General features: G+C 59.8%; 49 protein-coding genes (1 of these 49 running past the window's edge). 26 read left to right on the top strand and 23 right to left on the bottom strand.

Annotated elements, in window-relative coordinates; translation table 11 throughout:
• Window positions 1-293 precede the first annotated feature (293 nt).
• Both OKC28_RS12820 and OKC28_RS12825 read left to right on the top strand, forming a co-directional pair.
• On the top strand, window positions 294-602 hold the full coding sequence (locus tag OKC28_RS12820; RefSeq protein WP_021140129.1) for a hypothetical protein: 309 nt from the start codon (window positions 294-296) through the stop codon (window positions 600-602).
• A gap of 693 nt (window positions 603-1295) precedes the next feature.
• On the top strand, window positions 1296-2309 hold the full coding sequence (locus OKC28_RS12825; protein WP_270689538.1) for a GGDEF domain-containing protein: 1014 nt from the start codon (window positions 1296-1298) through the stop codon (window positions 2307-2309).
• 218 nt (window positions 2310-2527) lie between these two features.
• On the opposite strand, the gene OKC28_RS12830 is transcribed toward OKC28_RS12825, so the two are convergent.
• The 7 genes from OKC28_RS12830 to OKC28_RS12860 all read right to left on the bottom strand — a co-directional run bounded on the left by OKC28_RS12830 (window position 2528) and on the right by OKC28_RS12860 (window position 8076).
• Window positions 2528-3274 carry a substrate-binding periplasmic protein gene (locus OKC28_RS12830; protein ID WP_059113214.1) on the bottom strand — a complete coding sequence of 249 codons (747 nt, stop codon included), beginning with the start codon at window positions 3272-3274 and terminating at the stop codon, window positions 2528-2530.
• Between the two features lie 115 nt (window positions 3275-3389).
• Window positions 3390-4136, bottom strand: coding sequence for a substrate-binding periplasmic protein (locus OKC28_RS12835; protein WP_059113213.1), 747 nt, complete (start codon window positions 4134-4136; stop codon window positions 3390-3392).
• A gap of 73 nt (window positions 4137-4209) precedes the next feature.
• The gene (locus OKC28_RS12840; RefSeq protein WP_059113212.1) at window positions 4210-4713 is read right to left on the bottom strand and encodes a GDYXXLXY domain-containing protein; all 504 of its coding nucleotides are present in this window, start codon (window positions 4711-4713) and stop codon (window positions 4210-4212) included.
• Window positions 4710-5717 carry a DUF4401 domain-containing protein gene (locus OKC28_RS12845; protein WP_059113211.1) on the bottom strand — a complete coding sequence of 336 codons (1008 nt, stop codon included), beginning with the start codon at window positions 5715-5717 and terminating at the stop codon, window positions 4710-4712. The genes OKC28_RS12840 and OKC28_RS12845 overlap by 4 nt, the downstream gene beginning before the upstream one ends.
• Window positions 5718-5753: 36 nt before the next feature.
• Entirely contained in the window at window positions 5754-6692 is a 939-nt protein-coding gene (locus OKC28_RS12850) for a DUF2157 domain-containing protein (protein ID WP_059113210.1), read from the bottom strand.
• Between the two features lie 252 nt (window positions 6693-6944).
• Window positions 6945-7502, bottom strand: coding sequence for a TMEM165/GDT1 family protein (locus OKC28_RS12855; RefSeq protein ID WP_270689543.1), 558 nt, complete (start codon window positions 7500-7502; stop codon window positions 6945-6947).
• A 244-nt stretch (window positions 7503-7746) separates the two neighbouring features.
• The gene (locus OKC28_RS12860; protein WP_005314581.1) at window positions 7747-8076 is read right to left on the bottom strand and encodes a translation initiation factor; all 330 of its coding nucleotides are present in this window, start codon (window positions 8074-8076) and stop codon (window positions 7747-7749) included.
• 119 nt (window positions 8077-8195) lie between these two features.
• Here OKC28_RS12860 and OKC28_RS12865 point away from each other — a divergent pair, with 119 nt between their 5' ends.
• Genes OKC28_RS12865 through OKC28_RS12875 form a run of 3 tightly spaced genes read left to right on the top strand, consistent with a single transcriptional unit; the run spans window position 8196 to window position 10929 of the window.
• Window positions 8196-8423, top strand: coding sequence for a FeoA family protein (locus tag OKC28_RS12865; protein WP_005314583.1), 228 nt, complete (start codon window positions 8196-8198; stop codon window positions 8421-8423).
• Window positions 8420-10690 carry a Fe(2+) transporter permease subunit FeoB gene (gene feoB, locus OKC28_RS12870; protein ID WP_270689548.1) on the top strand — a complete coding sequence of 757 codons (2271 nt, stop codon included), beginning with the start codon at window positions 8420-8422 and terminating at the stop codon, window positions 10688-10690. The genes OKC28_RS12865 and feoB overlap by 4 nt, the downstream gene beginning before the upstream one ends.
• Window positions 10687-10929: a FeoC-like transcriptional regulator gene (locus OKC28_RS12875; protein ID WP_021140137.1), complete on the top strand. Its 243-nt coding sequence runs from the start codon at window positions 10687-10689 to the stop codon at window positions 10927-10929. Before feoB ends, OKC28_RS12875 begins: the two co-directional genes overlap by 4 nt.
• Before the next feature lie 96 nt (window positions 10930-11025).
• Here the strand turns inward: OKC28_RS12875 and OKC28_RS12880 are convergent, their stop codons facing one another.
• The 4 genes from OKC28_RS12880 to OKC28_RS12895 form a co-directional block, all read right to left on the bottom strand.
• On the bottom strand, window positions 11026-11505 hold the full coding sequence (locus OKC28_RS12880) for a WbuC family cupin fold metalloprotein (protein ID WP_270689551.1): 480 nt from the start codon (window positions 11503-11505) through the stop codon (window positions 11026-11028).
• A gap of 146 nt (window positions 11506-11651) precedes the next feature.
• Complete coding sequence (glgC, locus tag OKC28_RS12885; protein WP_017412109.1) at window positions 11652-12923, bottom strand: glucose-1-phosphate adenylyltransferase; 1272 nt, start codon at window positions 12921-12923, stop codon at window positions 11652-11654.
• Window positions 12924-13195: 272 nt separating this feature from the next.
• Complete coding sequence (gene tapW / locus OKC28_RS12890) at window positions 13196-14335, bottom strand: type IVa pilus ATPase TapW (protein WP_011898593.1); 1140 nt, start codon at window positions 14333-14335, stop codon at window positions 13196-13198.
• Window positions 14336-14394: 59 nt separating this feature from the next.
• Window positions 14395-14751, bottom strand: a complete 357-nt coding sequence (locus OKC28_RS12895) for a DMT family protein (RefSeq protein ID WP_005314602.1) — start codon at window positions 14749-14751, stop codon at window positions 14395-14397.
• 111 nt (window positions 14752-14862) lie between these two features.
• On the opposite strand from OKC28_RS12895, the gene OKC28_RS12900 reads away from it, so the two are divergent.
• The 3 genes from OKC28_RS12900 (at window position 14863) to OKC28_RS12910 (ending at window position 17574) form a co-directional block, all read left to right on the top strand.
• On the top strand, window positions 14863-15594 hold the full coding sequence (locus OKC28_RS12900) for a substrate-binding periplasmic protein (protein WP_270689555.1): 732 nt from the start codon (window positions 14863-14865) through the stop codon (window positions 15592-15594).
• A gap of 103 nt (window positions 15595-15697) precedes the next feature.
• Window positions 15698-16705 carry a vitamin B12 ABC transporter permease BtuC gene (btuC, locus tag OKC28_RS12905; protein WP_270689557.1) on the top strand — a complete coding sequence of 336 codons (1008 nt, stop codon included), beginning with the start codon at window positions 15698-15700 and terminating at the stop codon, window positions 16703-16705.
• A 59-nt stretch (window positions 16706-16764) separates the two neighbouring features.
• Window positions 16765-17574 carry an ATP-binding cassette domain-containing protein gene (locus OKC28_RS12910; protein WP_270689624.1) on the top strand — a complete coding sequence of 270 codons (810 nt, stop codon included), beginning with the start codon at window positions 16765-16767 and terminating at the stop codon, window positions 17572-17574.
• 116 nt (window positions 17575-17690) lie between these two features.
• Here OKC28_RS12910 and OKC28_RS12915 read toward each other — a convergent pair whose 3' ends face one another.
• Window positions 17691-18752, bottom strand: a complete 1062-nt coding sequence (locus OKC28_RS12915) for a 3-deoxy-7-phosphoheptulonate synthase (protein ID WP_059113201.1) — start codon at window positions 18750-18752, stop codon at window positions 17691-17693.
• 154 nt (window positions 18753-18906) lie between these two features.
• Here OKC28_RS12915 and OKC28_RS12920 point away from each other — a divergent pair, with 154 nt between their 5' ends.
• Entirely contained in the window at window positions 18907-19287 is a 381-nt protein-coding gene (locus OKC28_RS12920) for a diacylglycerol kinase (RefSeq protein ID WP_005314618.1), read from the top strand.
• Between the two features lie 184 nt (window positions 19288-19471).
• Here the strand turns inward: OKC28_RS12920 and serA are convergent, their stop codons facing one another.
• From serA to OKC28_RS12945, 5 genes are all read right to left on the bottom strand, one after another.
• A complete protein-coding gene (serA, locus tag OKC28_RS12925) occupies window positions 19472-20704 on the bottom strand; it encodes a phosphoglycerate dehydrogenase (protein ID WP_111587642.1) in 1233 nt (410 codons plus the stop codon).
• Between the two features lie 228 nt (window positions 20705-20932).
• The gene (rpiA, locus tag OKC28_RS12930; protein ID WP_021140144.1) at window positions 20933-21586 is read right to left on the bottom strand and encodes a ribose-5-phosphate isomerase RpiA; all 654 of its coding nucleotides are present in this window, start codon (window positions 21584-21586) and stop codon (window positions 20933-20935) included.
• Between the two features lie 255 nt (window positions 21587-21841).
• Window positions 21842-22450, bottom strand: coding sequence for a 5-formyltetrahydrofolate cyclo-ligase (locus tag OKC28_RS12935; RefSeq protein WP_005314624.1), 609 nt, complete (start codon window positions 22448-22450; stop codon window positions 21842-21844).
• A gap of 153 nt (window positions 22451-22603) precedes the next feature.
• Window positions 22604-23938, bottom strand: a complete 1335-nt coding sequence (locus OKC28_RS12940) for a Na+/H+ antiporter NhaC family protein (RefSeq protein ID WP_270689563.1) — start codon at window positions 23936-23938, stop codon at window positions 22604-22606.
• 415 nt (window positions 23939-24353) lie between these two features.
• Window positions 24354-25322, bottom strand: coding sequence for an alpha/beta hydrolase (locus OKC28_RS12945; RefSeq protein WP_270689564.1), 969 nt, complete (start codon window positions 25320-25322; stop codon window positions 24354-24356).
• A gap of 247 nt (window positions 25323-25569) precedes the next feature.
• On the opposite strand from OKC28_RS12945, the gene dapB reads away from it, so the two are divergent.
• From dapB to OKC28_RS12970, 5 genes are all read left to right on the top strand, one after another.
• Window positions 25570-26382 (top strand): 4-hydroxy-tetrahydrodipicolinate reductase, encoded by an 813-nt coding sequence (gene dapB / locus OKC28_RS12950; RefSeq protein ID WP_256684292.1) that lies wholly within the window; start codon window positions 25570-25572, stop codon window positions 26380-26382.
• Between the two features lie 676 nt (window positions 26383-27058).
• Entirely contained in the window at window positions 27059-28195 is a 1137-nt protein-coding gene (carA, locus tag OKC28_RS12955) for a glutamine-hydrolyzing carbamoyl-phosphate synthase small subunit (RefSeq protein WP_219615506.1), read from the top strand.
• A 16-nt stretch (window positions 28196-28211) separates the two neighbouring features.
• Complete coding sequence (gene carB / locus OKC28_RS12960; protein WP_058394141.1) at window positions 28212-31436, top strand: carbamoyl-phosphate synthase large subunit; 3225 nt, start codon at window positions 28212-28214, stop codon at window positions 31434-31436.
• A gap of 551 nt (window positions 31437-31987) precedes the next feature.
• On the top strand, window positions 31988-33646 hold the full coding sequence (gene leuA / locus OKC28_RS12965) for a 2-isopropylmalate synthase (RefSeq protein WP_270689569.1): 1659 nt from the start codon (window positions 31988-31990) through the stop codon (window positions 33644-33646).
• Between the two features lie 216 nt (window positions 33647-33862).
• Window positions 33863-35032, top strand: coding sequence for a DUF1615 family protein (locus OKC28_RS12970; protein ID WP_270689571.1), 1170 nt, complete (start codon window positions 33863-33865; stop codon window positions 35030-35032).
• Between the two features lie 69 nt (window positions 35033-35101).
• On the opposite strand, the gene OKC28_RS12975 is transcribed toward OKC28_RS12970, so the two are convergent.
• The 3 genes from OKC28_RS12975 to OKC28_RS12985 all read right to left on the bottom strand — a co-directional run bounded on the left by OKC28_RS12975 (window position 35102) and on the right by OKC28_RS12985 (window position 37791).
• Window positions 35102-35950: a nuclease-related domain-containing protein gene (locus OKC28_RS12975; protein WP_270689573.1), complete on the bottom strand. Its 849-nt coding sequence runs from the start codon at window positions 35948-35950 to the stop codon at window positions 35102-35104.
• Window positions 35951-35975: 25 nt separating this feature from the next.
• Entirely contained in the window at window positions 35976-36608 is a 633-nt protein-coding gene (locus OKC28_RS12980) for a phospholipase D family protein (RefSeq protein ID WP_265452445.1), read from the bottom strand.
• A gap of 220 nt (window positions 36609-36828) precedes the next feature.
• Window positions 36829-37791: a hypothetical protein gene (locus OKC28_RS12985; protein WP_270689577.1), complete on the bottom strand. Its 963-nt coding sequence runs from the start codon at window positions 37789-37791 to the stop codon at window positions 36829-36831.
• Window positions 37792-38125: 334 nt separating this feature from the next.
• On the opposite strand from OKC28_RS12985, the gene OKC28_RS12990 reads away from it, so the two are divergent.
• From OKC28_RS12990 to OKC28_RS13015, 6 genes are all read left to right on the top strand, one after another.
• The gene (locus tag OKC28_RS12990; RefSeq protein WP_021141126.1) at window positions 38126-38776 is read left to right on the top strand and encodes a DedA family protein; all 651 of its coding nucleotides are present in this window, start codon (window positions 38126-38128) and stop codon (window positions 38774-38776) included.
• 114 nt (window positions 38777-38890) lie between these two features.
• Window positions 38891-39424, top strand: a complete 534-nt coding sequence (gene speG, locus OKC28_RS12995) for a spermidine N1-acetyltransferase (protein ID WP_017413054.1) — start codon at window positions 38891-38893, stop codon at window positions 39422-39424.
• Window positions 39425-39698: 274 nt separating this feature from the next.
• Window positions 39699-40994: a DEAD/DEAH box helicase gene (locus OKC28_RS13000; RefSeq protein WP_005314664.1), complete on the top strand. Its 1296-nt coding sequence runs from the start codon at window positions 39699-39701 to the stop codon at window positions 40992-40994.
• Window positions 40995-41133: 139 nt separating this feature from the next.
• The gene (locus OKC28_RS13005) at window positions 41134-41778 is read left to right on the top strand and encodes a DUF2913 family protein (RefSeq protein WP_270689582.1); all 645 of its coding nucleotides are present in this window, start codon (window positions 41134-41136) and stop codon (window positions 41776-41778) included.
• 364 nt (window positions 41779-42142) lie between these two features.
• Entirely contained in the window at window positions 42143-43183 is a 1041-nt protein-coding gene (locus tag OKC28_RS13010; RefSeq protein WP_270689584.1) for a M35 family metallo-endopeptidase, read from the top strand.
• 49 nt (window positions 43184-43232) lie between these two features.
• Complete coding sequence (locus OKC28_RS13015; protein ID WP_034282895.1) at window positions 43233-43667, top strand: hypothetical protein; 435 nt, start codon at window positions 43233-43235, stop codon at window positions 43665-43667.
• Here OKC28_RS13015 and OKC28_RS13020 read toward each other — a convergent pair.
• Window positions 43664-44659, bottom strand: coding sequence for a questin oxidase family protein (locus OKC28_RS13020; RefSeq protein ID WP_270689587.1), 996 nt, complete (start codon window positions 44657-44659; stop codon window positions 43664-43666). The two genes, OKC28_RS13015 and OKC28_RS13020, sit on opposite strands and share 4 nt — an antisense overlap.
• A 60-nt stretch (window positions 44660-44719) precedes the next feature.
• Here OKC28_RS13020 and soxR point away from each other — a divergent pair, with 60 nt between their 5' ends.
• From soxR to OKC28_RS13035, 3 genes are all read left to right on the top strand, one after another.
• Window positions 44720-45199: a redox-sensitive transcriptional activator SoxR gene (gene soxR, locus OKC28_RS13025; protein ID WP_270689589.1), complete on the top strand. Its 480-nt coding sequence runs from the start codon at window positions 44720-44722 to the stop codon at window positions 45197-45199.
• A 62-nt stretch (window positions 45200-45261) separates the two neighbouring features.
• Window positions 45262-45849 carry an O-methyltransferase gene (locus OKC28_RS13030; protein ID WP_059113190.1) on the top strand — a complete coding sequence of 196 codons (588 nt, stop codon included), beginning with the start codon at window positions 45262-45264 and terminating at the stop codon, window positions 45847-45849.
• A 2-nt stretch (window positions 45850-45851) separates the two neighbouring features.
• Window positions 45852-46262, top strand: a complete 411-nt coding sequence (locus OKC28_RS13035; RefSeq protein ID WP_005314677.1) for a nuclear transport factor 2 family protein — start codon at window positions 45852-45854, stop codon at window positions 46260-46262.
• A gap of 93 nt (window positions 46263-46355) precedes the next feature.
• Here the strand turns inward: OKC28_RS13035 and OKC28_RS13040 are convergent, their stop codons facing one another.
• The gene (locus OKC28_RS13040) at window positions 46356-47771 is read right to left on the bottom strand and encodes an FAD-dependent oxidoreductase (protein WP_270689592.1); all 1416 of its coding nucleotides are present in this window, start codon (window positions 47769-47771) and stop codon (window positions 46356-46358) included.
• 12 nt (window positions 47772-47783) lie between these two features.
• Window positions 47784-52241 carry a glutamate synthase large subunit gene (gltB, locus tag OKC28_RS13045; RefSeq protein ID WP_270689594.1) on the bottom strand — a complete coding sequence of 1486 codons (4458 nt, stop codon included), beginning with the start codon at window positions 52239-52241 and terminating at the stop codon, window positions 47784-47786.
• A gap of 600 nt (window positions 52242-52841) precedes the next feature.
• Here gltB and OKC28_RS13050 point away from each other — a divergent pair.
• From OKC28_RS13050 to OKC28_RS13060, 3 genes are all read left to right on the top strand, one after another.
• On the top strand, window positions 52842-53777 hold the full coding sequence (locus OKC28_RS13050) for a TIGR01212 family radical SAM protein (protein ID WP_270689595.1): 936 nt from the start codon (window positions 52842-52844) through the stop codon (window positions 53775-53777).
• Between the two features lie 400 nt (window positions 53778-54177).
• Entirely contained in the window at window positions 54178-56322 is a 2145-nt protein-coding gene (locus tag OKC28_RS13055; RefSeq protein WP_005314720.1) for a type I secretion system permease/ATPase, read from the top strand.
• Window positions 56315-57671 carry the 5' portion of an HlyD family type I secretion periplasmic adaptor subunit gene (locus tag OKC28_RS13060; protein ID WP_270689598.1) on the top strand. The gene runs 62 nt beyond the window's last position, so 1357 of the gene's 1419 nt are visible here — the first part of the coding sequence; the start codon lies at window positions 56315-56317; its stop codon lies beyond the right edge, outside the window. The genes OKC28_RS13055 and OKC28_RS13060 overlap by 8 nt, the downstream gene beginning before the upstream one ends.

The following is a 57671-nucleotide window of genomic DNA, read 5'->3' on the forward strand; positions in this document are numbered from 1 at the left end:
AAAAAACGGCTCAAACATGAAGAAATGAAATGACTGAGTCAGCCGAGAAGAATTTCCCCGCTTATTCGCACCTTCCCTAATCGACCCTACACGCTTATTGGCACCCTGCCTTTCTCCCGCAAGGGGAGAGGGAATTGTTGCCGCGGACGATTACGCTCCGCTAATCGACCCTACAAGCTTATTGCACACTGCGCCTCATCCTGTGGTGGGAGAGGCGTACTCCCGTTACTTGGTGCCCCATCCCCCTCGATGTTAGGATGCCGAACTTTCCTCTTATCCAACCTCAATCAGTTATGGCAAACCGGTTCGTCAGCAGTAAAAACAGGATCGTCCAGGCAGGGCGCTGGCTCGCGACCCGCGGGGCCGCGCTCTTTGCCGAACTCTCGGAGTTTCAGCAGCGCATCTGGGTGGTCAGCATAGTGAACGACACCTACACGGATACCTTTATCGTCAATGAAGGCAGCTTCAAGGAGCCCATGCAGTGGATGCGGCGCAAGCAGTACGATGCCGATATGCTGCGGCGGGTCGAGGCCATGCAGCGCTCCCAGGTGATCCAGTTCGAGCTGGGCGATACCCGCCATCGCCTTATGCGGGTCAAATAATTCGGGTCGCATCCGGTGGCGACGGGCCTTGGGCCTGGCGGCAGCTGCATCCGTCAGCCTGTGGTCAGGTGATGGGCGTGCGACACGCATACTGGCCAGACGCCGACGTTGAATTCCTCTCTGGTTCGCTGAGATAACACCCCGTCGAGGACAGCGTCCCCGCGTATCGCCGCAGGCACGGGAGTCCGGCTGGACTGCGCAATAATTGCTACCGCCCCTGGCTGTCGCTACCACAATGCGCTGTTGACCATCAGAGGGAACAAGGGGGCCAACAGGCGCCGTCCACCATATTACGGAGCCATCTCGGCCCAATCCATGGAATTGATGATGCAACTGTCAGAATTGCATGGTTTTTTGCGCCAGTTCAAAGTTATGGCCGCGAGGTGGCTGCCAGGCGGGGTCGCCGGGCTTGGCAGGTCCCTCCCGGCAGGGAATTGCTCGGGGCCGGTGGGCAATAAACGGGAAAGGTCGCGCCCCGAGCCCGGTGAGAAAGTCTGGGGTTGCGAGCCGGGAGCCCCTTGGGCCGCAGCCGGATTGGCGCTGCCGCCAGAGAGGTGACTCGCCTGAGTGCCGTCCATCGACTGCCGGGGTAAAAATGGCGGTATTTTGCCTGATTGGCCCTCTGCTTGCTTGTGGAGGGGGAGTGGGGTTGACTATCGTTTCAGGACAAGACATGCAAGCTAAGAGGTGTGCATGGACACAATATTGCAGGCTCTGTCAGTGCAAGTGACAGAGGCGCGGGATCTGGAGAGCCTGACCCGCCCTCTCCTTGAAATGCTCGAGACGGTCACTGGACTGGAGTCGACCTATCTGACGCAAATCGACCTCGAACAGAGCGCACAACATATCCTGTATGCCCGTAATAGTGCCGCCTTGCAGATCCCGGAAGGGGTAAGCGTTGACTGGAGCGATACCCTGTGTCGACGGGCGCTCGATGAAGGGCGACTGTATGCCGCCGACGTCGCCGACCGCTGGGGTGATTCGGCGGCGGCCAGGGCGATGGGGATCCGCACCTATATGAGCAGTCCGGTGCGGACCTCTTCCGGCTCACTCTATGGCACCCTGTGCGGCGCCAGCGCCGAGCATAAACCCCTGGTGACAGGTTCTGAGCATCTGATCGCCTTTTTCGCCCGACTGATTGCCGAGCATGTGGAGCGGGAGCAATTGCTGCAGCAGCTGCAACAGGCCAACAACGAGCTGTCGCGCCAGGCATTGAGCGATCCCCTGACCGGCCTGCCCAATCGCCGGGCGCTGATGCTGGAGCTTCATCGCCTGTTTTCGTTGTTGAAACGTACCGGTCATCCCCTGCTGATCTCTTTTATCGATCTCGATGGCTTCAAGGCGATCAACGATACCCTCGGTCATGATGCAGGCGATCTGCTGCTGCAAACCATGGCGCAGCAGCTGGCGGGGGCCCTGCGCAGCGGCGATCTGCTGGCGCGGGTTGGCGGTGACGAATTCGTTGCCGTGGGCATGGGGCCCCTGAGCGGTGAGGAGACGGTTGAGGCTGCCGTGCACTGTTTTCAGCGCCGCCTGTTCGAGCAGAGCCAGGTTCAATTGCCATTGGCGTCCCAGGTGTTGAACTATCCCGGTGCCAGCGTGGGAGTGGTGGCCGTCGATCCGGCCAGCATCAGCATTGACGATGCGCTGCGCCAGGCCGATGCCTGCATGTATGCGGTCAAGCGTCAGCGCCGCGCCCAATCCTGAGGCGTCTGGATCAAGCCTGCCGAACCTGTCGATCTAGATGCAAGCCACAACAGTGGTCGCTGGCTGAGCAGGGGCAACAAGGGGAGGGGACTCGCCCGTTGGCGGCTGGCACGGCTGGCTGCATCGAGGCGGCTGGCTGATCCGGTTGGCTTCGGCACTGCCGCTATACCTGCAATAAATCGGGGCCCTGTTGGGCCCCGATTTACGCCATGGCGCGGTCAGCGCACGGGGAAGTATTTGTGCTGGATCTGCTGAAATTCGCTGCTGGCCAGCACCTGGGTCAGGCCATTTTGGAACTCCTTGACCAGTTCATCGCTGACCGGGTGGCTGAAGGCGAAGCAGAACTGCTCTGAGCTCAACATCCAGAATACCTTGAACTGGGCGGGATCCAGCTGCTGGGAGGCAATGAGATCCATCAGTGTGGTCTTGTTGGTGGAGATCAAGTCGACCCTGCCGGACGTGAGCATCTTGAGCGCCTGGGGCAGGCGGTTGGCGGCCATGATTTTTTGCTCGTCAAAGCCGTTGTTGAGCAGCAGTTGCTCCCCCACATCGGCGCGTACCGCCCCTATGGTGTGCTGCTGGGCATCTTCAAGCTTGGTGAGGGTGAGCGGGTTCTTGGCCAGCCCTATCAGCACGATTTCGGCATACCCGATGGGGCATGCCCATTTGAACAGCGGATCCCGCGCCTCGGTACGGGCGGTGGCGAACAGCACCACATTGGGTTTTTGGGTCAGCAGGTAATAGCCGCGAGCCCAGGGCATGATGGTGATGGTTTGCGGCGGCGTATTGGTCTTTTTCCACACCTGATGCAGCAGCTCGACGGCGAGACCGGTCGGGGTGCCGGCGCTGTCTGTGTAGTTATAGGGTTTGTACTCTTCGCTGAGGTAGTGCAGCTTGCCAAGTTCCTGGCTGGCCTGGGTGATGGCTGCAAACAGCAGCGCGGCAAATCCAATCCATTTTTTCATGCTGGCCATCCTGATGAGGTGCTCTGTCATCCTCAAGTGTTACCACATAGCGATAATTCGCCAATAAAACCGGGTGTTAAATCAAGGGCGCAAGGGGGCTCTCTCTTGCACAGACTCAAGGGACTGGCAGGTATCTTTGCCGCAGTGCCTGATATTCCGGCGATGCCAGTGCCTGGGTCATGGCGCGCTGGAACTGTTTGACCAGGTCGTCATCCACCTGGCGGCTGAAGGCGTAGCAGAGCTCTTCGGCATCCAGCACGAAGGCCACAGTGAAGTCGTCGGCATTGAGCTGCAGTGCCTTGATGGCGTCATAACCCGCCAGCTTGCTGGTCGCCAGCAGGTCGGCGCGGCCCGACACCAGCATCCGCAAGGCCTGGCTCAGCCGGTTGGCCGGTATGATACGGGTCTCGTCCATGCCCCGGTTGAGCAGCAACTGCTCGGCGGCATCGGCTCGCACTGCGCTTATCCGGTAGTCGTTCATCTGCTCGACGGCACCGAGCTGTACAGGTTTGCTTTTATGGGCAAGCAGTATGTATTCGGAATAGCCGATGGGGCAGGCCCATTTGAACAGGTGAGAGCGGGTCTCGGTGCGGGCGGTGGAGAAGAGCACCACATTGGGTTTCTGGGTCAGCAGATAGTAGCCCCGCGCCCAGGGCAGGATGCGAACGGGTTGGGCGGGGGTGCCGCTGCGCTGCCAGATGAGTTGCAACAAGTCGACCGCCAGCCCGGTGGGCTGGCCTGCCTCATTGCTGAAATTGTAGGGAGGATACTCCTCGGTCAGGTACTCCAGTTTGGTCAAGCCAGCATGAGCCGTGCCAAGGCACGACATCAGCAGCAGACAACAGCACAACCTTATCCTCATGGGTACGTCCTTGGCGTGATTTCTGCAATCCTTTTGCGCAAGTGTGGGCAAAAAAGCCTGATATTGCCAGCAGTTACCAGCGGGCTCTGGGGTTGCCAACGGGTTTGAACTGCTCGTCCCTCAGCCCGACCAGCAACGCCTTGCCATCCCCCTGCAGGCGAAACTCCCCATAGCGCGCCACTTCAAACTGTTCACCCGTGCCCTCTTCAAAGAAGAAGGCATCGGGCCCGATCAGCCACTGGTTGTCGCTCTGGCGCACTTGCAGCAGACGCTCATTCGATGCCAGTTGCTCCGGCTTGCCATCGGCGGCCCAGTTGGCCACCTGATGCTCATCGAGCCGGATCACCAGGGTATCGCTGTCATTGGTGCGCTCGCTGTAACGGCTGGCACCCAGCTGGCGGGCGATGTCGTAGTTGAGGCGCATGTAATCCCCCTGCATCAGGGAGCGGGGATCCACCGGCGCCAGCCTGAGCAGGACTACCTCGCCGCTGGTCATGGCGGCTTCGTAACGCCAGACGGTGAAGTTGATGCCTGCCAGAATGGCTAGGCCGGTCAGCAAGAGGGCAAACTGTCTCATGACGGTCTCCTGGCGTTGATCACATGCAGTAACTGGCGGGCACCGAGCAGCAGGGCGCCCGAGCCCAGTAGCAGCCAGGATTTGGTCATCAGGGTCAGCCCCAGATCGTAGTAATAGAGGGAGCCAAAGCCGAGCAGCAGCAGGCCCGCCAGCGTCATCAGCCCCATGCTGCCGGCATAGAAACCGAGTACCAGCACCAGGGCGCCCGCCCCCATGCCGGGGATGAAAGCGCTGATCAGCACCAGTGGCAGCCCGTATAGCAGTGGCAGCTTGAGCCGGATCATGACCCCGAGCAGCAGCGCCGCGCAGAGCAGGGGATTGAGCCAGAGCGGCAGGCGAGAGAGGCCAAGCTCGTCGAGCATGCTGGCCCCCTCGCTCCACAGCGGATGGTGCAAGCGCCCAAGCACCAGCAGGGAGAGTGCCAACCCCAGGGTCAGGGATTCATACAACTGATGGTGGGCCGGTTGACGTTCTGCCTGCAGCCAGCAGAAGGCAAGCGTCATCATGACCAGCGGCAGGGCCAGCAGTTGCAGGCCAAGGCAGGCAAGGCCCAGGGTAAGCAGTATGGCGGCGGCGAAGCTGTGAAACAGCCGGATCAGCCAGTGCTCGAACAGGGCGGCAATAAAGAGAGAGAGGGCGGCGAGCCCCAGCCAGAGTGGCGCCGAGTGGAGATCAATCTGATCGATGAGGCCATAGAGCAGCCAGGCATCGGCGGCCAGTGCAAGCGCCAGCACGAACTGATCCCACAGATCGCTGCGCTGGGCGAAGCGGTTGAGGCCAAAGGCGATGGCCATCAGCACGGCGCCCATCATGAGAGCGCTGTTGGCATCCCGGGTGAGCTGTGAAAAGGACATGAACAGGAAAAACAGCAGGAAGATAGCGGCAACCCAGCCCACCATGCCGAGCAGAAAGCGGCTGGACCAGTGAGGTTGGGTATCACGGGGGGCTTCCCCTTCCACCAGATCAGCCTGTTGCAGCCGTTGCCAGGGGGTCAGATCAGCCATGTTGCCTCCTCTTGGCGTGCTTGCCAGATACCTTGCTTATGCATGGGACCTCCGTTGTTGTTGCAGCCAGCGGCTGGCGGCGACCGAGAGGCCGATGGCGATCAGGCTCAACAGCAGGAAGCCGTCCACGTCGGGATCCATCCACTTGCCAAGGGCTGTCAGGATAACGGCGATGAGGCTCAGGCACCCCATGGCGAGCCCGGCGATAAATTTGTGGTGCCAGAGGGCGTAGGCGGCGGCGAGCCAGCCCAGCCAGGCGGGCCACACCCAGGGGGAGGCGGCATCAAACAGCGCCAGCAGGGTCAGCAGTGTGACCCCCAATCCCGCGGCGAGCCCGGGTAGCCAGGCGGGCATCAGCTTGAGGCGGGTGGGGGCCAGCAAGAGGGCGCCCCACAAGGCGGCATTGAGCAGGGTCAGACACCAGCCCAGCCCCTCTTCATCGAAGCCAAAAAAGAAGCTGAACAGGCCGAGTCGCCAGTAGAGCATCAGTGCCAGCTGGCCGAGCAGCCAGCTCGTGGTCCACAGCAAGGGGCTCTGGCCGAGCGCCGCCAGCGGCAGCAGCATCAGGGCCCAGGTGGCGAACAACTGCCAGGGATCGGCACCCGTCTGGTAGGTCTGACCCACCAGGGCCAGCAGGGCGCCAATATTGAGCGCCATGGCCAGCAGCAGTGCCTGGCGGGGTGTGTCTGTCATGGGTTTTCGCCACAGCAGCACCAGCATGGCGAGCAGGGGCAGCTCCAGCAAGGCGAGGCGAGAGACGCGGCCCAGCTCCTGCCAGTTGAAGGCGACGAAGAACACCAGACCGGCGCCGAGGCAGAGACTGCCGAGCCAGAGCAGCAGGCGGTCAAACAACCATTGCCAGCGGGCACTGGCAGGGGGCAAGTCGCACAGGGCGAGGGCGGCGGGCAGGTGCGTCTGGGCGAGGCGTCCGCGTCTGACCCAGTCGAGCAGCGTCTGTCTTGAGGTGAAGTGCATGGGATGCTCCATGAGGTTTGCCGCATTATGCCACTGTCTTGGCACTGCGGGACACTCCCTGTCTGTGCGTGGGCGACAGCAGGCTGCGTCTCCGTATGATGGCAGGTAATAAATGTCAGGTAACAAAAAGCCCCGCCTGGTTGAATAGAGGCGGGGCTGGCTTGTGATGGCACGACATCGAGGCCGGCATGGGAGCGGGGTAGGCAAGTGCTCACGCTTGCCTCGCCGCTTTCTGGTCATGCCGGCGGTTTGTCAGGCGAAGATGAGAGTACTCACCCCCAGCCCTGCAAACAGGATGGCGCAGGCGATGCGGATCCCCTTGAGCGGCAGCTTGTCGGCGCCCAGCTTGCCGAGCAATACCACAGGCACGTTGGCCAGCATCATGCCGAGGGTGGTACCTGCGATGACTTGCGTCAGCGAGTCATACTTGGCCGCCAGCAGCACAGTGGCTATCTGGGTCTTGTCACCGATCTCGGCGATGAAGAACAGCACGAAGGTGGCCATGAAGGGGCCGTACTTGTCGAGCGGACTCTCTTCGTCATCCAGCTTGTCAGGTACCAGGATCCAGACCGCCATGGCAATGAAGGAGCCTGCGACCAGCCAGGTCATCACTTTGGGGTCCAGCCAGCGGCTGATCAGCTCGCCAAGCCAGGCGGCGCCGGCGTGGTTGAGCAGGGTCGCCGCCAGCATGCCGGCTATGATGGGCCAGGGCTTGCGAAAACGGCAGATGAGCAGCAACGCCAGCAGCTGGGTCTTGTCGCCGATCTCGGCGATAGCCACGCTCAGGGTTGAGGTTAACAAGGCTTCCATAAAAATGACCGGGGGACGGAATTGTTATACCTGAGACAAGCCTGCGCCATCCGTCCCCGGTATTGGCACTGGCCCGTCAAAGGTCTTGTCAAATCCACGTATTAGATGGATCACCCTGACCATGGTGAGTTGGCACCAAGCATGTTGATCAGGGTCGCAAACCGGTTTGGGGTCGGACTGCGAGACTACTCCCCCTCGATGGGAGCGGGCATTCTAGGGAAAAACCATCCGCGAGACAAGCGACTCAACCACCGACCAGCTTGACGCTGAAACCGGCCTTCTCCAGCTCGGTCTTGATCAGGTCCCGTTTATCCCCTTGGATCTCGATGATTCCCTCTTTCAAACCGCCGCCGGTGCCGCATTTCTTCTTGAGCAGGGTGGCGATGGTTTTCTGCTGTTCCGCCGGTACACCGTGGATGGTGATGACGCCAGCGCCCTTGCGCCCCTTGGTCTCGCGCCGGATGCGCACAGTACCATCCTGCGGAAAAGGGGAGGCGGATTGGGGCTGGGTTTGTTCCTTGATCATGCCGCCATCCGTGCTGTAAACCAGGTGGCTGTTGTTGTCGTGACTCATGGCAGTTATTTGTGAGTTAGCTAAGCGGAGTTTGATTTTACTCAAATCAGCGCGGGAAACACGGATTATAATGCCCCGAGTAAAAGCGAATTATTATTGTTTAACTTCAGGAGTCAGTCATGGTACTCGCGCAGTTGTCACCGGGACAGAGTGCTCGCATCAAGCACATGAACCATCTTGAACGTACATTGCGGCGCAAACTGATGGTGATGGGCCTGCTGCCACAGACCGAAGTCCTCTTCCTGCGCGCGGCCCCGCTGGGTGACCCGCTCCAGATCCAGTGCCAGGGGATCTGTCTCTCCATGCAAAAAAGCCTTGCCCTGCAAATCGAGGTTGAACTGGTATGAACTACTCCCTCGTGACCGTCGGCAATCCCAATAGCGGCAAGACCTCACTGTTCAACGCCCTGACCGGTGCCCGCCAGCAGGTGGGCAACTGGAGTGGCGTGACCGTCGACAAGAAGATGGGCGAGTTTTCTGCCCAGGGACATGACTACAAGCTGATGGACCTGCCCGGCATCTATAGCCTGGCCAATCAGGAAGGGAGCCTGGACGAGCAGATCGCCAGCCGCTTCGTGCAGGGTCAGCAGCCGGACCTGCTGCTCAACGTCATCGATGCCGCCAACCTGGAACGCTCTCTCTACCTCACGCTGCAACTGCGCGAGCTGGGGCTGCCCATGGTGGTGGTGCTCAATAAGATGGATATCCTGCAAAAGCGACGGGTGACCATAGATGAAGCCCTGCTCGCCAAGGCGCTCGGTTGCCCTGTGGTGCCCCTGTCGGCCCACAATCGCCAGCAGGTCGCCGCCTTCAAGCACCAGATCCAGCAGTTTATCGGCAAGCCCCAGCCGGCGCTGATGCTCGATTACGGCAGCACTCTTGAGAAAGACTTGGCGGAGCTGGAGACACTGCTCGCCCCCCATCACCTCACCGCCCGTGGCCGCGCCTTGCGCCTGCTGGAAGAGGATGAGGCGATGCAGGAAACCCTGCAGGCAGGGCAACAGGCCGCCGCTACCAATGTGGTTGCCCGTGCGCACCATGCTCAGGACATAGATCTGCAACTGGCGGATATCCGCTATGGCCACATTCATCAGTGGACCAGCCAGGCGTGCCAGCAAAAGGGCAAACTCACCGTTGCCCAGAGTGAATGGCTGGATCGGGTGCTGCTCAATCGCTGGGTCGGCATCCCCTTCTTCCTGCTGATGATGTACCTGATGTTCCTGTTTGCCATCAATGTGGGCAGCGCCTTCATCGACTTCTTCGACATCATGGGCGGCGCCCTGTTTGTGGACGGGGTACATCACCTGCTGGGGCTGGTCAATGCCCCCGAGTGGGTTGGCGCCATACTGGCGGGCGGCTTCGGGGTCGGTTTGCAGACGGTCGCTACCTTTATCCCCGTGATCGGCTGTCTCTACCTGTTCCTGGCTGTGCTGGAGAGCTCAGGCTATCTGGCGCGGGCGGCCTTCGTGGTGGATGCCCTGATGCGCCGCCTCGGCTTGCCGGGCAAGGCGTTCGTGCCCATGCTGATGGGATTTGGCTGTACGGTTCCCTCCGTGATGGCGACTCGCACCCTCAACTCGGAGCGCGAGCGGCTGATGACCTCGGCCATGGCGCCCTTCATGTCGTGCGGTGCCCGTCTGCCGGTCTATGCCCTGTTCGCGGTGGCCTTCTTCCCCGAATCGGGTCAGAACCTGGTGTTCGGTCTCTATCTCGTCGGCATTCTGGTGGCAGTGCTCACCGGCCTCTTGCTGCGCAACACACTGCTGCCGGGCAAGAGTGACTCCATGCTGATGGAGATGCCCGATTACGAGTGGCCGCGCCCCATCAACGTGGGGATCAAGACCTGGCAGAAACTCAAATCCTTCGTGTTCGGTGCCGGTAAAACCATAGTGCTGGTGGTTGCCGTGCTGAGCGTTCTCAACTCGCTGGGGACAGATGGCAGCTTTGGTCACCAGGATCAGGAGAGCTCGGTGCTGAGCAAGGTCAGTCAGGCGGTCACCCCTGTGCTGCACCCCATAGGTGTGCGCGATGACAACTGGCAGGCCACGGTCGGCATAGTGACCGGCATCTTCGCCAAAGAGGCGGTGGTCGGTACCCTCAACAGCCTCTATGCCGGCAGTGCCGGTGATGAGGAGGAGAGTGAATACTCCCTCGTTGCCAGCTTCCACGAGGCCATCGCCGCCGTTGCCGCCAATCTGGCGGAGATCAACCCGAGCGATCCCATGGGGATCTCCGTCGGTGAGCTCGATGACAGACAAGCCGCTGCCGAAGCTCAGGAAGTGGACGTGTCGACCTACGGCAACATGCAGACTCACTTCGACGGCGCGGCCGGTGCCTTTGCCTACCTGTTGTTTGTGCTGCTCTACATGCCGTGCGCCGCCGCCATGGGCGCGCTGGTGCGGGAAACCGGTCGCCAGTGGGCGCTGCTGACCGCCGCCTGGTGCAACTACACCGCCTTCCTGTGTGCCACCGTCTTCTATCAGGTGGCCACCTTTGCCGCTCACCCCGAGCAGAGCCTGTTCTGGATTGGCAGCTATGGCCTCTCCCTGCTGCTGCTCTGGTGGCTGGGCCGCCGTCACGGTGACATAGTCGCCCGCAAGGTGGTGGCCTTATGATACTGCGAGAGCTGGGGGACTATCTCGCCGTGCAGCGCAAGGTGAGTCGGCGGGATCTGGCGCGCCACTTCCATACCTCGGAAGATGCGGTGGAGGCCATGCTCGGTGTCTGGATGCGCAAGGGCCGTGTGGCCAAGCGGGAGACTCAGGTGTGTGGTGGCAGCTGCTGCGGCAAGAGCCAGGAGGTGATGTTCGAGTGGTGTGAACCCGGCCAGATTGGTTTGGTACAAAAGCGCTAGCGCGCTTGTCGGATCCCTCACTCCGTCATGCAATAAACAAGACCCGCCATCGGCGGGTCTTGTTGTTTCTGTGGCTGGCTGCCTATGGCCCGGGCGTTAACGCCCGGGCCAGCGCTGGCCCACGTCGGCGTGGCGATACCAGGCCATCAGGGCCTGCTGGCCCTCGATGTCATCCACCGCCGGTGACCAGGGGGCAAAGTCTTCCTCCCTGAACGGGGCGTAGGGGCCGTGCTTCACCTCGAAGATGACGGCGCCGGGATCGAGTGACAGGACCGCATGCCAGGTGGCGACCGGGGTCTCCAGTACCGAGGTCTCTTCCCCCAGCACGGCACGAGCAACCACAGTGCCTTCATCGTCAAAGTTGAGCACCACGAAGCGCCCGCACAGGGCGGTGAGCAGCTCCCAGGTTTGCAGATGGCGATGGGGGCGAATGTAGGTATCTGGCTCCATGGCAATGGCCAGCCGCTGGATGGGGTCGGCCAGCTGGTCGTGCAGATTGTGATTCATGCGCTGGCGCGGGGAGTGGGCGGCCTCGGTGGCGAGACTGGCAAGGCGTACGACGTCCAGTTTTTTCATGTGCAGTTCCATCATAAGGCAAAGGCAGGAGCGTCGGCAGAGTAGCATGCCCGAGGGGCTGACAGGCAAGGGACGAGCCGTAAGCAAATGTAAACAAGGGAGCCGGTCGGGCTCCCTTGTTCAGTGGCTGCTGTGTACCAACTCGCTTACAGCTTGGCCAGCATCTCTTTGGTGACCAGCACTATGCCTTGCTCGGATCGGTGGAAGCGGCGGGCATCTTCACAGGCGTTTTCCCCCACCACCAGCCCTTCGGGCAGTATGCAGCCCTTGTCGACCACCACACGGCGCAGGCGACAACCGGCACCTATCTCGACCCCGGGGAAGATCACCGCCTGATCCAGGGTGCAGAAGGAGTGCACGCGCACATTGGTGAACAGCACCGAACTCACGATGAAGGAGCCGCTGACGATGGTGCCACCGGAGAACATGGAGTTGATGGTCATGCCGTGCTGGCCGTTTCTGTCCTGCACGAACTTGGCGGGTGGGGTCATTGTCTGGCTGGTCCAGATGGGCCACTCCTGATCATAGATATCGAGCTCGGGAGTGACGGAGGCGAGATCCATGTTCGCTTCCCAGAACGAATCCACAGTCCCCACATCACGCCAGTAGGGGCGTTTTTGCGGGCAGCAGCCGACGCAGGACATGCTGAACGGATGGGCGTAGGCGGATCCCTCCTTGACCACCCGCGGGATCACGTCCATGCCGAAATCGTGGTGGGAATCCTGGTTGGCCAGATCCTCTTCCAGCAACTGGTAGAGATACTCGGCTTCGAAGATGTAGACCCCCATTGAGGCCAGCGCCATGTCGGCCTTGCCTGGCATGGCGGGCGGATTGGCCGGTTTCTCGACGAAGGCGTTGATCTTGCGATCCCCATCCACCGCCATCACCCCAAAGGCGCTTGCCTCTATGCGCGGCACCTCGATGCAGGCCACTGTGACCTTGGCCCCCATGTTGACGTGATCGAGCAGCATGGCGGCGTAATCCATCTTGTAGATATGATCCCCCGCCAGCACCACCACGTATTTGGGGGCGTGATCGCGAATGATATCCAGATTCTGATACACGGCATCGGCGGTGCCGCGATACCAGTTGACCTCGTCCACCCTTTGTTGGGCAGGCAGCAGGTCGATGAATTCGTTCATCTGGTAGCGCAGGAATGACCAGCCCGATTGCAGATGGCGCAGCAGGCTGTGGGATTTGTATTGGGTGACCACGCCGACCCGACGGATCCCCGAGTTGATGCAATTGGAGAGTACGAAGTCGATGATGCGGAATTTACCGCCAAAATGAACTGCCGGTTTCGCCCTGTTGTCCGTCAACTGCTTGAGGCGACTGCCCCGCCCTCCTGCGAGAACCAAGGCCATGGTCTCGTTCAGCAATTGTCTGGATTTTGCTGTATTGGCAGGTTGTAACAACATTGAATACCCCTTTGTTGATAGAATCTCTTGATACTGCCTCCTTTGAGGCCTGTATGAAAGGGCTTTCAACGACATTTTTTGCAAGCAGGGGGCTCACATTGATTTTTTTGTCATTTATGTGAGCAAACGCCATGGCCGGGGACGGGTGTTAACCAAATAGCAACATGGCGAGAAGAGGCAGGGGCTAAGACAAGGATGGGTGGCTGGCGTTTTTTTGAACCGTCATCTGCCATGGCGGATGACGGTTCAAGGGGGAGGGGACAGGGGGCGGACTAGAAGGGATCGTTACTTTCGTCCTTGGTGGGCTCCAGACTCCAGCCGGTGGCATCCGCACTGTTGGCGATCTGGCCTTTCTCTTTCCACAGCTTGATCTTGAGGCGCAGGTTGTTGGCCGAGTCGGCGTTTTTCACCGCTTCTTCCTCCTCTATCACCCCTTCCACCACCAGATCGAACAGGGCGCTGTCGAAGGTGACCATACCGAGCGCTCTGGATTTTTCCATCACCTCTTTCAGGCTGCCAAATTCGCCGCGTTTGATCATGTCGCGGATGGTGTGGGTGCCCAGCATGATCTCCACCGCCGCCCGGCGGCCACCGTCTGTGGTTTTCACCAGTCGCTGGGAGACAAAGGCCTTGAGGTTGTTGCCAAGATCGTTGAGCAGCTGGGGACGGCGCTCCTCGGGGAAGAAGTTGATGATGCGATCCAGCGCCTGGTTGGCGTTGTTGGCGTGCAGGGTGGAGATGGCCAGATGCCCGGTTTCGGAGAAGGCAAGAGCATGCTCCATGGTCTCGCGATCGCGAATTTCACCGATGAGGATCACATCCGGTGCCTGGCGCAGGGTGTTCTTGAGCGCGGCGTGGAAGCTGCGGGTATCTACCCCCACCTCCCGCTGGTTGATGATGCTCTTGCGGTGACGATGGACGAATTCCACCGGATCCTCGATGGTGATGATGTGGCCGCCGCTGTTGCGGTTGCGATGGTCGATGAGGGCCGCGAGCGAGGTGGATTTGCCCGAGCCTGTTCCGCCCACAAACAGCACCAGACCCCGTTTCTCCATGATGGTGTCGAGCAGCACGGGGGGCAGTTTGAGATCTTCAAAGCGGGGGATCTCTGTCTTGATGTTGCGGGCCACCAGGGAGACTTCATTGCGCTGCTTGAAGATGTTGATCCGAAAACGCCCTATCTGGGGCAGGGAGATGGCGAGGTTCATCTCCAGCTCCCGCTCGAACTGCTGCTTCTGCTCGCCATCCATGATGTCGGCGGCGATCTTGGCTACTTCCCCCGGTTCGAGCGACGTCTCGGACAGGGGGCGCAGCCCACCGTTGAACTTGGCACAGGGAGGGGCGCCGGTCGACAGATAGAGGTCTGAGCCGTCCTGCTTGGCCAGGATCTGTAGCATGTCTCGCAATTCCATGGTTTTGCCTCGTCTATCAAGGAGATGCCGTTACGTGGGATGTTATTGAGTGTACAGCCTCAGGCACCGGTGAGTTTCTCGCGAAACACAAAAAACACCGCACCCATGATGCAGAGGCCGGCCCAGAGGTAATCCCACTTCAGATCCTCTTTCAGATAGAAGACCGAGAAGGGGACAAACACGGTAAGGGTGATCACCTCTTGCAGTATCTTGAGCTGGCCAACGCTCATCACTGTATGGCCGATACGGTTGGCGGGCACTTGCAACAGGTATTCGAACAGGGCTATGCCCCAGCTCACCAGGGCGGCGATGATCCAGGGTTTGTGGTTCATGCTCTTGAGGTGGGCATACCAGGCGAAAGTCATGAAGACGTTGCTGCACAAGAGCAGACCGATACTGGCGAAAATCGGGTTCATTGGGTTCTCCTTGAAAGTCCGGCGCATTTTATCCCTGAACCCCGGGTTTCCATAAGTGGCACGGCAGGGTATTTTTAACCCATCAAGGGTGGGTGACACAGGGATCAGTGGATGGGGAAGAGAGGCTGGGGAGTGTTTGGTCTGCTGCTGGCCTGCCAGGCACAGGGTGCCCTAACCCTGACTGTGGCCACCGATGTCTGGCCACCGTTTCGAGTCTTGCAACCGGATGGGCAGTTTCGCGGGTTGGACATGGATATTCTGCAGCGGCTGCAGAGCCGTAGCGGCATACAGTTCGAGGTGAAGCGGGTCCCCTGGGGACGGGCCCTCAAGCAGATGCAGACCGGTCAGGTTGACCTCATGATAGGGGTGGCGATGACGCCGGACAGGGCACAGTTCATCGATTATCTGCAACCTGCCTACTACCAGTGCCACACGTCTTTTTATGGCAAACCGGCCGTGGTGTCATCCCTTAACACCTATGCCGATCTGCAGGGGCGCAAGGTCGGTCATGTGCTCAACTCCACCTACTTCGAGCCGTTTGATTCGGACAGCCGGCTCGACAAGCACGGCGTCCCCACCGAGGATCAACTGCTGCGCATGGTGCAGCGGGGCCATTTATCGCTGATGATAGGCACGGATTGCCAGGTGGATTATGCCCTGAGCCAGCAAAATGAGGCCGGGCTTATCAAGGCGGCCTATCTGCCACCCAAGCCGGTCATGCTCTATCTGGGCATGAGCAAGCGCTCCCCTCACCACGCCCTGCGGCAGCCGCTGGCGCTGGCGTTGCAGGAGATGGTGGCGAGCGGCGAGATAGGTGCCCTTGCCAAACCTTACCAGCCTTGACCTTGGGTGGTAACGCACTGTTATCATGCGCTTTTCATCCTTGTGCGCCGGGCTGGTCAATACAGCATCGGCGCCGGGCCTTGTACACGTTCGGGGAGCTTCTGTGTATCTCTCTTTGCTCGCCGGCCAGCAACGCTGGCAGCGGGGCTGGTTGTTTTGCCTGACGCTGCTGACCCTGCTGCTCTTTTTCTTCTCCCTTATCTGGGGCGAATTCATGCTGCTGCCCTGGCAGCCCATGGGCGATCTTGAACAACGCATCCTGCTGGAATTGCGGTTGCCCCGTGCCTTGCTGGCCCTGCTGGCGGGGGCGGCGCTCGCTTGCGGCGGCGCCGTGCTGCAGGTGATGCTGCACAACCCGGTGGCCGAACCCGGCCTGCTTGGCGTGTCGAGCGGCGCTGGCCTCGCCGCCATGGTGGCGATGGCCGTGGCCAAGTCCCTCGGTATCTATCTGCCGGGCTGGGGCTTGTCGCTGGCAGCGTTTGGTGGCGCCCTTGCGGTGACCATGCTGCTTATTCGGCTGGCGCGTCGGGCCAGGCTCGGCCATACCCGTCTGCTGCTGTTCGGGGTCGCCATCGGCATCCTCACCAATGCGGCCATGACCTGGTTGATGTACTTTGCCGATGACGGCTCTCTGCGCGAATACATGTTCTGGATGATGGGCAGCCTCTCCTATGGCAGCCAGCAACTGGCCTGGTGGTGGCTGGTGTTGCCGCTGACGCTCGGCTGGCTTTGCTGGCAGGGCAGGGCCTTGCAGCAACTGCTGCTGGGGGAGACCCAGGCCCGTCTGATGGGACTGGACGTGGACAGGATGCGGGTGCGACTAGTGCTGGCGGTCTGTCTGCTCACCGGCATTGCCGTGTCGCTATGCGGTGTCATCGGCTTTGTCGGCCTGGTGGTGCCCCATCTGCTGCGTCTGTGTGGCGGCAGCGATCAACGCTTCCTGTTGCCCGCTTCGGCGCTGGGGGGCGGTGCCCTGCTGCTGGGGGCCGATCTGGTTGCACGCTCTGCATTAAGCGCCGGTGAGCTGCCCATCGGTGTGATCACCGCCTCGGTCGGCGCCCCGCTCTTCATCTATCTGCTGCTGAGGCAAGATGCCAATGCTACCGCATAAATACCGGCCCGAATGCCGACATGCTCAAGTTGTCTACCTGCTGTTGAGGCAAGATGCCGATGCTGCCCGCTGATCCCTCTTCGCTTGAGTCAGCCTCCCTGATCGAGGCGCGGGCCCTTGCGATCCCGGAGCGACTGGCTGCGCTGGATCTCGATTGGCAGGGGGGTCAGCTGGTGGCCCTGCTCGGCCCCAACGGCAGCGGCAAATCCACCCTGCTTGGCGCCCTGGCCGGTATTTTGCCCGCCGCGGGCACAGTGCGGCTTGGCGGGGTGGCGATCCGCGAGCTGAGCTGGCCGGAGCTGGCCCAGCGCCGCGCCATGCTGCCCCAGCGCCAGCCCCAGCTGTTTCATATTCCTGTGTTTCAGGTGTTGGCCATAGGGCTGGATGAGCGGGTGCAGGTCAGGCAACCGGGCGATGTGAAGCAGGCCCAGAGCGATGCCGTCGACGCCCTGTGCGATGCACTGGAGCTGAGCTCGCTACTGGCACGGGACTTCAGTCGCCTCTCCGGCGGGGAGCAACAGCGGGTGCTGATTGCCCGTACCCTGCTGCAGGTGTGGCCCGGCCTCAATCCGGCGGGGCGAGTCTTGCTGCTGGACGAACCGCTGGCGGGGCTGGATCTGCACCATCAGCTGGCACTGTTGCGGCTGCTGGAATCGTTGACACGGCAGGGGCTGCTGGTGGTGCTCGCCATCCACGACATCAATCTGGCCATCGACTGGGCGGATCGGATCCTCTGTCTGCAACAGGGGCGCGTGGTGAGCGAGGGGGGCGTCGATGTCATCGACGAAGCCTTGCTGGAGCGGGTATTCCAAATCAAGACCGACCGCATTGAGGTGGCCGGTCGGGTCTGGTTTATGCCCAGTTTGTAAGCGGGGTATAGAGGAAAGAGTGCGCGTGTAGGGTCGATTAGCGAAGCGTAACCGACCGACTGCAAGAAGAAGGGGCCGGTATCAACAATACCGGCCCCTTTGGTTTTATTCGCAGTTCAAGCCTGTTTGCTCAGGCGTACCTGGGCGGCCTCTGCCAGCATGGCCAGCAGGGTTTCGGTGTCGCTCCACGACAGGCAGGCATCCGTGATGCTCTGGCCGAAGGTGGCGGCGCAGCCGTTCTCCACATCCTGACGACCTTCCACCAGGAAGCTCTCGGCCATGATGCCGGCGATGCCGGTACGGCCGCGGCGCAGCTGATCGCAGATGTCCTGGGCCACCAGCAGCTGACGGCGGTGATCCTTCATGCTGTTGCCGTGGCTGAAATCCACCACCAGACGCTCCGGCAGGCCCACGTCGGCCAGGGCTTCGCACGCCTCGTCGATGCTGGCGGTATCGTAGTTGGGTCTGTGGCCGCCACGCAAGATCACGTGGCCATAGGGGTTGCCGGCGGTACGGTAGATGGTCATCTTGCCGTCCTTGTCCGGGGAATAGAAGATGTGGCTGTGGCGGGCGGCGCGCACCGCATCGATGGCGATGCGGGTGTTGCCGTCGGTGCCGTTCTTGAAGCCGACCGGACAGGAGAGGGCGGAGGCCATCTCGCGGTGTACCTGGGATTCGGTGGTACGTGCGCCTATGGCACCCCAGGTGATGAGGTCGCTGATGTACTGACCGGTCACCATATCGAGAAACTCGGTGGCGGTGGGCATGCCGATCTCGTTAATGTCGACCAGCAGCTTGCGGGCCAGTTTCAGCCCTTCGTTGACATCGAAACTGCCATCGAGGCGCGGATCATTGATGAGTCCCTTCCAGCCGACGATAGTGCGCGGCTTCTCGAAGTAGGTGCGCATCACGATGCAGAGGCTCTCTTTGTACTGCTCGCGCAGGGCATTGAGGCGACGGGCATACTCGTGGGCGGCGGCCGGATCATGGATGGAGCAGGGGCCGACGATGACCAGCAGGCGCTGATCCTCACCGGCCAGAATAGCTTCCACTTCGCGGCGGGCATCCAGCAGGTTCTGGGCAACGGTGTCGTTTAACGGGAAGGCGTGCGCGAGCTCGCTTGGAGTGATCAGGGACTCCAGGCGACGGGTGCGCAATTCATCGGTGTGAATGGACATACGACTCAATTCTCGAGTGGGTGGCGTGGGCTGTAGCGTTGACCGCGTGCCGAAAATGCAAGGGGATAAAATAAAGCAAAATGCCCCTGATGGAAACCTCGAGGGGCTCTGATAGGATGTGAACCCCAAAACGACGCCAAATGAGGTAGATAGCGTGGCAAAGCCAGGAGCAACCGGGGTTACCCGCATCATCAACGCAACCGGTTACAGCATGAAGGGGCTCAAGTCAGCCTGGGTCAACGAGGCGGCTTTCCGACAGGAGCTGATGTTGATCCTGCTGCTGATGCCGTTGGCCTTCTGGCTCGGGGATTCCCTCAACCAGATCCTGCTGCTGGTGGCCATCAGCTGGCTGGTGGTGATCGTCGAGGTACTCAACTCCGCCATCGAGGCAGTGGTAGACAGGGTGGGCTCGGAGCATCACGAGCTGTCGGGCCGCGCCAAGGATCTTGGCTCCGCCGCCGTCTTTATCGCCCTGGCGCTCAACGCCCTGGTGTGGGGCGCTCTGGTAGGGCGCAACCTGCTCGGCTGGTGGTAGGTTGCGACAGCAACCTTTCTCGTGATTGAGACAGGGGCGTCCGATCACGCTGTGCCAATCGACCCGACGCTCTTTGGTCACTGAACCACAGTACCCGGCCATAAAGAAACCCACCATTCGGCGGGTTTCTTGTTTACTGCGTTTTGTCGATTGGGTTAGTCGCTTGACGGCATAACCCGACGGCTCAATGCAGGATCCGCGCACGTATGGTGCCGTTGATCTCCTTGAGCTTGGCGAGTGCCTTCTCGCTGTGCTCTGTCTCCACGTCGATCACCACATAACCGATATGGCTGCTGGTCTGCAGGTACTGACCGGCGATGTTGATCCCCTCTTCGGCGAAGATCTGGTTGATCTTGTTCATGACGCCCGGCTGGTTGCGGTGAATGTGCAGCAGGCGGCTGGAGCCCTTGTGACCCGGCAGCGAGACTTCCGGGAAGTTGACGGCGGAGAGGGTGGAGCCGTTGTCAGAATACTTGACCAGCTTGTTGGCCACTTCCAGACCAATGTTCTCCTGGGCTTCCTGAGTGGTGCCACCGATATGGGGGGTGAGGATCACGTTGTCCAACCCGCGCAGCGGGCTCAGGAACTCTTCGTCGTTGGACTTGGGCTCAACCGGGAAGACGTCGATGGCGGCACCGGAGACATGACCGCTCTTGATGACGTCGGCCAGGGCATCGATATCCACTACTGTACCGCGGGCGGCGTTGATGAAGATGGCGCCCGGTTTCATCATGCGCAGCTGCTCGGCGCCGATCATGTTCTTGGTGGAGGCGGTCTCCGGCACGTGCAGGCTGATGACATCGGACATGTTGAGCAGTTCGACCATGCTCGGCACCTGGATGGCGTTGCCCAGGGAGAGCTTGTTCTCGATGTCGTAGTAGTAGACCTTCATGCCGATGCTCTCGGCTATGATGCCAAGCTGGGTACCGATATGGCCGTAGCCTATGATGCCGAGCTTCTTGCCACGGGCTTCCACCGAGCGATTGGCCAGTTTTTCCCACACGCCGCGATGGCACTTGGCGTTTTTCTCCGGGATGCCGCGCAGCAGCAGCAGTATCTCGCCCAGCACCAGCTCTGCGACTGAACGGGTATTGGAGAAGGGGGCGTTGAAGACGGGGATGCCACGCAGGTGGGCGGCGTCGAGGTCAACCTGGTTGGTGCCGATGCAGAAGCAGCCGATGGCGACCAGCTTGCTTGCGGCATCCAGCACCTTTTCGGTGAGCTGGGTGCGCGAGCGCAGGCCCACGAAATGCACATCACGAATGCGCTCGATCAGATCCTCTTCCGACAGGGAGGTCTTGAGGTACTCCACGCTGGTATAACCTGCGGCACGAAAGGTCTCTACCGTGTTGGGATGCACTCCCTCCAGCAGCAGTACCTTGATCTTATCCTTGTCCAGCGAAAACTTGGCAGTCATGACGATCCCTCTATGTATGCAAAGAATGAGTGCAGATATGGTGTGTGAAGAAAACCGTAAAGTAGCAAAAACGATTGTGAGAGGGAATATTTGTGACGAAAGTCAAATTCTTTGAAGTTTTCAACGATAGTTGTAAACCACAGTTTGCAACTCATTGAGTGATAAATGAAAACGGCGCCATCAGGCGCCGTCGTCGATTTGCAGAGCAATGATGTTGCCGAGGCGGCCTTATTGGGTGATTACCCCGTCAGGTGTGCCGATCAGTACCACGTCCGCGCCACGGTGGGCAAACAGACCGTTGGTGACCACGCCCACTATGCCATTGAGCTTTACTTCCAGTGCCTTGGCATCCTTGATGGCCATGCCCTTGACGTCCAGTATGATGTTGCCGTTGTCGGTGACCACACCTTCGCGCCACTCGGGGTGACCACCCAGTTTGCGGATCTCGCGGGCCACGTATTCACGGGCCATGGGGATCACCTCTACCGGCAGCGGGAACTGGCCCAGCACGTCCACGGTTTTGGTGTTGTCGATGATGCAGATGAACTTGTCAGCTACGGCCGCCACTATCTTCTCGCGGGTCAGGGCCGCGCCACCGCCCTTGATCATGTCGCGGGTGGCATTGATCTCGTCGGCGCCATCCACGTAGACGGAGAGGGCATCGATGTCGTTGAGGTCATACACATTGATGCCCAAGGCTTTGAGGCGCTCGGTGGAGGCGATTGAGCTGGATACCGCCCCTTCAATCTGGTCCTTCATGGTCGCCAGCGCATCGATAAAGTGGTTGACGGTAGAGCCTGTGCCTACCCCGACTATGGTACCGGGCACCACGTATTTGAGCGCAGCCCAACCAGCCGCCTTCTTCATTTCATCTTGAGTCATGATCGATCCTCTGGGAAAAAGCGGGCGCATTATATCCAAGCATCCCCCCCAGAGCGACTACAGAGGTCACGTTCCGGTCCAAAAACCCCCAAGATGTAAATCGTTTGCCTGTTTATTGAGCCCTCTGGGTGGCATCTGGCGTGGCGGGCACGAAAAGGGGGCTGTACTAAGAGGGGGGATGGCAAAAAACAGAGACGGCAGCACAGCCAACGAGGGCACTCACAGGCAGTCGGCACAGGCCGGCTGCCTGTGAGGTCATGCAAATTGCCAGCAGCGGCTTGGAGTGATGATCTGCGGCAGCGGCACGTCCCACTGCTCCTGTGGCACGGCATCCACCTGTTGGCAGTCATGGGCGAGACCCAGTGGCTTGGGGCCCAGCTTGTGTTCGTGCCAGCAGGCGAGGGTGCGATCGTAATAGCCGCCCCCCATACCGAGCCGGTTGCCCTCGGCATCGAATGCCACCAGCGGGGTACAGATAAGGTCCAGGGTGCTATGGGGCACTACCTGGGACATATCCAGCTCAGGCTCGGCGATGCCGTAGCGATTGCGGGTCATGGGGCTGGTGGCTGTGTAGCGCAAGAAGAGCAGGTGACCCGGGGTGAAGGGGTGCAGCACCGGCAGATAGACCTCTTTTTGCTGGGCCCAGAGCCAGTGAATGGCGGGCAGGGGGTTGAGTTCGCCATCGTTGGCCAGGTAGAGGGCAATGCGTCTGGCTGCCAGGATCTCGCTGTGCTGCTTGAACTGGGCAACCAGCTGCTGGGCTGCCTCCTGTTGCTCGGCCTGGCTCAGGCTTTTTCTGCGCAGACGAATGAGCTGGCGCAGGGTTTGCCGCTCATGGGCTTGCTCGGGTTGGGTATCCGGCATGGGGGCTCCTGTATTGTGCACCTGGGTGAGCAGGGAGTTGGCCGCAAAGGCCTGGTTACCTTAACAAGGCCGGCGAGGGATGAACAGCGCGACAAGCCCGGCGGGGATGGGCTGCCAGGCCGGGTGCAATGCCCGGTCCGGCAGCCGTCCCGGTTATTTATCCGATGTCTTGCCCATCTGATGCTTGACGAATACAGCCACTATCGCAGCCAGTGCCAGGGCCATGGGATAGAAGCTCATGCTCACCACCGCCAGTGGCGACAATGCGAAGATGGAGCCCAGCAGCAGCGCCTGTGCGCCCCAGGGGATGAGTCCTTGTACCACGCAGGAGAAGATATCCAGCATGGAGGCGGCGCGGCGCGGGGTGACGCCGTGATGCTCCGCCAGCTCCCGCGCTACCTTGCTGGCCACTATGATGGCCACTGTGTTGTTGGCGGTGCAGAGGTTGGTCAAGCCCACCATGCCGGCGATGCCGAGTTCGGCCGCCTTCTCGTTCTGCTCACCATCGTGCTGGCGGGTAAAGCGGGCAATCAGGGCGCTGATGCGGGCGCTGATCCAGGCCAGCCCACCCTGGCGTTCCATCAGGGCGCCGAGACCACCGATCAGCATGGAGAGCAAAAAGATCTCCTGCATGCCGGTAAAGCCCTGATAGATATCCTTGCTGAACTGGCCCAGCGGGTAACCGCTGATCATGCCAACCGCGCCCGCGGCCACAATGCCAATTCCCAGCACCATGAAGACGTTCATGCCAGCGAGCGCCAGCACCAGGATCAACAGATAAGGCATCACCTTGAACAGGTCCGCGCTGGCGGTGGTGGCGGGAGCTTCTCCCACTGAACCCAGGGTCAGATAGAGCAGGATCACTGCGATGGCGGCAGGGGCCGCAATCTTGATGTTCTCGCGAAACTTGTCCTTCATCTCGCAGCCCTGGCTGCGGGTCGCCGCTATGGTGGTGTCCGAGATGATGGAGAGGTTATCGCCGAACATGGCGCCGGAGAGAATGGTGCCTGCCATCAGTACCGGATCGATACCGGCTGCCTGGGCCACGCCAAGAGCCACGGGGGCCACGGCACCGATCGTGCCCATGGAGGTGCCCATGGCGGTGGCAATAAACGCAGAGATGAGGAACAGACCCGGCAGCAGGAACCAGCCCGGGATCAGCGACAGACCGAGCGCGACGGTGGCATCGACGCCACCGGTGGCCTTGGCCACGGTGGCGAAGGCGCCAGCCAGCAGATAGATGATGCACATCGCCATTATGCTGCTGTCACCCACCCCCTTGAAGAAGGTTTCAAGGTTCTTGTTGAACCCCTCTTTCCCCAGCGTCAGTGCCAGCATGACGGCAGGCAGTGCAGCCACGGGGGCAGGCAGCTGGTAGAAGGCGAATTCCACCCCCTGCAGGGTCAGCCAGGTGCCGGTACCGATAAAGAGAGCAAGAAAGACCAGAAGAGGCAGCAGGGCTCTGGCGCTGGGTTGGGTCTGGATCATGTATTCCTCTGTGGTTGAACATGACCTCCCTGTCGTCACCAGCCCGGGTTGATGGGATGAGCGTGGCGGGCATCCTGCCGCTGTGGGGCGCCTACAGTAGTGAGTCGGGGGCATTCGGTCAAGATAGACGTCCAGACGGATAGGGTTTTCTGTCGGTCAATTCTGACATGATTGAAATATCAAAAGTATGTTCGGAAAAATTAATCAATGTTGTCAATTGTTCGGAGTTGTCTTGGGGCATGCTGGGCGCTTTTCACAGACATGTCATTTGGCGGACGGGGCTGACGGGCTGATGGTACTGAATATCCGGGTTATCTGCTTTTGGGGTAGGCCGCCGACGCCTTGCGCGTGCTGGGCATGGCACCCGCATCTGCAGGCAATGAGGCGGCCTTGATACTCGGTGAGGGCGGCGCTGTTACTGGGTCATTTTCTCCACGGCCTGAACGGCTGCAGCCAGGGCGCGCTTATCGAGAGTCAGGGCAATGTGACCAATATCCGGCACCAGAGTGACGGGCCATTGAATGCCGAGCGCTCTTAACTCGGGTGCCAGTTGGTCGGTTTTAAACGCCTCGTCATCGGTGCCTGCAATCACGGCGCAGGGGCGCTTTACATTGCGCAAATTCTGCCGGTAGTCGCGCTCTGGCTGGAAGTTCGAGGCGAGGTTGAAGGAGTAGGAGGGGGTCAGGAGTGCTTTCGCTTCTTCATTGAGCGCAAAGTTCAGCACCGTCAGATGGTTGAGTGCCGAGACATGCAGCCCGTTGAGGATGCTCAATGCGATCAGGCGAGGAAGGCCGACGCTCACCCAGCCACCACTGTTGGGTCGGTAGTTGGCGGCAGTGGGGCCCAGATACGGGGAGAGGAGCAGGTAGTTGTCAAACAGGGTTTGCCGTGAGCCACCGGCGACGCGCAGCACAAAGCCACCCCCTGACGAGAAGCCTGCGAGGGTGGCGGGTTTGCTCGGAGCCACTGCTGCGGCGAAATCTTCCAGATCGTCTTCCAGTTGGCCTATGTAGGCTATCGTGCCTCTCTGGCCCGACTCGCCATGGCCGCGGATATCGAGGGTGTAGGCACCATAACCGGCTTGCGAGAAGGCGCTCGCCAGTATGTGCATGCTCTGGCTGCTGGCCGAGGAGCCATGAACCAGCACAACGCTACCCCTGACATCCTTGGCTGCGGGAGCATAGTGTCGGTAGGCGAGTTCGGCACCGTCACGGGCCTTGTATCTGGCGGGCGAGGGCAGGCCGCTCCAGTCAAGGGTTTTGAAGGGGTTGCTGATACTGGCCATCTCCGGCGCCGGGCCAGGCCCGCCAAACAGCAGCGCCGCCACAAGGGTGACAAGGCCGAGCGACAGCAGGCCCAGTACGCACAGCAATCCCGTATTCATATGTCTATCTCCTGGCGACAGCGGCGTGGGGTTGAACCTTGTGTCCATCAAGGGAAACCTATCAGATGGCGCCGTCTCTGCCAAACCCCAAACCGCCAGTCTGCGGGGTTGGAATGGCAAGGGGGGCATCAGCCATTTTGAGCGGTTCACCGTCGCGGCCGAACCGAAGAGGGTGTCTCACGGCTTTTCAAAGCCGGCGCAGGCTGGTAAAACGGTCTCTTTCCATAAAACAGATGAGAGGGTGGAGATGGACAATCCGATCCGTGTGGCCGTGATGGGCTGTAATGGTCGTATGGGCAAGGTGCTGCTGGAAGCCATCACCAACGCCGAGGGCGTGGTGATAGGGGCGGCGCTGGAGCGACCTGGCTCTGCCGTGATCGGGCTGGATGCCGGTGAGCTCAACGGTCTGGGCAAGCTGGGTGTGATGATCAGCGACAGCCTGGACAAGGTTCGGGATGAGTTTGATCTCATCATCGACTTCACCCGTCCCGAGGTGACCCTGGCCAACCTGGGCTTTGCCCTGGCCCACAACAAGCAGATGGTGATCGGCACCACAGGTTTTGATGACGCAGGCAAGGCGGCGCTGAAAGAGGCGGGCAAGCAGATCGGCATCGTCTTCGCCTCCAACTACTCGGTCGGCGTCAACCTGGTGTTCAAGCTGCTGGAGCAGGCCGCCAAGGTGATGGGGGATTACACCGACATCGAGATCATCGAAGGACATCACAGACACAAGGTGGATGCACCGTCCGGCACAGCGCTTTCCATGGGGGAAGTGGTGGCCAAAACCCTGGGCCGCGATCTCAAGGAGTGCGCCGTCTATGGCCGTGAAGGGATCACCGGCGAGCGGGATCGCAACACCATCGGCTTTGCCACCATTCGCGCCGGCGATCTGGTGGGGGAACACACCGTCATGTTTGCCGACATTGGCGAGCGGGTGGAGATCAGTCACAAGGCCTCCAGCCGCCTCACTTTCGCCAATGGCGCTGTGCGCGCGGGCAAGTGGCTTGGCCAGCAGGGTGCCGGTCTTTACGACATGCAGGATGTACTCAGTCTGAAATAAGCTGCCTGACGTTCTGGGTGTCATCGCTCCCCCTGCGAGGGGCACCCACTGCCTTGCCAAACCCCGGTTCGCCGGGGTTTTTCGTATTTTCTTGTATAAATGGTGATTACGCCGCGTTTTTTCATCCAAACCATTCAAACCACCTCTTTCTAGAACGGTGGCCTGGCCCCCTTCTGTCAAATGTCATCAAAGCGTAACGAGATTGGGCCTCTACCCCCCCTGCGGTCGCATTTTTTCACATGTCACAAAAAAGACTAAAAATTCAAAACAAGAAAAACGTTTTCTATTTTTGCAAGTCACTTATCTGTCATTAAATGACTCTTTTTATGGTTGGTTAGTTTTTTTTATAAATCACACTTGCTTGTTTTTAAAGGGTTAAATGTTGGTTTTTGTGCTTTGAATGGCACAAGGTGCCGCTTTTGTTGCGGGTTCTGGCTTTTCTTTTGCTGGAGGGGGTTGCAAAGCGATTGAGTGCATAGATAATGGGTAATGTTGCTTGTTTATTGAATTTAGATGCATTTAAAACGAGAAAAGACGTTGAAATGCGATCATTTTTAAGTAGAATGCGCCCAATTTGCCAGAAATCTGCCGGGTTTGAGCCCTGTTTCAAACAGCGTCCGGACCCGCAACACCCAGGTAAATTGCTGAATTTAAAGCTAAATAACTGGAGGTTGTCTTGAATCACACTGCATTGCTAGTGCTGGAAGATGGAACTGTGTTCAAAGGCGTGTCGATAGGCGCCGAGGGATGTTCCGTTGGTGAAGTGGTTTTCAATACGTCGATGACGGGCTATCAGGAAATCCTTACCGATCCCTCTTATTCCCGTCAGATAGTCACCCTCACTTACCCTCATATAGGCAACACCGGCACCAACAGCGAAGATGAAGAGTCCAGTCAAATCCATGCACAGGGATTGATCATCCGGGACCTTCCGATACTTGCCTCCAATTTCCGCAATCAGCAATCCCTCTCCGATTACCTCAAGTCTCACAACATCGTTGGCATCGCCGACATCGACACCCGCAAACTGACTCGCATTCTGCGCGAGAAAGGCGCCCAGGCTGGCTGCATCCTGACGGGCAAGCAAGTTGATGAGGCATATGCCCTCGAACAGGCCCGCGCCTTCCCCGGTTTGAAGGGGATGGACTTGGCCAAAGAGGTCACGGTTGGCGAGGCGTACAACTGGACCGAAGGTAGCTGGCAGCTCGGCAAGGGGCATGTCACCCCGGCGGCCGATGAACTCAAATACCACGTGGTAGCCTACGACTTTGGCGTCAAGCGCAACATTTTGCGGATGCTGGTGGATCGTGGCTGCCGTCTGACGGTGGTACCGGCCAAGACACCGGCCGCCGAGGTGCTGGCGATGAACCCCGATGGCATCTTCCTCTCCAACGGCCCCGGTGACCCCGAGCCGTGTGACTATGCCATCGAGGCCATCAAGGCTTTTCTCAACACCAACACGCCGGTATTTGGCATCTGCCTGGGTCACCAGCTGCTGGGTCTGGCCTCCGGCGCCAAGACCATCAAGATGAAGTTCGGCCATCACGGCGCCAACCATCCGGTGAAGAGCCTGGATGACAACACAGTGATGATCACCGCCCAGAACCACGGCTTTGCAGTGGACGAGAGCTCACTGCCGGATTGCCTGCGCCCCACCCATGTCTCTCTGTTTGACGGGTCCTTGCAAGGCATCCACCGCACCGACCGTCCGGCCTTCAGCTTCCAGGGTCACCCAGAAGCGAGCCCGGGCCCGCACGACTGTGCCGGTCTGTTCGACCACTTTATTGAATTGATCAAGCAGTATCGCGCTTAAGAGGAAAAGAGAAGCCATGCCAAAACGTAACGACCTACAGAGCATCCTGATCCTCGGCGCCGGCCCCATCGTCATCGGTCAGGCCTGCGAATTTGACTACTCCGGCGCCCAGGCCTGCAAAGCCCTGCGCGAGGAGGGCTACCGCGTCATCCTGGTGAACTCCAACCCGGCCACCATCATGACCGACCCCGAGATGGCGGACGCCACTTACATAGAGCCCATCACCTGGGAAGTGGTACGCGAGATCATCAAGAAAGAGCGCCCGGATGCCGTGCTGCCCACCATGGGTGGCCAGACTGCATTGAACTGCGCGCTGGATCTGGAAAAGCATGGCGTGCTGGCCGAGTTCGGTGTCGAGATGATCGGTGCCACCGCCGACGCCATCGACAAGGCCGAAGATCGCCGTCGCTTTGACATCGCCATGAAGAGCATTGGCCTCGAGTGCCCGCGCGCCGGTATCGCCCACAACATGGAAGAGGCGTGGGGCGTGCAGCAGATGGTCGGCTTCCCCTGCATCATCCGTCCCTCCTTTACTATGGGTGGCTCGGGCGGCGGCATCGCCTACAACACCGAAGAGTTCGTCGAGATCTGCGAGCGCGGTCTGGACTTGTCGCCGACCAAAGAGCTGCTGATCGATGAGTCGCTCATCGGCTGGAAAGAGTACGAGATGGAAGTGGTGCGGGATCGCAACGACAACTGCATCATCGTCTGCACCATCGAAAACTTCGATCCCATGGGCATCCACACCGGTGACTCCATCACGGTCGCGCCAGCCCAGACGCTGACCGACAAGGAGTTCCAGATCATGCGCAACGCCTCCATGGCGATACTGCGCGAGATCGGGGTAGAGACAGGTGGCTCCAACGTCCAGTTCGGTATCAACCCGAAAGATGGCCGCATGGTCATCATCGAGATGAACCCGCGGGTGTCCCGCTCCTCCGCGCTGGCTTCCAAGGCGACCGGCTTCCCCATCGCCAAGATCGCCGCCAAGCTCGCCATCGGTTACACCCTGGACGAGCTGATGAACGACATCACAGGCGGTCGTACCCCGGCCTCCTTCGAGCCGGCCATCGACTACGTGGTCACCAAGGTGCCGCGCTTCAACTTCGAAAAATTTGCCGGTGCCAACGACCGTCTCACCACCCAGATGAAGTCGGTCGGTGAAGTGATGGCCATAGGCCGCAACTTCCAGGAGTCCCTGCACAAGGCGCTGCGCAGTCTCGAGACTGGCAAGACCGGCTTCGACCCCATGGTTGACCTGAACGCCCCTGACTCATTGACCCGCATCCGCCACGAGCTGCAGGACGCTGGCTGCGACCGTATCTGGTACATCGCCGATGCGTTTCGCGCCGGTCTCTCCATGGACGGCATCTTCAAACTGACCAAGATTGACCCCTGGTTCCTGGTGCAGATAGAAGATCTCATCAAGCTGGAAGAGCAGGTGAGAGAGCGCGGCATGGCCGGTCTCGATGCCGACTTCCTGCGCGCCCTCAAGCGCAAGGGCTTCGCAGACGCCCGTCTGGCCAAGATCCTCGGCGTGGCCGAGGGCGAGGTGCGCAAGTTGCGTGCCCGCCACAACATCTTCCCGATCTACAAGCGGGTCGATACCTGCGCGGCCGAGTTCGCCACCAACACCGCCTACATGTATTCGAGCTATGACGAAGAGTGCGAGGCCAACCCGACCAATCGTGACAAGATCATGATCATCGGCGGCGGCCCGAACCGTATCGGTCAGGGCATCGAGTTTGACTACTGCTGCGTGCACGCGGCACTGGCCCTGCGCGAAGACGGTTACGAGACCATCATGGTCAACTGCAACCCGGAGACCGTCTCCACCGATTACGACACCTCCGACCGCCTCTACTTCGAACCGGTGACCCTGGAAGATGTGCTGGAAATCGTGCGCATCGAGAAGCCCAAGGGCGTTATCGTGCAATACGGCGGCCAGACCCCGCTCAAACTTGCACGGGCATTGGAAGCCAACGGCGTGCCGATCATCGGTACCAGCCCGGATGCCATCGACCGCGCCGAAGACCGCGAGCGCTTCCAGTCCGCCGTTGAGCGCCTCGGCCTCAAGCAGCCGGAAAACGGCACAGTCACCAACCTGGAGCAGGCTGTGCTGACCGCCGAGCGGATCACTTACCCGCTGGTGGTGCGCCCCTCCTATGTGCTGGGTGGCCGCGCCATGGAGATCGTCTATGACGAGACCGACCTGCGTCGCTACTTCGCCGAGGCGGTGAGCGTTTCCAACGAATCGCCGGTACTGCTGGACCGCTTCCTGGACGATGCCACTGAGCTGGACGTGGATGCCATCTGCGACGGTGTTGACGTGGTCATCGGCGGCATCATGGAGCATATCGAGCAGGCCGGTATCCACTCCGGTGACTCCGGCTGCTCCCTGCCACCTTATACCTTGTCCAAGAAAATTCAGGACGAGATCCGCGAGCAGGTGCGGAAATTGGCGCTGGAACTCGGTGTGGTCGGCCTGATGAACGTGCAGTTTGCGGTCAAGGGCGATGACATCTACCTCATCGAAGTGAACCCGCGTGCCGCCCGTACCGTGCCCTTCGTCTCCAAGGCGACCGGTGCGCCGCTGGCCAAGATTGCCGCCCGCGTCATGGCCGGCCAGAGCCTGAAAGATCAGGGCTTTACCACCGAAATCATCCCGCCTTACTACTCGGTGAAAGAGGTGGTACTGCCGTTCGCCAAGTTCCCTGGGGTTGACCCGCTGCTGGGGCCAGAGATGCGCTCTACCGGTGAAGTAATGGGGGTGGGCAGCAGCTTTGCCGAGGCCTATGCCAAGGCCCAGCTGGGTGCCAGCCATGCGGTGCCGAAAGAGGGTCGCGCGCTCTTGTCGGTGCGTCACAGCGACAAGGCGCTGGTGGTCGATTTGGCTGCCAAGCTGCTGGAGCTGGGCTACGAGCTGGATGCCACTCACGGCACCGCAGTGGCCCTGGGTGAAGCGAGCATCAACCCGCGCCTGGTCAACAAGGTGCACGAAGGGCGTCCGCACATTCTCGACCGCATCAAGAATGGCGAGTACACCTACATCGTCAACACCGCCGAAGGGCGAGTGGCGATCCAGGACTCCAAGCAGTTGCGCCGCGCCGCCTTGCAGCACAAGGTGGCTTATACCACCACCATGAATGAGGCGTTTGCCACCTGCATGGCCATCAGCATGGATGCCACCGCCAACGTCAACTCGGTGCAGGAGCTGCACCAGAAAGTGAAAAACCGCTAAGCATTGCGCAATAAGGGCAGGGGAGTCTTTCCCTCCTTCTTTGCACAACACTTGCGAACCCTGAAAAACCCCGCCAGCGATGGCGGGGTTTCTGTTTTTTGGCGGCTCTGACCAGCCTCCGTCATGGGGGAAAGGTGCGCATGGGAGAGGGGATATGGTCATCGGAGGGTGAGATACACCCTATGGGTGGCATAAAAGTGATAATGATTGCGCATTGGTGGCTCTGGTTTGCAATCTTTGCAATCACTCGCCTGGTCCACCTCTATATACTTGTTTCTCATCACATAAGGTCGTCTGCGCCTGCAACAGCGGGGTGCGAGGATCAGGGCCAGCTGCTTATCCGGTAGCCGAGGCCGGCCCCTTTATCCATAGGGGCCACAGGAAACCGGTTGTGGGGTTACCACCCACGCAACCGTCAGGGCCAGCGTTACCGCGCAAGCCCGCTTCCCCCTCCTTACCCCGTCAGCTTGCCTGCCCAGTCGCGTCGTTGCTCACCTTCATTGCCCGCAACGGCGCCGCGCCTCAAGGACATCAGCCAAGGGAATCTGAATATGAGCTTCGATCATCGCAAATACCGCCCCGCCCCCGTTATTGCACTGGCGGACCGTCAATGGCCCAACCAGGTGATGACGCGGGCGCCGCTCTGGTGCGCCGTGGACTTGCGCGACGGCAATCAGGCGCTGGTCGAACCCATGACGGTGGCCCAGAAGCTGCAAATGTGGGCGCTCATGGTCCATGTCGGTTTCAAGCATATAGAGGTGGGGTTCCCCGCCGCCTCCCAGCCTGATTTCGACTTCGTGCGCGAGCTTATTGAGCGCAATCTCATTCCCGATGACGTCACCATCCAGGTGCTGGTGCAGGCCCGCGAAGATCTGATCGCCCGCACCTTTGAATCGCTCAAGGGGGCCAAACGCGCCATCGTCCACGTCTACAACTCGGTCAACCCGACCCAGCGCAACTATGTGTTCAATACAGGGCGCGAGGGGGTCAAGGCCATCGCCGTGCAAGGCGCGCGCTGGGTGCGAGACCATGCGGCGCGCAATCCGAGCACAGAGTGGAGCTTTCAGTATTCGCCGGAGAGCTTCAGCAGCACAGAGGTGGAGTTCGCGGTAGAGGTGTGCGACGCCGTCATCGACGAGTGGCGCCCTGCTGGCCGCCCCATGATCCTCAACCTCCCTGCCACGGTCGAGGTGAGCACTCCCAATGTGTTCGCGGATCAAGTGGAGTGGTTCTGCCGCCACCTCAAGGCGCGCCCCGAGGTGAGCATCTCCATCCACACTCACAACGATAGAGGCTGTGGTGTGGCCGCCGCCGAGCTGGCGGTGCTGGCGGGGGCGGATCGCATCGAGGGGACCCTGCTCGGCAACGGCGAGCGCACCGGCAACATGGACATAGTCACCATGGCCATGAACCTCTACAGCCAGGGCATAGATCCCGAGCTGGATCTCTCTGACATGGACGCCATAGTCGCCACCGTGGGCGCCTGCACCCAGATAGCCCTGCACCCGCGCCACCCCTACGCGGGCGAGCTGGTCTACACCGCCTTCTCCGGCAGCCATCAGGATGCGATTCGTAAGTCCCTGGCGGCAGAGAAGCCCGATGCCTATTGGGATGTGGCTTATCTGCCGATCGATCCTGCCGATCTTGGCCGCAGCTACGAGGCGGTGATCCGTATCAACAGCCAGTCCGGCAAGGGCGGCGTCACCTATCTGCTGGAGCGCGATCTCGGCCTGCAACTGCCGCGCTGGCTGCAGATCGACTTCAGCCGTCGGGTGCAGGCCCAGGCCGAGGCGAGCAGCAGCGAGATAAACCCGGCGCAGATCCGCGCCCTGTTTGAGCAACATTATCTCGAGCCGGTGCACGGCTATCGCATCGGCCGCTTCCAGCTTGGTCACGACGGCCAGGAGAGCCTGCACCTCGAGCTGCAGACCCCAGATGGCTCGCTGCAACTGCGGGGCGAGGGGGAGGGGGCCATCACTGCGCTGGTCAACGGCTGGGAGCGCCAGACCGGCATGCATATCGACGTGCTCGACTACTCGGAGCATGCCCTGAGCGCCGGTACAGAATCTCGCGCCGCTGCCTATGTGCTGCTGAGCGTCGATGGCCAGCGCATGTGCGGGGTCGCCATCGGCCGCGACGTGGTCAACGCCTCCTTGCAGGCGGTGATCAATGGTGCGGCGCAAATTGAGGCCCTGCGCCAAACGGCTTGAGTGCATGTCGCCAAAGAGCCCATCCGCTTGCAGCAGCCCCGCCCATCCGGCGGGGCTGCTCGATTGCGCCAGCGGGTGCTGCGTCAAGGCATCTGCGCCTTCAGATCCGCCTGTCAATCCTCTACAATGAGCGCCTGTTTGCGTTCGGAGCCGCTCCGTTCGCGTGACTCTCGTGTGCCGGGCGCCCAGCGCCTTGCCCCTGCATCGGAAGCCTTGATGATATTTTCCTCACCCCTTGTTCCCACTCGGCTCGCCATCCTGCCTCTCTTTGCCATCCTGTTGCTTGCCGGGTGTGCCAGCGAACCGACGGTGCCCAAGCAAGATGTCGCCATGAGCGCTCAGCAGGCCAAACAACCTATCGCCATGCAGCCACGCAAACCGGCAGACATGGAGAGCCGCATAGTGCGGTTCTTGCCGCGTCAGGTGCCAGACAAACAGGGCTGGGCCAATGATGTGGTGACGGCGCTCTCGACGCAGGGAGTGACGGTAAGCGATCACAATGTCTGCACTGTGCTGGCGGTGGCCGAGCAGGAAGCCACTTATCAGGCCGACCCCGTGGTGCCGGGCCTTGGCAAGATTGCCTGGAAGGAGATAAATGCCCGCGCCGCCAAGCTGCTGATCCCTGAATTCGTGGTGCGCACGGCCCTTGGCATCAAGCCCCCCACCGGCAAGAGCTATGCCGAGCGCATCGACAAGCTTCGCACCGAGCGGGAGATGAGCGAGATCTTCGAGGACATGATCAGCATGGTGCCCATGGGCAAGACGCTGTTTGGCAACCTCAACCCGGTGCATACCGGCGGCCCCATGCAGGTGAGCATCGCCTTTGCCGAGGCAAATGCCCGTGGCTACCCCTATCCCGTCAAGGATTCCATTCGCCATGAGGTGTTCAGCCGTCGTGGCGGTATCTGGTTCGGCACCAGGCACCTGTTTGGCTATCCCGCCGACTACCCGGATACCCTCTATCGCTTCGCCGACTTCAATGCGGGCTGGTACGCCAGCCGCAACGCCGCCTTCCAGGCTGCCGTCAGCCGGCTGAGCGGCAAGCCCCTGGCGCTGGATGGGGATCTTGTCCGCTATGACTCAGACCTGCCGGGCAAGACTGAGCAGGCTGTATATACCCTCGCCAGCCGGGTCAATATGAGCAAGCAGGCGATCCACCAGAGCCTGCGCAAAGGGGATACCGCCGAATTTGCCCAGACCGACCTCTATCACAGGGTCTTTACCCTGGCCGACAAGCAGGCTGGCAAGCGGCAACCCCGCGCCGTGCTGCCCGGCATTCAACTCAAGAGCCCCAAGATCACCCGCAACCTCACCACCGCCTGGTTTGCCAAGCGAGTGGATGAGCGCGAGCAGCGCTGTGTGCGGCAGATGGCGACGATTCGCTGATTTCTAAAAGCAACAAAGGCGGCCAATTGGCCGCCTTTGTCTTATGCCCCCGTCGTTTTGTTTCCCCCTCTACTTCATCAGCGCTATGGTCCCCCTGCATTTCGGGAAGTTACTGCATCCCCAGAACTGGTTTCCCTTGTTGTCACCTCGACTGGCGGTGCGAAGCACCATGGGGTTGCCGCAGTTGGGGCACATGGGGCACTGGCTGTTTGCCTTATGGATAGCCGCTGGTGGTGAAGGGCTGTGATAGGTCGGTATGCTGGCGGGTACAGGCTGGGTGGCAACTCCGTGCCGAGCCTTGAGCTGTGCCACATGCTGTCTGTGGGTCTGCCAATTGGCGGCCAGTCGTCTCCGCTGGATGGTGTCGATAACCCGGGTGACTTCGGCAGGTGTCAAAACCGGTGTGGTTTTGCCTTTGATATAACGAATGAGCCCGCGGTTCATCACGTTGTCCGGCATAGGGGTTTTGAAAGTGCAGTCGCCAATGAAGTAGATGATGGAGTGAAGCTGGTGATCCGCCAGCCCCAACAGCGATCTGAGGGTCATCACATGCAGATAGTTCTGGCGCATGGGATTTTGAAAACTGTGCCTGCGGCGATAGATCTGCTGGGTCCAGCTCTTATGGGCAGGATTGCCGAATATCCACCCCTTTATGTTTTTGGTCTCTATCACGAAGACCCCGAAGCGTGACACCAGCACATGGTCGATCTGGGTCGTGCCCTGCGGGGTAGGCAGGGTCACGTCCTTAAGCAGGTGATATTCCTGCTTGTCGAGAAAGAGACGGAGGCTGAGATTGATAAACCACTCCCCGATCATCCCCTTGAACCAGGGTGTTTTGATCAGGGTGGCAATCAACAGCAGTGGCAGGAGAAACCAGAGCTGGTTCAGCAGCGGCGCTATGACAGCAGTGATATCCATGTGATTTAGCCTTCACAGACCTGGGTCAAGGATGTGTCTCGATGGGGATGATGCTGCGGCATTTGGGATAGCTGGGGCAGCCCCAGAAGCTGTTGCCCTTGGTATCTCCCCGTTTGCTGGTCCTCAGTACCATGGTTGTACCGCATTTGGGACAAACCGGTGCCGGACCTGTATGGGCGGCCACGCTGTCCTGCTGGTCACTGTCGCTTGCGACGCGCTCCAATGTGATGCGCACCTCCTCGCTCACTCGGATAATGCGCTGGGCTTCATCGTAGGCATCGCGATACAGGTCGCTGTCTTCCGAACGCTGGATCAATACCCCCATCTCGTTGTTATTCACCTGGCTGAACTCATAGAGGTTCAGGCTGGTGATGATGCACATCTCTTCATTGAGGTAGCACTTGGCATGGAGGTTCTTGCAAAAGCTGGTGCGGATATAGGTGAGCTCCTTGAGCCAGCTGATCTCTTCCGGCTGAAGCTCACTTTTGCCATAGACGATCCGCACATCGATCTTGAGGCGGTTCTTGTCGGTCAGCAGCTCCTTGATCCTGTCATTGAGCTTGAGGAAGGGACTGATCAGGATCAGTCGTTCCTTGGCGTCCTTGATCAGCTCTTCAAGGAAATAGTTGGTTGCGCTGGTATTAAGAAATTTGGCCATAACAAGCTCCCTGTCCTTGGAAATGTCATGTGTTCTCTGGTCACGGTAGGCAGTAAGACCGACCTCCATCCTTGGCACAGCACAGCGTCACAGTATCCATCGCCGCCCCATGCCCACATGCTAGGAGATACAGGTGGGACCTGATAGTGGCAATTGAGTCAAATGTGCGTCCAGTCAGAGATTTTGCTGTCGAGGCGGGTCATGTCGCCATGCCAAGGCACTAGAAGCTCATCGCCAGCCCGACGCCGTAGCCGCTGGTGTTGTGGCTGAACATATAGGGGGCCACCAGCCGGGTGCGGGTCACTATGATGTCGTACTTGCTGCTGTCGAGTTCTATCCCGAGCCCCAGCGAGTTGAGGGAGTTGAAACCGAGCAGGCCCCTTTGCTCGCCAAGATATTCGGTGCGTGCCCCTTCCATCACGTAGCGCAGCGGCTTGTCCAGCAGTGTGAGATTGCCGATGGGGGCGCGGCGGCGCAGGTAGAGGCCGAGGTTCTCCGCATTGGCCTGACCGGTTACGCTGGCCGAGGTGCCGCCGAAGCTTTGCAGATGCTGGTAGGAGTAGCGCAGCTCAACGTCGATATCCTGCTGTGCAGAGAAGAGTTCATAGTCGAGCATCAGGGCGCCCCCCAGGCCGTAGACATCGAGCCTGCCGCCATCGAGAAAGTCGAGGTTCTTGCCTGTGTATTGGCCCAGCAGCCAGTTGCCGATGCGCAGATCGCTGGCCACAGTGCCCAGCGTGACGTTGCCGATGGGGCGCAATACCCAGTTGCCGCCGTGACGATCCTGATGCAGATGAAGATCCCAGCCGATGCCACCCGTGGCGGTGAGACTGTTCCATCGGGTGGGGATAGTGCGACTCTCGCTGCCGTTGCTCACCACGAATTTGGGGTCGTAGCGGCTAAAACCCAGGGTCCCTTCCAGATAGACGGGCACACTCTCGCTCATGGTGGCGCCGCCGCCCATCTGGGTCATGTTGAGCGCCGACGATGCCGTTGTGCTGGTGTTGCTGCCGATGTCGAGGTTGCTGGCTGTGATGTCGGGCACCACAGTGAAGGTCATCAGCGACACCACTGCGTTGGCACGTTTTTGTATTAGTGACGACTCTTCAGCCATGGCGCCATGGCTGAGCAAGGGGGTGATCAGCAGGGGCAGGGTAGTGCGAAGGGTTGTGTGTGTGGGCATGCCTTGTTCCCCCCGAAGCCGGTTGTGATGATGCGCCGTTTGACTGTAGCGACTTTTTCTCATCTTGGCAGCCCAAGGGTGAGCCGGTTGAAGCTTATACATGGCCGAGCATATCGCCGAGCCGGAGTGCTCGTCCAACCCTTGTCCTGCCATTCAGCTTTTTGTATTGATTGCTGACTTTGTGCCAGACATTAATTTTTTGTTCACTTGCGCGGGTGTATAACGAGAGCCCCTTCCAGGAGAGAAAGGGGATGGCGACAGGGAGTGTCAGCCGCAGCGGGGGCCATAGTGTCCCCCGGGATGGATGCTCACTGACGTTGATGGGAGTCACCAGATGCAGGATATGCTGCTTGCCATATGGCAACAGGACTTTGACCAATTGATCCAGATGCAGGCGGCGGGCCTGCTCGTCACCTGTCTGGTGGTGATCCTCTTTCTCGAGTCGAGCTTCGTGTTTTTACCCCTGCCCGGTGACAGTCTGGTGCTGCTGGCCGGTGGCCTGGTGGGGATGGGGGTGCTCGGCCCCGAAGTGACCCTTGTCTACATGCCGCTTGCCGCCGGGATCGGCAGCCTGATCGCCTATCTGCAGGGCCATGCGCTGCACGGCACTTCCTTTATGGGCCATGTGGAGCGGATGATCCCGGACGGCAGCCTGCCACGAGCCTCGCGTCTGCTGCACAACTACGGTTTCTGGGCCCTGTTTTCTTCTCGCTTCGTGCCCTTCGTCAGGGTACTGACGCCCATGCTGATGGGGGTCTCCCGCCTGCATCTGCCCCGGGTGGTGATGGCCAGTTTTGCCAGCGCCTTCCTCTGGGCCCTGCTGCTGAGTCTGGTGGGCAAGTTCGTGATGGCGGCGCCGGCGTTCGTCCAGTATCACGAATTGATGACCAAGTGCCTGCTGGTGACCTCCCTCGGTCTGTTCGTTATCGCCATGGCGGCCATCGCCATCCGGCTGTTCAAGCGCCCGACCAATCGCATTCGCTGAGTGATATCCGGGGGAGCGCAGGCTGGCCCCGGGTTCTCCATTGATTTACCAATGGCATTGGCCGGGTCCAGGCGGGCCGCCAATGCCGCCCATCAACCATCAAGCAGGTACTTTATGCCATGTCGTGACACCCTGAGCCTTCGTCCCCTCGAGCGAGAGGATTTGAAATTCGTACATCAGCTCAACAACAACGCCAGCATAATGCGTTACTGGTTCGAGGAGCCTTACGAGGCTTACATGGAGCTGGCCCAGCTCTATGACAAGCACATCCACGATCAGCAAGAACGCCGTTTCATCCTGGAGGTGGAGGGCACCAATGTTGGCCTGGTGGAGCTGGTGGATATTCGCAGCATCCACCGCCGCGCCGAGTTTCAGATCATCATAGCCCCCGCCTATCAGGGGCTGGGCTATGCCAAGACAGCGACCCTGAAGGCGATGAAGTATGCCTTCAACGTGCTGAATCTACACAAGTTGTATCTCATCGTCGACAGTGACAATGCCAAGGCGCGCCACGTTTATCAGTCGCTGGGGTTCGCGCCGGAGGGGGAGCTGAAAGAGGAGTTCTTCATCGATGGTAAATATCGCACCGCCATTCGCATGTGTCTGTTTCAGCGTGATTTTCAGGCAAATGCTGCCAACAGGGTCTAACGTTTCCTGACATTCTGGTGCCGATGGGGGCAGGGCTGCGCTGGCCGATGCCAGTGATGCGGCTCTCTTTGTCGGCACCTTTCTCGTGACAGGATAAAAACTCAGGCCATTTGAGGCAGAATTTGTGATGCCTATCTGTTACACTTCGCGCCCGCCATTTTCCGGCTCATTTTCTGACTTGATGTCGGACGCAGCCACCGGTGGTATCAACCTCCGCCTCGCCTACGCCGAGCCGCAAGCCAAACACAGTCCAGCTGGAACACAGGAACCCATTATGAGATTTGAATCGTTCGATTTTGCCCCCGAGATTTTGCGTGCTGTCTCAGATTGCGGTTATCAGGAGATGACCCCTGTGCAGCGCCAGGCGATCCCGACTATCCGTCGCGGTCTCGATGTGCTGGCCAGCGCCCAGACAGGGACCGGTAAGACTGCCGCCTTCGCCCTGCCGATATTGCAGCGCCTGGTGGACAAGCCGGCCGAGCTGCAGCCGTCCAATGCCCGGGTGCTGATCCTGACTCCGACTCGTGAGCTGGCGGCCCAGGTGGCGAGCAACATCAATGATTTTGCCAAGTACCTGGATGTCACCGTACTGACGCTCGTTGGCGGCGGCAAGCAGGATGTGCAGGCCAAGAAGCTGAAAGCGGGTGCTCACATCATAGTGGCGACCCCGGGTCGTCTGCTGGAGCACCTGACCGCCTGCAACCTCAGCCTGTCCGGCGTCGAGTGTCTGGTGCTGGACGAAGCGGATCGCATCCTCGACATGGGCTTTAGCGCCGATGTGCAGCAGATCCTGCAAGCGGTCAACAAGGAACGCCAGAACCTGCTGTTCTCCGCCACTTTCTCCGACGGGGTGAAGAAGCTGGCCAACGTCATGCTGGACAAGCCGCAGATCATCAGCGTCAACAAGCAGAACTCCACCGCCGATACCGTTACTCACACCGTCTATCCGGTGGAGCAGAAGCGCAAGCGCGAGCTGCTCTCTGAGCTGATTGGAAAGCAGAACTGGCCGCAGGTGCTGGTGTTTGCCAGTACCCGCGAAAGCTGTGACGAGCTGGTGGCCGAGCTGAATCTGGATGGCATCAAGTCTGCCGTTGTGCATGGTGACAAGGCCCAGGGCAGCCGTCGCCGCGCCCTGCGCGAATTCACCGAAGGCAAGCTGCGGGTACTGGTCGCCACCGAAGTGGCCGCCCGTGGTCTGGATATCCCGGATCTGCAGTACGTGGTCAACTACGATCTGCCGTTCCTGGCCGAAGACTACGTGCACCGCATTGGCCGTACCGGCCGCGCCGGCAAGAGCGGCATGGCCATCTCCTTCGTCAGCCGCGAAGAAGAGCGTACCCTGCTCGAGATCGAGGCGCTGATCGGCCAGAAGATCCGCCGTGTCATGGCGAAGGGCTACGAAGTGGGCAACCGTGACGAGCTGATCAAGCAGTTGCAGGAGCGTCGTCGCTTCGGCAAGCGTCCCCAGCGTGAAGACAACGCCGCCGCCCAGGCCATGGCTGAAGCCAAGTTGCAGGGTCAGCGCCTCAAGCGTCTGGCGGCAATGAAGAAGCCGCGCCAGCCGAAGTAAGCGCGCCCAACCCCGTCCGGGCCTTCCCCTTGTCAGGGCAGGCCCGGACGGGCGATTTTGTATATAAAGGCGCCACTGGCGCCTTTATGCTGTTGATGACCCGGCCCCTGGCCTGTGCCCGTCTCTCTGAGGACTCGTGATGACACCTCCCAACTACAATCAGGCCCTGCTCGACATGGCCACCCAGAGCCTTGCCGAGCTGGCGCGTACCGCCGAGCAGAAGGCGGGCAAGCGCACCCCGGCCCAGGAGAGCCATTTTCTCTGTACCTGGATGGCGGACTCCCTCAAGGAGAAGCGTTTCTCCCGTCTGGTGATGGAGGATCTGAAAGGCTGGATCCAGCAGGGCCGTACCCTGGGGGCCGGTGCCGATCTCAAGGGCCTGCTGGAGCGCATCGCCTTCCAGTACGCCCGGGTGCAAGCGGACTCACAACAGCTCGGCACCAGGCTTGCCGCCCTGCTGACCGAGCTGGAAGCTGCGGGTTGGTTGGTGTTTACCGACAGCGAGGTGAGCGCCAAGCTGCGCCTGCAGGGGCAGGGCCAATCCAGTCTGGTGATCTCCAGTTGCGAATATGGCGAGCACATAGTGCAGGGTGAGCTGATCAAACCCTTGACCCTGTACGTGCGCGGTGATGAAGCCAGGCTGGCGCAAGCGGCCTTTCACCATGGTCTGCTGCTGAGCCAGGGCAACAAGAAGGTCACTCTGGTCAAGCACCACAAGGCGTACCGTCTGGTGCCCGCCAACTTGCAGCCCGCGCTGGCGCTGCTGGCCGAGGCGAAAGCCTGACGGAGAGCCTCTTCCCTCTGTTGTTCCCAAACCCCGGCCTAGCGCCGGGGTTTTTTATGCGCCAGTGATGGTGCTGGCGGGCTTGGCCGGGTGAGGCGAGAGCAAGCGAAATTTTTACAGGAACCTTTTTACAAGCACCTTTTACAAGAACCAAAGGGGCTGCGTGATACGGCCAGCGGATTCCCGTTTTGTCGTTCGAAATGTGTCGCATGGCAGCGTGCCTACATCTTGCCCCCCTCTGATGGGGGGCGTCCCCCATATGGTGGGATGGTGGTGGAAAATTTCTGCTCTAGGGTGAGTGGGCCCCAAAGAGGGCCTTAAGGAAGCAAACCGCCTGATGGCGACACTCAATGAATGAGGAAACATGATGAAAGTGACTCCAATAGCCTTGCTGCTGGCCGGTGTGCTGGCTTCCCCGCTCTGCGCTGCTGGGCTCGATGCCCAACTCACCCTGGTGGATGGCAGCACAGACGACGTGCGCGTCAACCTGACATTGACCAACACGGGTGACAAGCCTATCCGTCTGCTCAAGTGGCAGCTGCCGGGCAGCGACGATGCCCCCCTGTTTTTGGTGGAGCGGGATGGTCAACCGGTCAGCTATGAGGGGGCGCTGATCAAGCGTGCGGCGCCAACCGACAAGGATTTCCAGCTGCTCAAGGCCGGCCAGAGCCTGACGGTGCAGGCGGAGGTGTCGGGTCTCTATGACATGAGCGCCCAGGGTCAGTACAGCATCCGCTATCAGCTGCCGACCGTACCGCAGGAGGCGAAGGCCGCCAAGGCCAAACAGGCCCAGGCGAGCGAGTCCAACGCCATCACCCTGTGGGTTGAGGGGGTGAACGATGAGCGAGTCCAGGCCAAGGTAGCCGCCGCCGAACCTCAGGCCGTCACCGCCTCGGTCAGCTTCAGCGGCCGCTGCAGCAACACCCAGAAGAGCGACATTCTGGCCGCGCTCGATGCCGCCAGCGGCATCAGCAACAACTCCAGCAATTACCTGGCGGTGGACAAGCCCGATGGCCAGCGTTATCGCAGCTGGTTTGGCGCCTATGACGCCTCCCGCTGGGATCAGGCCGAGACGAACTTCAGCAAGATCAAGGATGCCATCGACAACAAGCCGCTCACCTTTGACTGCAGCTGCAAGCAGAGCTACTTCGCCTATGTCTATCCGGATCAACCCTACAAGGTCTATCTGTGCAAGAGCTTCTGGACGGCGCCCGTCACCGGGACCGATTCCCGTGCCGGCACCATAGTCCATGAGCTGAGTCACTTCAACGTGGTGGCAGGCACCGACGATCTGGGTTACGGTCAGGCCAATGCCCGCAATCTGGCGAAGACGGATCCGGTCAAGGCGCTCAACAACGCCGACAATCATGAATACTTCGCCGAGAATACCCCGAGCGAAAACTGATCCGCTGACAGGGGCCGCAAGGCCCCTTTTTGATGCTGAAGGAGGCTCCATGATGACACTCTTGCTCACCACCCTCGCGCTCGCTCCCCTGCAGTGTGAACTGTCGGTCAAGGCACACAGCCGGGTGAACGAGCCCTTACCCCTGGTGATGACCTTGACCAACAAGGGGGAGGGGCCGCTCGAGGTGTTGAGCTGGTTCACCCCGTTCGAAGGCTGGTTCGCCGATGCCATCGATCTCACCCTCGACAATCAGCCGCTGGTTTACAAAGGACCGCTCGCCAAGCGTGGCGAACCCGGTGCCGATGACTTCTTCATTCTGGGGGCGGGCCAGCAGAGCCAGGCGGATGCAGATCTGACCCAGGTCTACGATTTGTCCCGGCCAGGCCTCTATCACCTCAGCTATCGCGCCCAGCCCTTGACCCTGACCCAGGGGGTTGCCCCCAGCTGCCCCGCCATCAGTTTCACCCGGTTGGCGGCACCCTAAGCGGCATCACGCCCGTTTGCTACCTTCAGCAGCCCCACAGCGCGGGCCGCGACTGCCAGATAGCGGGATGTATCGCCGGGTCTGCTTGCCTGTTCCCGCCAGCAGCAGTGCACCAGCTTGATCACATGATCGTCCAGACTGGCGAGCGCCCGCTCCAACACTTGCTGCCAGGATAATCCGTTGCAGGCGGGCCATGTCTGGGGGCGCAGGTGCGGAGCCCCGACCGTGATATAAGCCGCCGCCACCGCCTGCCACATCAAGGTCTGCCACTGCCCTTGCCACTCGCTGGGCAACTGCGTTGCGACAATGGCTGCGGCCCGGCTACCTGTCACCATATGGAGCACGGTAAAATTGCTGGTTTGCCAATAGAGCGGCAGGGCCACCTCGGCCAGTTGTGTCAAAACAGACGATGACTCGGCGAGCGTTTGCGGCAGCGTGCCCGGCCAGCGCGGCGCCTCTGCCACCTGCTGCAATCGACCCGTGATCCACTCGCCCTGCCAGCTCGCACCCTCCCACTGTTCGGAGAGCCCGGCCAGCAGACTGGCGACATCCCGGGCCGGTACGCCTTCCCCGCCTGGCAGTATCAGGGGACTGCACTGCCAGGCGGCCAGTGCCGCAGCCTGCTCCCCCACATGACCATTTTCCAGGGCACAGGCGAAGCGAATAAGAGGATGGAAGGCGCCTCCCGCCGGTGAGAAGCGCCGGGCCAGCAGGGTCTCGAAGAGAGGCAACCAGCCCTCGGCGGCAATCCGGTCTGCCAACTGCTGACGCAGTCGTACGAAACGGATTTCATCCTCATCCTGACTTGTTTCCCCGCTCGGCAGCGCATGGGTCGCCTGCCAATGATCGAAGAAATGCTGCAACTGGCGGGGGCTTGCACCCATCTCATGCAGGGCGTGCAGCGCCATGGGGCAGTGGTTGGTGGTGCCTTTGCCGTTGAGGGCAAAAGCCCGGTTGGCATCAAGCAAGTGGTGAAGATGGTGCATAATCATTTGACTCCTTTTGCGAGGGGAGACAGGATTGTGCAAGTTAAAGCTAACTTGAGGTCAAGGGTGAAAACGGATCGCAAGTGGTTAGCCATAGGTCAGATAGCGAAGCGCGCCGGGGTCAATGCCAGTGCCTTGCGTTTTTACGAGCAGAAGGGATTGATTAGCAGCGTGCGCAGCGATGGCAGCCAGCGCCTCTATCCGCAGGATGCGCTGCGCCGGATAGCCTTCATCCGGGTGGCGCAGGGGATGGGGTTGAGCCTTGGCGAGATTGCCGATGCCCTCGCCGGCTTGCCAGATGGCCGCACGCCGGATCGCAGCGATTGGGAGCAGATAGCCAGCCAGTGGCAGGGCCTGCTTGATCAGCGCATCGAGGCTTTGGTGCAGCTCAAAGGCAAGCTCACCTCCTGTATTGGTTGTGGTTGCCTGTCTCTTGAGCACTGCGCCCTTTACAACCCGGATGATCAGGCTGCCGGACAGGGCGCCGGCCCCCGTTATCTGTTGGGGGATGTGCCGCCATCCGACTCGGGATCAGAAGACCAATAAACATGGGCGTCGACCTGGCATGCCATGCACTGGGCGACCTGAGTAATGAGCAAGGAGGAGACATGGCATTGCAACAGCTTAAACGGGAGTTGGAACAGTTTGGCGAGCGCAACGATGATGCGCAGCCGACCCGTGGCAGCAAGATGCTCAATATCACCCGCGATACCGGCGAGTTGTTGGCGGTACTGGTACAGACGCGGGGAGCTGAGGCCGTACTGGAGATTGGCACCTCCAACGGTTACTCCACTCTCTGGCTGGCCGAAGCGGTGCAAAGGCTCAATGGCCGAGTTACCACCATAGAGCGGGATGAGGGCAAGCGTGAACTGGCTGATATCAACTTTCAGCGTGCCGGCCTGAGCCCCTGGATCACCCAGTTGGCGGGGGAGGCTGAAACCCTATTGCCCACTTTGCCAGAGGCCGGTTATCAGCTCATCTTCCTGGACTCGGATCGCCAGCGCTATCGTGTCTGGTGGCCACAGATCCAGCGTCTGCTGGCACCCCGTGGTCTGCTGGTGGTGGACAATGCCGTCTCCCATCGGGATGAGTTGGCAGAGTGGATGGGAGAGGTGCAGCGTGATCCGGCCTTTGCGACCTCACTGGTGCCTGTTGGCAAGGGGGAGTGGCTGGTGGTGAGTTTGTCGGGAGAGTGAGCATGGAGTTCAGAACCATGGAACCAAAAGCAGTGGTAGAGGCCTATTGGCAGGCCATGCAAAGCAATGATTTTTCGAGGGCGGCCCGCTGGCTCGGCGATGATTTTATCTGCGACTGGCCGCAGTCGGGGGAGCGCATCGAGGGGCGCTGCAACTTTGTCGAGATCAACCGCCGCTATCCGGCGGCAGGCCCCTGGAGTTTTGACGTGGTCCGGCTACTGGAGCAGGGCGGTGAAGTCGTGACCGAGGTGTTGATCACCGATGGTGAGGTGCAGGCTCGCGCCATTACCTTTCACACAGTGCGCGGCAATGTCATCTCGCGCCAGACCGAGTTCTGGCCCGATCTCTACGAGGCACCCCGCTGGCGTCGCCCCTGGGTGACCCCCATTCCCCGGGAGCCGCAACCGGCCTGATGCATCCGTCAGCTGGCGCGCGTATGTCACCTAAAAAACAGCCCCGCAGATGCGGGGCTGTTTGTTGGCACAAAGGCGATGACGGACGGCGGATCAGACGGCCAGATAGTCCATGATCCCTTCGGCAGCCTTGCGACCTTCGTAGATGGCGGTCACCACCAGGTCGGAACCGCGCACCGCATCGCCACCGGCGAATACCTTGGGGTTGCTGGTCTGGAAGGGGTAGTCAGCCTGCTCGCTGGCCTGGATGCGATCCCGGTTGTCGAGCGCTATGCCAAACTCCTGCATCCAGGGCTGGGGGTTGGGCTGGAAGCCAAACGCCATCACCACGGCATCGGCAGCCAGCACCTGCTCTGAACCCTCTATCACTACCGCATTGCGACGGCCATTGGCATCGGGCGCACCGAGTTCAGTGCTCACCATCTTGATGCCACAGGTCTGGCCATCAGCATCCAGCTCGACGCCGATGGGCTGCAGGTTGAACATGAATTCGACCCCTTCCTCCCGGGCATTTTTCACTTCCCGCTTGGAGCCCGGCATGTTCTCGGCATCGCGGCGATAGGCGCAAATGACTTTGTCGGCACCTTGACGGATGGCGGTACGCACGCAGTCCATGGCGGTATCGCCACCACCGAGTACCACTACTTGTTTGCCGGCGAAGTCGATGTAATCGGCCTGCGCCTTCTCAAAGCCCAGCAGCCGGTTGGCGTTGGAGATGAGATAGGGCAGGGCATCGTATACACCGGGAGCCGTCTCATTCTCAAAGCCACCCTTCATGTACTTGTAGGTGCCGACCCCGAGGAAGACGGCGTCGAACTCGCCGAGCAGGTCGGCGAAGGTGACATCCTTGCCCACCTCGGTCTCGAGGCGGAACTCGATGCCCATGTCCTCGAAGATCTCGCGCCGACGCTGCATCACCTCTTTTTCCAGCTTGAAGGAGGGAATGCCGAAGGTGAGCAGGCCGCCAATTTCCGGATACTTGTCAAACACCACGGCGCTGACGCCCCCCCGTGCCAGCACATCGGCACAGGCGAGCCCGGCCGGGCCTGCACCTATGATGGCGACCCGCTTGTCGGTTTTCACCACGTTGGAGAGATCCGGGCGCCAGCCCATCTCGAATGCCTTGTCGGTGATGTATTTCTCGATATTGCCTATGGTCACGGCGCCGAAGCGAACGTTCAGGGTACAGGCACCCTCACACAGCCTGTCTTGCGGGCAGACGCGGCCACACACTTCCGGCAGGCTGTTGGTCTGGTGGGAAAGCTCCACCGCCTCCAGGATGCGCCCCTCATTGGCCAATTTTAGCCAGTTGGGAATGTAGTTGTGGACCGGGCATTTCCACTCGCAATAGGGGTTGCCGCAGTCGAGGCAGCGATCCGCCTGCATGCCGACCTGGGCCTGGTTGAAGGGCTCGTAGATCTCCACAAACTGGATCTTGCGGATCTTGAGCGGCTTCTTGGGCGGGTCGACCCGCTGGACATCGATAAACTGGAATACGTTCTGGCTCATAGGGTTCCCTCCTTATTGCGCCTGGATTCTGAGTTCTGCACTGGAACGGCTGGTGTGGCCAAGCAGGGACTTGACGTCGCTGGACTTGGGTTTGATCAGCCTGAACTTGGGCACATAGGAGTCGAAGTTGGCCAGGATCTCCTCGGCGCGCGAGCTGCCGGTCTCATTAAGGTGCGCCGTTATGATGCCGCGCAGGTGCTCCTGATGGATGGCGAGTGTCGCCACGTCCAGCAGTTCGACCAGCTCGGGGTTGGTGCGTTTGGCAAAGTTGCCGCACTCATCCAGCACGTAGGCAAAACCACCTGTCATGCCCGCCGCGAAGTTGACGCCGGTGGTGCCGAGGATGGTGACGATACCGCCTGTCATGTATTCACAGCCGTTGTCGCCTATCCCCTCGACCACGGCCAGGGCCCCTGAGTTGCGCACCGCGAAGCGCTCGCCCGCCGTACCGGCCGCAAACAGCTTGCCGCCGGTGGCGCCATAGAGGCAGGTGTTGCCAATGATGGCGGCTTCGTGGGACTTGAATGCCACGCCGACGTGGGGTTTGACCACCAGTTTGCCGCCAGTCATGCCCTTGCCCACGTAGTCGTTAGCGTCACCCGTGAGTATCATCTCGAGGCCACCCGCGTTCCAGACGCCGAAGCTCTGGCCTGCTGTGCCGTTGAAGTGAACCTTCACCGGATCGGCCGCCATGCCCTGGTTGCCGTGACGCTTGACGATCTCGCCCGACAGACGGGCCCCCACGGAGCGGTCTGTGTTGCGGATGTCGTAACGGAACTCGCCGCCCGACTTGTGCTCCACCGCCTCCAGCAGATCGTCCACCATCCGCAAGTTGAGCGGTCCCTTGTCAAAGGTGGGGTTGTGCTGCTGGCTGAACAGGCTGGAGCCCGCCGGCGCCACCGGACTTGCCAGGATGCCGGAGAGATCCAGCTTGGCCTGACGGGCGGTGAGGCCTGGCAGGGCTTCCAGCAAATCGGTACGACCGATGAGATCGGTCAGCTGGGTGACCCCCAGCTGAGCCATGAGTTCGCGAGTCTCTTCTGCGATGAACTTGAAGTAGTTCATCACCATCTCCGGCAGGCCGGTGAAGTGCTCGCGGCGCAGCTTCTCATCCTGGGTGGCGACGCCGGTGGCGCAGTTGTTCAGGTGGCAGATGCGCAGGTATTTGCAGCCGAGCGCCACCATGGGGCCAGTGCCAAAACCGAAGCTCTCGGCACCGAGGATGGCGGCCTTGATGATGTCGAGGCCGGTTTTGAGACCGCCATCCACCTGCAGCCGCACCTTGTGGCGCAGGCCGTTGGCAACCAGCGCCTGCTGGGTCTCGGCCAGGCCCAGTTCCCAGGGGGAACCGGCATACTTGACCGAGGTCAGCGGGCTTGCGCCCGTGCCACCGTCATAGCCGGAGACGGTAATGAAGTCGGCATAGGCCTTGGCCACGCCGCAGGCGATGGTGCCGACACCGGGCTCGGAGACCAGCTTGACCGACACCAGACAGTCCGGGTTGATCTGCTTGATGTCAAAGATGAGCTGGGCCAGGTCCTCGATGGAGTAGATATCGTGGTGCGGCGGCGGCGAGATCAGAGTCACGCCAGGCACGGAATAGCGCAACTTGGCTATCTGGGCGGTGACTTTGTCACCGGGCAGCTGACCCCCTTCACCGGGCTTGGCGCCCTGGGCCACCTTGATCTGCACCACGTCCGCGTTCATCAGGTAGTGGGGGGTGACGCCAAAGCGCCCCGATGCCACCTGCTTGATACGGGAATTTTTCTCGGTCCCAAAACGCTTGGGATCTTCACCGCCTTCGCCGGAGTTGCTCTGACCGCCGAGGCGGTTCATGGCCACTGCCAGCGCTTCGTGCGCCTCAGGGCCCAGGGCGCCGATGGACATTGCAGCGGAGTCAAAGCGGGGGAACAGCTTGGCTGCCGGCTCCACTGCGCTGATGTCCACCGGATTGTCGACCTTCTTCAGAGCAAGCAGATCGCGCAGAGTGGAGACAGGGCGCTCGTTCACGAGCCGCGCATACTCCTTGTAATCGGCATAGTTGCCGGAGCGCACCGCGGTTTGCAGGGTCTGCACCACATCCGGATTGTAAGTGTGATACTCGCCGCCGTGGACAAACTTGAGCAGGCCACCCTGAGTGAGGGCCTTGCGTTGCAACCAGGCCAGGCGGGCCAGATTGAACTGATCCTGCTGGATATCGGTAAAATCGGCGCCCTGGATACGGCTGGAGACACCACGGAAGCACATGGCGACCACGGCACTGGAGAGGCCCACGGCTTCAAACAGCTGGGAGCAGCGATAGCTGGCGACCGTGCTGATGCCCATTTTGGACATCACCTTGTAGAGGCCCTTGTTGATGCCGTTGCGGTAGTTGAGCATGGCCTGGCGCAGGCTCATCTTGAGCACGCCTTCCTCGACCTGTTTGGCGAGGGTTTCATAAGCCAGATAGGGGTAGATGGCGGTGGCGCCAAAGCCCAGCAGTACCGAGAAGTGGTGCGGGTCGCGGCAGCTGGCGGTCTCCACCAGGATATTGGCGTCGCAACGCAGATTGTTGTCCACCAGAGTGCGCTGCACCGCGCCTACCGCCATGGCGGCTGGAATGGGCAGGGTGTCGGCACTGACGTCCCGATCCGACAGGATCAGCAGCACAGTACCGTTGCGGGCGGCAGTCTGGGCCTCTTCGCAGATGCGCATCAAGGCTGCTTCCAGTCCCTCTTTGGGCCTGAAGTTGAGGCTGATCACCTGATGGCGATAGTGCTCCCCTTCCAGCGCAAGCAACTGGTGGAAGTCGGAGTAGAGCAGGATCGGCGACTGGAACAGTACCCGGTGGGCGTGGCCGAAGGTCTCGTTGAAGACGTTCTGCTCGCGACCGATACAGGTAGCCAGTGACATGACGTGGTTTTCCCGCAGGGGATCGATCGGCGGGTTGGTCACCTGGGCGAACATCTGGCGGAAGTAGTCATACAGGGTGCGCTGGCTGGAGGAGAGCACCGCCATCGGGGTGTCATCCCCCATGGAGCCCACCGCTTCCTGACCGTTCTCGCCGAGCACGCGAATGATCTGATCCAGCTCCTCGTAGGAGTAGCCGAACAGTTTCTGATAGGTCTTGAGCTGATCGTCCGAGAACTCGCGGGCTCCCGTGCTGGCGTCATCCATCTGCTCGAACGGCACCAGGCGCTTGCAATGGGAGTCCATCCACTGTTTGTAGGTGTGACGGCTCTTGAGATCATCGTCGATCTCGAAGCTGGTCCACACCTTGCCGTTGCTGGTATCCACCACGAACAGCTCGCCCGGGCCGACCCGGCCCTTTTCCAGCACTTCATCCGGGGTGTAGTCCCAGGTGCCGACCTCAGACGCGAGCGTGATGAACTTGTCCTTGGTGATGACATAGCGTGCCGGACGCAGGCCGTTACGGTCCAGTGCGCAGGTGGCATAGCGGCCATCGGTCATGACGATGCCGGCCGGACCATCCCAGGGCTCCATGTGCATGGAGTTGAAGTCATAGAAGGCGCGCAGGTCGTCATCCATGTTCGGGTGTTTTTGCCATGCAGGCGGGATCAGCAGGCGCATGGCACGGAACAAGTCCATGCCACCGGCCAGGAAGAGATCCAGCATGTTGTCGAGGCTGGAGGAGTCGGAGCCCGTGGTGTTGACGAAGGGCGCCGCCTCTTGCAGATCCGGAATGAGCGGGGTCGCGAACTTGTAGCTGCGGGCCTTGGCCCACTGGCGGTTGCCAGCAATGGTGTTGATCTCGCCATTGTGGGCGAGATAACGGAACGGCTGCGCGAGCGGCCAGCGCGGGCTGGTGTTGGTGGAGAAACGCTGGTGGAACACGCAGATGGCCGATTGCAGGCGAATGTCGGCAAGATCCAGATAGAAGTGGGGCAAATCCACCGGCATGCACAGTCCTTTATAGACGGTGACCAGGTTGGAGAGGCTGACCACGTAGAAGTAGTCGTCGCTGATGCGCTTTTCGATACGGCGACGCACTATATAAAGGCGGCGCTCAAGATCCTTGTCGACCCAGCCTGGCGGCGCGTTGACAAAGACCTGTTCAATACTGGGCAGGGAGGCTTTGGCGATGGGACCGAGCACATTGGTATCGATGGGCACCTTGCGCCAACCGACCAGACTCAAGGTCTCTCTTTCCAGCTCCTCGTCGATGATGTCGCGAGTCTGCTGGGCCAATACGGGGTCCGGGTTGAGAAACAGCATGCCGACCGCGTATTTGCGGCCCAGATGCCATCCTTTCTCTTCGGCGACGGCTCTAAAGAAGCTATCCGGTTTTTGCAGCAACAGACCGCAACCATCGCCGGTCTTGCCGTCGGCGGAGATACCGCCGCGGTGCTGCATGCGAGCCAATGCTGACATCGCGAGACGGACAAGCTTGTGGCTGGCTTCACCTTCCATGTGGGCCAACAGGCCGAAGCCACAGTTATCCCTCTCCAGCTTTGGATCATATAGTGACATTGCATTTCTCCCTTGCTCGGCCTTGCATCGCAAACTGCATAAATTGCGATTGGCTCTTGTGGTTCCGTCCGCCTGACGTGGCGAATCTCCAAACTAATGGGATTTTTCGGCAAGGTCAATTGAACATCCCGGCTGTTTTCATTATTACAAAGTCATAACAAAATGTTGGAGTGCGGGTATATATGGGGCTTGAATTGGTGATTGCTCTGGCATTTTTTATTTTTACAGCACTTAATGTTGATATGTTGGCTTTTGTTGGTTGACTCAGTGGGGGAGGGGATTTGTAGTAATTTTACCAATTCCTCAGGCAAGTGGCGGGGAGAGATCACAATTACGCACCACGAGTCTTGCTTTTGTCGTCAGTCAGTCTATGTGTGAATTTTCATTGCCTAACAGGTGGTTAGCTAGCAGTTATTCATCAGGATTGCGCATGCTGTGTTTGGTGTAAGGGTTTCGAAAGCATCAACAACGACCCGCTTGCTGATATTTATCCAGATATTGGTGAATATTTATATGTTTTCTGACCTTCCCCTCCCTTGATCCAGCTCAGCGCCCTGTTTTTGCCAGCTCGTACAATGACGCTCCTTTAGCGGAGGTGTCATGCAGTTACACGAACTCGTCAATACATTCGGTCAGGATCTCAAGCAACGCCACGGCCAGAAGATCCACAAGCTCTCTATTCACGGCGCTTTCACCTGCCCCAACCGGGACGGCACCCTGGGCCGTGGTGGCTGCACTTTTTGCAATGTCTCCTCTTTTGCCGACGAGTCGGCCCAGCAGCTTTCCGTGGTGCAGCAACTGTTGGCGCGCCGGGATGAAGTGACCCGTGCCAAACGCTATCTCGCCTACTTTCAGGCCTACACCAGCACCTATGCCGAGGTCGAGTACCTGCAACGCATGTATGAAGAGGCGTTGTCAGTCAGCGACATGGTGGGTTTGTGTGTCGGTACCCGACCCGATTGCGTGCCGGATGCGGTGCTGGACCTGCTGGCGGCGTATCAGACCCGTGGCTATGAGGTGTGGCTGGAGCTGGGGCTGCAAAGTGCCAATGACAAGACCTTGCAGCGCATCAATCGCGGTCATGGTTACGCCGCCTATGCCGATGCGGTTGCGCGGGCCCATCAGCGCGGCATCAAGGTCTGTGCCCATCTGATCGTCGGCCTGCCGGGCGAGGTGCCGATGGATAGCCTCGATACCTTGCATCGCATCGTGGCGACCGGGGTCGAGGGGATCAAGCTGCATCCGCTCCATGTGGTGGAGGGGAGCACCCTCGGCAAGGCGTGGCAGGCAGGGCGGCTGGAGGTGTTGTCGCTGGCTCAATATGTTGAAGCGGCAGTGGCCATGATCCAGCACACCCCTCCCGAGGTGGTCTATCATCGCATCTCTGCCTCTGCCCGCCGACCGACCCTGTTGGCACCGGTCTGGTGCGAAAATCGCTGGACAGCCATGGCCGGGATTGCTAGTGAACTGGCCCGTTCCGGTGCTCAGGGACACAGTCTGGGACGGCCTTTCTCCCTTCCTGACCATATAGAGTAAGCAATCAAATTTCGTCAAAAAAACAGAGGGTTATTAGATGAAATTCAGTCTTTGCGGTATAGTTTCGGTAAAATTGTCTTGATATAGTATTCCGCTTGGAAAAGATATCATTATCAATAAGCGTGTATTGTTTCCAATTTGGGCGGGATATATCAGACATGGCGCCATCTTGTGTCGCTATCAAGCACTTTCATGCCGTACCGTCTTTGGGCGTAATGCCTCTCAGGTCTGATGATGATATCCAGTGTCATTTACCTGTGCTTAACGTTTATCAGGCTGTTGATCTCTATGCTGTGGGATCCTGATGTTTATTCCACGAGCGTGCGCGCGTCATGCAACCATGTGTGACCACAGATGCGTGATGATGACGGCCGACCTATTCAAGCAGTGACAGGATGCTATGCAAGCAGAAACGAACCGTATTGATGAGCTGTTGGAATGTCTGGTCTTTTTGACCCGTTTTTATGGCGTGCCCAACAGCAAGGATGCCCTGACGACCGGACTGCCGCTGGTATCCGGCTTGCTGACTCCGAACCTGTTCAGCCGCGCAGCAGAGCGGGGGGGGCTTTCAGCACGGGAAGTGATCCAGCCCCTTGCCGACATCTCATCCTTGTTGCTGCCTTGCGTATTGCAGATGCGAAACGGTGGTGCCTGCATACTGCTGGAGTGGAACGAAGACAGAACCCAGGGCAAGGTGATTTTTCCTCAGGCGGGTGATGCCGCCCAGTGGCTCGGCGTTGCCCAGCTGGGTGACGAATATCTGGGCCGGCTCTTCTTTGTCAAAAAGCAGTTCAAGTTTGATGATCGCTCTCCCAAGGTACTGGAGACCCGTGATGGTCACTGGTTCTGGAGCACGCTGTTTGAATCCCGCGGCATCTATCGGGATGTGCTGATTGCCTCCATTTTGATCAACCTGTTTGCGGTGGCCAGTCCGCTGTTCACCATGAACGTCTATGACAAAATCGTGCCCAACCTGGCGTTCGAGTCACTCTGGGTGCTGGCGGTAGGCGCCATGGTGGTGTTTACCTTTGATTTTGTGATGCGCCAGCTGCGCAGCTATTTCATTGATATTGCGGGCAAGAAATCCGATGTATTGCTGTCGGCCAAGATCTTCGCCAAGGTGATGGGCATGCGGATGGAGTCGAGACCGGCTTCCACCGGTGCTTTTGCCAAACACCTGCAAGAGTTTGAGTCGGTACGGGAGTTTTTCACCTCGGCCACTGTCTCGACCCTCATCGATCTGCCGTTTGCGGTCTTCTTCCTCTTCATTATCTGGTTGTTTGCCGGCGTCATGGTGGTTGTGCCCATCGTCGCCATGCTGATCCTGATTATTTACAGCTTCTATATTCAAGCGCCGCTCAAGCAATCCATCGAAGAGGGTTCGCGCCTCGCCTCCCAGAAGAATGCCAACCTCATCGAGAGTATTTCCGGACTGGAGACCGTCAAGATCTTCGGCGCAGAGAGCATGTTCCAGCATCGCTGGGAACAGGCTGTATCCCACATCTCTACCTGGGGCGTGCAGACTCGCCGCATCACCAACTCCATGTCCTCCCTGGCCAGCTATATCCAGCAGGTGGTAACCGTGGGGCTGGTGATCGTCGGTGTCTACCAGATATCGGAAGGGCTGGTCACCATGGGTGGCATGATTGCAGCCGTCATGCTTTCCAGCCGCGCCATCGCACCCATGGTGCAACTCTCCGTGCTCTCCACTCGTTACAACCAGGCCAAGTCCGCGCTGGAGATCCTGGAGAAAATAATGATGACGCCGGGTGAGCAGGAGGAAGGCAAGCAGTACATTCACCACCCCATCATCTCCGGGCGCATTGAATTTGATAATGTGTCATTCAAGTATCCGGGGATGGAGACGAGCACGCTGCACAATATCAATCTGCGTATTGAGCCGGGTGAGAAGGTGGCCATCATAGGTCGGATCGGGGCAGGCAAGACCACTCTCGAGAAGATTCTGATGGGGTTGTATCGACCCACAGATGGTTCGGTCCGTCTCGACGGGTTTGAACTGGATCAGCTGCCCGCATCTGTGATCCGGCGCAACATAGGTTGTGTCCCCCAGGATGTGACCCTGTTTTTTGGCTCTGTGCGTGACAACATCATGCTGGGCAATCCGCTGGTGGACGATGCGCGGGTGCTGCGTGCGGCCAAACGGGCCGGTGTCACCAACTTTACCAACCGTGACCCGAACGGTCTGGACAGACAAATAGGGGAAGGGGGACGTCAGCTCTCCGGCGGTCAGCGTCAGGCGATCCTGCTGGCCCGTGCTTTGCTCAACGATCCCCCCATTCTGGTGATGGACGAACCCACCTCCAACATGGATAACCAGTCAGAGATGCAGGTCAAGCATGAGCTGGCACGACTGGGACCGGAAACTACCCTGATCCTCATTACTCACAAGACCTCCATGCTTGATGTCGCATCGCGGGTCATCGTCGTGGAGCAGGGGCAGATAGTGGCAGATGGACCCAAAGATGTAGTGTTGCAACAGTTGAAGGAAGGCAAGGTGCGAGTGCAGGAGGCGTCCAATGGCTAAGTTTGGCCTGTTCAAGAAGTCGCCGTCCGATACAGTGCTGCCCGCACCCGAACATCTGGAGTTTGTCGATGATGGCGCCGCTGCCGTACTGCTGAGTACTCCGACCCGGGCCAGAGTATTGTTGTGGGCCTGTTTTCTGTTCTTTATGAGCGCCATCGTCTGGGCTGCCTGGGCCGAGCTGGATGAAGTGACGGTCGGGCAGGGCAAAGTCATCCCGTCCCGTCAGTTGCAGGTGATCCAGAACCTGGAAGGGGGGATCGTCAAGGAGATCTTCGTCAGGGAGGGGGACATAGTCGAAGAAGGGCAGCCGTTGCTGCGTATCGATGACACCCGTTTTCGCTCTGATTTCCGTGAACGTGAAGAAGAGCTGGTGACCCTCAAGGGCGGCATTGCCCGGCTAAGAGCCGAGATAAAGAGCGTGGTGGTCAAGACAGGGCCGAACCTGAGCTGGCGTGAGCAGGTGCTCATCGACAAACAGCCTATCGACTTTCCCGAGGGCTTTGAAAATGTCTTTGCCGAATATGCTGCCCGTGAAAAGTCGGTTCAGGATGAACGACTTAATAGCCTGAATAACCAGCTCTATATACTTGGCCAGCAGATCGAGCAGAAAGAGCAGGAGCTGATCGAGCTCAATGCCAAGATAAGAACCGTCGGGCGCAGTGTCGATCTGGCCCGGCAGGAATTGAACATCAGTCGTCCACTGGCCAAAGAAGGGATAGTCCCCCAGGTAGAGCTCATCAAGCTGGAACGCCAGGTCAACGAGATGCAGGGAGAGCTGGAGAGCAACCGGCTTATTATTCCCAAACTCAACTCTGTGCTGAGAGAAAGTATCTCCAAGCGCAACGACATTGCATTGAAGTTTCGTGCTGACTCACAGACCGAGCTCAACGAACTTCAGGGTAAATTGAGACAGTTGTCGGAAGGGCAGGTCGGGTTGCGAGACAGGGTCGACAGGACCAGCGTCATTGCGCCCCTCAAAGGCACCATCAAGAAACTCAAGATCAATACGCTGGGTGGGGTGGTGCAACCGGGTATGGATTTGATGGAAATCGTGCCGCTGGAAGACACCTTGCTGGTAGAGGCCAAGGTTTCCCCGAAAGACATCGCATTCTTGCGGCCAGGGCTTGATGCCGTGGTCAAGATCACTGCTTATGACTTCACCGTTTATGGAGGACTACATGGAAAGGTCGAACAGATAAGTGCTGACTCGATCCAGGATGAGGAGGGTAACTCCTTTTATCTGGTTCGTGTCCGCACCGAGAAGAGTTACTTGGGCGATGAGCTTAACGCACTTCCCATCATCCCCGGTATGTTAGCCAGTGCAGATATTATTACTGGTAAAAAAAGTG

Source organism: Aeromonas sp. D3, assembly GCF_027705025.1.
GTDB lineage: Bacteria > Pseudomonadota > Gammaproteobacteria > Enterobacterales > Aeromonadaceae > Aeromonas > Aeromonas salmonicida.

Excerpts from the sequence above, each read along its gene's own strand:
- OKC28_RS12970 (WP_270689571.1), top strand. The coding sequence starts at position 33,863 with ATGATATTTTCCTCACCCCTTGTTCCCACTCGGCTCGCCATCCTGCCT.
- rpiA (WP_021140144.1), bottom strand. The coding sequence starts at position 21,586 with ATGACTCAAGATGAAATGAAGAAGGCGGCTGGTTGGGCTGCGCTCAAA.
- OKC28_RS12830 (WP_059113214.1), bottom strand. The coding sequence starts at position 3,274 with ATGAAAAAATGGATTGGATTTGCCGCGCTGCTGTTTGCAGCCATCACC.
- dapB (WP_256684292.1), top strand. The coding sequence starts at position 25,570 with ATGGACAATCCGATCCGTGTGGCCGTGATGGGCTGTAATGGTCGTATG.
- glgC (WP_017412109.1), bottom strand. The coding sequence starts at position 12,923 with ATGTTGTTACAACCTGCCAATACAGCAAAATCCAGACAATTGCTGAAC.
- OKC28_RS12825 (WP_270689538.1), top strand. The coding sequence starts at position 1,296 with ATGGACACAATATTGCAGGCTCTGTCAGTGCAAGTGACAGAGGCGCGG.
- OKC28_RS12840 (WP_059113212.1), bottom strand. The coding sequence starts at position 4,713 with ATGAGACAGTTTGCCCTCTTGCTGACCGGCCTAGCCATTCTGGCAGGC.
- OKC28_RS13040 (WP_270689592.1), bottom strand. The coding sequence starts at position 47,771 with ATGAGCCAGAACGTATTCCAGTTTATCGATGTCCAGCGGGTCGACCCG.
- OKC28_RS12940 (WP_270689563.1), bottom strand. The coding sequence starts at position 23,938 with ATGATCCAGACCCAACCCAGCGCCAGAGCCCTGCTGCCTCTTCTGGTC.
- OKC28_RS12845 (WP_059113211.1), bottom strand. The coding sequence starts at position 5,717 with ATGGCTGATCTGACCCCCTGGCAACGGCTGCAACAGGCTGATCTGGTG.
- feoB (WP_270689548.1), top strand. The coding sequence starts at position 8,420 with ATGAACTACTCCCTCGTGACCGTCGGCAATCCCAATAGCGGCAAGACC.
- OKC28_RS12865 (WP_005314583.1), top strand. The coding sequence starts at position 8,196 with ATGGTACTCGCGCAGTTGTCACCGGGACAGAGTGCTCGCATCAAGCAC.
- OKC28_RS12820 (WP_021140129.1), top strand. The coding sequence starts at position 294 with ATGGCAAACCGGTTCGTCAGCAGTAAAAACAGGATCGTCCAGGCAGGG.
- OKC28_RS13030 (WP_059113190.1), top strand. The coding sequence starts at position 45,262 with ATGGCATTGCAACAGCTTAAACGGGAGTTGGAACAGTTTGGCGAGCGC.
- OKC28_RS12910 (WP_270689624.1), top strand. The coding sequence starts at position 16,765 with ATGCTGCCCGCTGATCCCTCTTCGCTTGAGTCAGCCTCCCTGATCGAG.
- OKC28_RS13015 (WP_034282895.1), top strand. The coding sequence starts at position 43,233 with ATGATGACACTCTTGCTCACCACCCTCGCGCTCGCTCCCCTGCAGTGT.
- OKC28_RS13035 (WP_005314677.1), top strand. The coding sequence starts at position 45,852 with ATGGAGTTCAGAACCATGGAACCAAAAGCAGTGGTAGAGGCCTATTGG.
- OKC28_RS12850 (WP_059113210.1), bottom strand. The coding sequence starts at position 6,692 with ATGCACTTCACCTCAAGACAGACGCTGCTCGACTGGGTCAGACGCGGA.
- OKC28_RS12980 (WP_265452445.1), bottom strand. The coding sequence starts at position 36,608 with ATGGCCAAATTTCTTAATACCAGCGCAACCAACTATTTCCTTGAAGAG.
- OKC28_RS12935 (WP_005314624.1), bottom strand. The coding sequence starts at position 22,450 with ATGCCGGATACCCAACCCGAGCAAGCCCATGAGCGGCAAACCCTGCGC.
- OKC28_RS12975 (WP_270689573.1), bottom strand. The coding sequence starts at position 35,950 with ATGGATATCACTGCTGTCATAGCGCCGCTGCTGAACCAGCTCTGGTTT.
- OKC28_RS13010 (WP_270689584.1), top strand. The coding sequence starts at position 42,143 with ATGATGAAAGTGACTCCAATAGCCTTGCTGCTGGCCGGTGTGCTGGCT.
- OKC28_RS13005 (WP_270689582.1), top strand. The coding sequence starts at position 41,134 with ATGACACCTCCCAACTACAATCAGGCCCTGCTCGACATGGCCACCCAG.
- OKC28_RS12860 (WP_005314581.1), bottom strand. The coding sequence starts at position 8,076 with ATGAGTCACGACAACAACAGCCACCTGGTTTACAGCACGGATGGCGGC.
- OKC28_RS12985 (WP_270689577.1), bottom strand. The coding sequence starts at position 37,791 with ATGCCCACACACACAACCCTTCGCACTACCCTGCCCCTGCTGATCACC.
- OKC28_RS13050 (WP_270689595.1), top strand. The coding sequence starts at position 52,842 with ATGCAGTTACACGAACTCGTCAATACATTCGGTCAGGATCTCAAGCAA.
- OKC28_RS12895 (WP_005314602.1), bottom strand. The coding sequence starts at position 14,751 with ATGAACCCGATTTTCGCCAGTATCGGTCTGCTCTTGTGCAGCAACGTC.
- speG (WP_017413054.1), top strand. The coding sequence starts at position 38,891 with ATGCCATGTCGTGACACCCTGAGCCTTCGTCCCCTCGAGCGAGAGGAT.
- OKC28_RS13055 (WP_005314720.1), top strand. The coding sequence starts at position 54,178 with ATGCAAGCAGAAACGAACCGTATTGATGAGCTGTTGGAATGTCTGGTC.
- OKC28_RS13000 (WP_005314664.1), top strand. The coding sequence starts at position 39,699 with ATGAGATTTGAATCGTTCGATTTTGCCCCCGAGATTTTGCGTGCTGTC.
- OKC28_RS12915 (WP_059113201.1), bottom strand. The coding sequence starts at position 18,752 with ATGTCCATTCACACCGATGAATTGCGCACCCGTCGCCTGGAGTCCCTG.
- carB (WP_058394141.1), top strand. The coding sequence starts at position 28,212 with ATGCCAAAACGTAACGACCTACAGAGCATCCTGATCCTCGGCGCCGGC.
- OKC28_RS12875 (WP_021140137.1), top strand. The coding sequence starts at position 10,687 with ATGATACTGCGAGAGCTGGGGGACTATCTCGCCGTGCAGCGCAAGGTG.
- gltB (WP_270689594.1), bottom strand. The coding sequence starts at position 52,241 with ATGTCACTATATGATCCAAAGCTGGAGAGGGATAACTGTGGCTTCGGC.
- OKC28_RS13020 (WP_270689587.1), bottom strand. The coding sequence starts at position 44,659 with ATGATTATGCACCATCTTCACCACTTGCTTGATGCCAACCGGGCTTTT.
- OKC28_RS12900 (WP_270689555.1), top strand. The coding sequence starts at position 14,863 with ATGGGGAAGAGAGGCTGGGGAGTGTTTGGTCTGCTGCTGGCCTGCCAG.
- OKC28_RS12990 (WP_021141126.1), top strand. The coding sequence starts at position 38,126 with ATGCAGGATATGCTGCTTGCCATATGGCAACAGGACTTTGACCAATTG.
- OKC28_RS12945 (WP_270689564.1), bottom strand. The coding sequence starts at position 25,322 with ATGAATACGGGATTGCTGTGCGTACTGGGCCTGCTGTCGCTCGGCCTT.
- OKC28_RS12835 (WP_059113213.1), bottom strand. The coding sequence starts at position 4,136 with ATGAGGATAAGGTTGTGCTGTTGTCTGCTGCTGATGTCGTGCCTTGGC.
- OKC28_RS12855 (WP_270689543.1), bottom strand. The coding sequence starts at position 7,502 with ATGGAAGCCTTGTTAACCTCAACCCTGAGCGTGGCTATCGCCGAGATC.
- leuA (WP_270689569.1), top strand. The coding sequence starts at position 31,988 with ATGAGCTTCGATCATCGCAAATACCGCCCCGCCCCCGTTATTGCACTG.
- serA (WP_111587642.1), bottom strand. The coding sequence starts at position 20,704 with ATGACTGCCAAGTTTTCGCTGGACAAGGATAAGATCAAGGTACTGCTG.
- OKC28_RS12880 (WP_270689551.1), bottom strand. The coding sequence starts at position 11,505 with ATGAAAAAACTGGACGTCGTACGCCTTGCCAGTCTCGCCACCGAGGCC.
- tapW (WP_011898593.1), bottom strand. The coding sequence starts at position 14,335 with ATGGAATTGCGAGACATGCTACAGATCCTGGCCAAGCAGGACGGCTCA.